Source organism: Sphingobacterium sp. HSC-15S19 (assembly GCF_050433745.1).
Lineage (GTDB): Bacteria > Bacteroidota > Bacteroidia > Sphingobacteriales > Sphingobacteriaceae > Sphingobacterium > Sphingobacterium siyangense.
The window spans coordinates 1-45,850 of record NZ_JBNPWQ010000042.1 but is presented as its reverse complement, the minus strand read 5'-3'; the positions used below and the strand labels follow the sequence as shown (position 1 = coordinate 45,850).

General features: G+C 41.1%; 35 protein-coding genes and 1 tRNA gene. 25 read left to right on the top strand and 11 right to left on the bottom strand.

What is annotated here, in order from left to right; genetic code table 11:
- The first annotated feature begins 1,115 nt into the window (after positions 1-1,115).
- The 8 genes from L1283_RS24650 (at position 1,116) to L1283_RS24615 (ending at position 11,182) form a co-directional block, all read left to right on the top strand.
- The gene (locus L1283_RS24650) at positions 1,116-2,579 is read left to right on the top strand and encodes an IPT/TIG domain-containing protein (RefSeq protein ID WP_201639928.1); all 1,464 of its coding nucleotides are present in this window, start codon (positions 1,116-1,118) and stop codon (positions 2,577-2,579) included.
- Positions 2,497-5,706 carry a SusC/RagA family TonB-linked outer membrane protein gene (locus L1283_RS24645; protein ID WP_236586144.1) on the top strand — a complete coding sequence of 1,070 codons (3,210 nt, stop codon included), beginning with the start codon at positions 2,497-2,499 and terminating at the stop codon, positions 5,704-5,706. Before L1283_RS24650 ends, L1283_RS24645 begins: the two co-directional genes overlap by 83 nt.
- 12 nt (positions 5,707-5,718) lie before the next feature.
- Positions 5,719-7,776, top strand: a complete 2,058-nt coding sequence (locus tag L1283_RS24640; RefSeq protein WP_201639927.1) for a RagB/SusD family nutrient uptake outer membrane protein — start codon at positions 5,719-5,721, stop codon at positions 7,774-7,776.
- A gap of 15 nt (positions 7,777-7,791) precedes the next feature.
- Complete coding sequence (locus tag L1283_RS24635) at positions 7,792-8,775, top strand: DUF4973 domain-containing protein (RefSeq protein ID WP_286779536.1); 984 nt, start codon at positions 7,792-7,794, stop codon at positions 8,773-8,775.
- Positions 8,776-8,831: 56 nt separating this feature from the next.
- Positions 8,832-9,578 (top strand): aspartate/glutamate racemase family protein, encoded by a 747-nt coding sequence (locus L1283_RS24630; RefSeq protein WP_201639925.1) that lies wholly within the window; start codon positions 8,832-8,834, stop codon positions 9,576-9,578.
- A 98-nt stretch (positions 9,579-9,676) separates the two neighbouring features.
- The gene (locus tag L1283_RS24625; protein WP_256603926.1) at positions 9,677-9,799 is read left to right on the top strand and encodes a hypothetical protein; all 123 of its coding nucleotides are present in this window, start codon (positions 9,677-9,679) and stop codon (positions 9,797-9,799) included.
- A complete protein-coding gene (locus L1283_RS24620) occupies positions 9,796-10,389 on the top strand; it encodes a pirin family protein (protein ID WP_236586143.1) in 594 nt (197 codons plus the stop codon). The genes L1283_RS24625 and L1283_RS24620 overlap by 4 nt, the downstream gene beginning before the upstream one ends.
- Positions 10,390-10,537: 148 nt before the next feature.
- Positions 10,538-11,182: an MgtC/SapB family protein gene (locus L1283_RS24615; RefSeq protein WP_088159788.1), complete on the top strand. Its 645-nt coding sequence runs from the start codon at positions 10,538-10,540 to the stop codon at positions 11,180-11,182.
- A gap of 25 nt (positions 11,183-11,207) precedes the next feature.
- Here the strand turns inward: L1283_RS24615 and xseB are convergent, their stop codons facing one another.
- Complete coding sequence (gene xseB / locus L1283_RS24610) at positions 11,208-11,429, bottom strand: exodeoxyribonuclease VII small subunit (RefSeq protein ID WP_075990493.1); 222 nt, start codon at positions 11,427-11,429, stop codon at positions 11,208-11,210.
- Positions 11,430-11,471: 42 nt separating this feature from the next.
- The gene (gene xseA / locus L1283_RS24605; protein ID WP_201639924.1) at positions 11,472-12,758 is read right to left on the bottom strand and encodes an exodeoxyribonuclease VII large subunit; all 1,287 of its coding nucleotides are present in this window, start codon (positions 12,756-12,758) and stop codon (positions 11,472-11,474) included.
- Positions 12,759-12,954: 196 nt separating this feature from the next.
- Here xseA and L1283_RS24600 point away from each other — a divergent pair, with 196 nt between their 5' ends.
- The 3 genes from L1283_RS24600 (at position 12,955) to radA (ending at position 17,460) form a co-directional block, all read left to right on the top strand.
- On the top strand, positions 12,955-14,679 hold the full coding sequence (locus tag L1283_RS24600) for a serine hydrolase domain-containing protein (RefSeq protein WP_112375201.1): 1,725 nt from the start codon (positions 12,955-12,957) through the stop codon (positions 14,677-14,679).
- Complete coding sequence (locus L1283_RS24595; protein WP_429626544.1) at positions 14,676-15,836, top strand: dipeptidase; 1,161 nt, start codon at positions 14,676-14,678, stop codon at positions 15,834-15,836. The genes L1283_RS24600 and L1283_RS24595 overlap by 4 nt, the downstream gene beginning before the upstream one ends.
- 238 nt (positions 15,837-16,074) lie before the next feature.
- On the top strand, positions 16,075-17,460 hold the full coding sequence (gene radA / locus L1283_RS24590; RefSeq protein ID WP_204990883.1) for a DNA repair protein RadA: 1,386 nt from the start codon (positions 16,075-16,077) through the stop codon (positions 17,458-17,460).
- Between the two features lie 153 nt (positions 17,461-17,613).
- Here the strand turns inward: radA and L1283_RS24585 are convergent, their stop codons facing one another.
- Positions 17,614-18,297, bottom strand: coding sequence for a peroxiredoxin family protein (locus L1283_RS24585; RefSeq protein ID WP_112375203.1), 684 nt, complete (start codon positions 18,295-18,297; stop codon positions 17,614-17,616).
- 72 nt (positions 18,298-18,369) lie between these two features.
- On the opposite strand from L1283_RS24585, the gene L1283_RS24580 reads away from it, so the two are divergent.
- The 3 genes from L1283_RS24580 (at position 18,370) to L1283_RS24570 (ending at position 24,239) form a co-directional block, all read left to right on the top strand.
- Positions 18,370-19,518: a methionine aminotransferase gene (locus L1283_RS24580; RefSeq protein ID WP_286779539.1), complete on the top strand. Its 1,149-nt coding sequence runs from the start codon at positions 18,370-18,372 to the stop codon at positions 19,516-19,518.
- 141 nt (positions 19,519-19,659) lie between these two features.
- The gene (nagB, locus tag L1283_RS24575; RefSeq protein WP_112375205.1) at positions 19,660-21,588 is read left to right on the top strand and encodes a glucosamine-6-phosphate deaminase; all 1,929 of its coding nucleotides are present in this window, start codon (positions 19,660-19,662) and stop codon (positions 21,586-21,588) included.
- Positions 21,589-21,749: 161 nt separating this feature from the next.
- Complete coding sequence (locus L1283_RS24570; protein WP_429626543.1) at positions 21,750-24,239, top strand: TonB-dependent siderophore receptor; 2,490 nt, start codon at positions 21,750-21,752, stop codon at positions 24,237-24,239.
- A 189-nt stretch (positions 24,240-24,428) separates the two neighbouring features.
- Here L1283_RS24570 and L1283_RS24565 read toward each other — a convergent pair whose 3' ends face one another.
- Positions 24,429-26,945: a family 20 glycosylhydrolase gene (locus L1283_RS24565; protein ID WP_429626542.1), complete on the bottom strand. Its 2,517-nt coding sequence runs from the start codon at positions 26,943-26,945 to the stop codon at positions 24,429-24,431.
- A gap of 140 nt (positions 26,946-27,085) precedes the next feature.
- Here L1283_RS24565 and L1283_RS24560 point away from each other — a divergent pair.
- Positions 27,086-27,157 (top strand) — tRNA-Glu (locus L1283_RS24560).
- Positions 27,158-27,404: 247 nt separating this feature from the next.
- On the top strand, positions 27,405-28,700 hold the full coding sequence (locus L1283_RS24555; RefSeq protein ID WP_429626541.1) for a site-specific integrase: 1,296 nt from the start codon (positions 27,405-27,407) through the stop codon (positions 28,698-28,700).
- A 96-nt stretch (positions 28,701-28,796) separates the two neighbouring features.
- Here L1283_RS24555 and L1283_RS24550 read toward each other — a convergent pair whose 3' ends face one another.
- Entirely contained in the window at positions 28,797-29,234 is a 438-nt protein-coding gene (locus L1283_RS24550) for a hypothetical protein (protein WP_146753082.1), read from the bottom strand.
- Positions 29,235-29,843: 609 nt separating this feature from the next.
- On the opposite strand from L1283_RS24550, the gene L1283_RS24545 reads away from it, so the two are divergent.
- The 6 genes from L1283_RS24545 (at position 29,844) to L1283_RS24520 (ending at position 33,839) form a co-directional block, all read left to right on the top strand.
- The gene (locus L1283_RS24545) at positions 29,844-29,975 is read left to right on the top strand and encodes a hypothetical protein (protein WP_256603932.1); all 132 of its coding nucleotides are present in this window, start codon (positions 29,844-29,846) and stop codon (positions 29,973-29,975) included.
- Complete coding sequence (locus L1283_RS24540; RefSeq protein WP_112375212.1) at positions 29,959-31,014, top strand: hypothetical protein; 1,056 nt, start codon at positions 29,959-29,961, stop codon at positions 31,012-31,014. Before L1283_RS24545 ends, L1283_RS24540 begins: the two co-directional genes overlap by 17 nt.
- Complete coding sequence (locus L1283_RS24535; RefSeq protein WP_204990884.1) at positions 31,011-31,982, top strand: STING domain-containing protein; 972 nt, start codon at positions 31,011-31,013, stop codon at positions 31,980-31,982. The genes L1283_RS24540 and L1283_RS24535 overlap by 4 nt, the downstream gene beginning before the upstream one ends.
- A gap of 19 nt (positions 31,983-32,001) precedes the next feature.
- A complete protein-coding gene (locus L1283_RS24530; protein ID WP_112375215.1) occupies positions 32,002-32,280 on the top strand; it encodes a hypothetical protein in 279 nt (92 codons plus the stop codon).
- A gap of 609 nt (positions 32,281-32,889) precedes the next feature.
- Positions 32,890-33,360 (top strand): MauE/DoxX family redox-associated membrane protein, encoded by a 471-nt coding sequence (locus tag L1283_RS24525; protein ID WP_429626540.1) that lies wholly within the window; start codon positions 32,890-32,892, stop codon positions 33,358-33,360.
- 179 nt (positions 33,361-33,539) lie between these two features.
- On the top strand, positions 33,540-33,839 hold the full coding sequence (locus L1283_RS24520; RefSeq protein ID WP_146753083.1) for a hypothetical protein: 300 nt from the start codon (positions 33,540-33,542) through the stop codon (positions 33,837-33,839).
- Between the two features lie 72 nt (positions 33,840-33,911).
- Here the strand turns inward: L1283_RS24520 and L1283_RS24515 are convergent, their stop codons facing one another.
- The 3 genes from L1283_RS24515 to L1283_RS24505 are packed head-to-tail and all read right to left on the bottom strand — an operon-like array spanning position 33,912 to position 39,321.
- Positions 33,912-35,306 (bottom strand): RagB/SusD family nutrient uptake outer membrane protein, encoded by a 1,395-nt coding sequence (locus L1283_RS24515; protein WP_429626539.1) that lies wholly within the window; start codon positions 35,304-35,306, stop codon positions 33,912-33,914.
- A 10-nt stretch (positions 35,307-35,316) separates the two neighbouring features.
- Entirely contained in the window at positions 35,317-38,517 is a 3,201-nt protein-coding gene (locus L1283_RS24510) for a SusC/RagA family TonB-linked outer membrane protein (protein WP_429626538.1), read from the bottom strand.
- A gap of 12 nt (positions 38,518-38,529) precedes the next feature.
- Positions 38,530-39,321 (bottom strand): TlpA family protein disulfide reductase, encoded by a 792-nt coding sequence (locus tag L1283_RS24505; protein WP_112375221.1) that lies wholly within the window; start codon positions 39,319-39,321, stop codon positions 38,530-38,532.
- Between the two features lie 763 nt (positions 39,322-40,084).
- Between L1283_RS24505 and L1283_RS24500 the strand changes: the two genes are divergently transcribed.
- The 3 genes from L1283_RS24500 (at position 40,085) to L1283_RS24490 (ending at position 42,712) form a co-directional block, all read left to right on the top strand.
- A complete protein-coding gene (locus tag L1283_RS24500; protein ID WP_112375222.1) occupies positions 40,085-40,528 on the top strand; it encodes a hypothetical protein in 444 nt (147 codons plus the stop codon).
- Positions 40,529-40,942: 414 nt separating this feature from the next.
- The gene (locus tag L1283_RS24495) at positions 40,943-42,151 is read left to right on the top strand and encodes a hypothetical protein (RefSeq protein WP_112375223.1); all 1,209 of its coding nucleotides are present in this window, start codon (positions 40,943-40,945) and stop codon (positions 42,149-42,151) included.
- A gap of 99 nt (positions 42,152-42,250) precedes the next feature.
- Positions 42,251-42,712 carry a hypothetical protein gene (locus L1283_RS24490; RefSeq protein WP_429626537.1) on the top strand — a complete coding sequence of 154 codons (462 nt, stop codon included), beginning with the start codon at positions 42,251-42,253 and terminating at the stop codon, positions 42,710-42,712.
- A 313-nt stretch (positions 42,713-43,025) separates the two neighbouring features.
- Here L1283_RS24490 and L1283_RS24485 read toward each other — a convergent pair whose 3' ends face one another.
- From L1283_RS24485 to L1283_RS24475, 3 genes are all read right to left on the bottom strand, one after another.
- Complete coding sequence (locus L1283_RS24485) at positions 43,026-43,460, bottom strand: hypothetical protein (protein ID WP_429626536.1); 435 nt, start codon at positions 43,458-43,460, stop codon at positions 43,026-43,028.
- A gap of 643 nt (positions 43,461-44,103) precedes the next feature.
- The gene (locus L1283_RS24480) at positions 44,104-45,081 is read right to left on the bottom strand and encodes a DUF5712 family protein (protein ID WP_112375226.1); all 978 of its coding nucleotides are present in this window, start codon (positions 45,079-45,081) and stop codon (positions 44,104-44,106) included.
- A gap of 5 nt (positions 45,082-45,086) precedes the next feature.
- Entirely contained in the window at positions 45,087-45,641 is a 555-nt protein-coding gene (locus L1283_RS24475; protein WP_112375227.1) for a BfmA/BtgA family mobilization protein, read from the bottom strand.
- Positions 45,642-45,850: the final 209 nt, after the last annotated feature.

The following is a 45,850-nucleotide window of genomic DNA, read 5'->3' as shown; positions in this document are numbered from 1 at the left end:
ATCTTCGCAGATTGAAAAATAGGGGTCAATATCGAAATGATGAAAAAAGCTATGCCTGTACCACAGAAATCCAATCCTAAAATTTATTTAGGACAGATGTGTTTAAATATATAATGTCAATTACTAAGTCAGAAAATTTTGCACTAGAATATTATTTGGTTCGCGGGTTTAAAGGAAAATTTTATGTAAAACAAATGATCTATTAGCTTGCTAGTGTTAAATGATTTTGAAAGTTCATTATAAAACTATAAATTAGTTTATGAGCACTTGCAGTTAAAACGTATGTCAAACCAGTGAGTTATTCGGTGAGCAGGGGAAATGTAGGCTTGTAATTTACTGATAAATAGATTGATGTAGGTAGATTTCGATTCCCCTACGGGCTACAAAAGATAAAAACCTGCAAATATTTTGCAGGTTTTTTTGTTTGAACCCAAGCGAGCAGCAAATGATACAGCTTGATCCATAAGATCTCCGAATAGCGGGCTAATTCTCCAGTCAGCCAAAGCAAAATGCTTTTCACATGCCAACCTTTTTTCAAAATAATATCCAAGAAGTGGTGTGTACGCAAGTATGTGGTCATCTTTATTTGCTGTGATACAAATAAGCAGTTTATTGAGATAATTCTATAGTATCAGAATCTTTACAATCCCTAAATTTGAGTAATCAATTATAGAAAGAAAACCTTAGAGAAGCATTTAGTAAGTTAAATCAGAAATCATTCGTCCATTTTCTTCGTGAAGAAAAAATAGTGTAGAGCACGGGGAATGAGAACCGTTAAGGTCGATAGCTATTGTGAGTTTAAAATAGAAAAATAAGTAGAAAAGTAATTTTAAAAACCGGAAGACTTTGAATCGATTGTCAGAAAGTCTTTTTTTAGCTTAAGATAGCTAATACCATTTAGCTTTATATAAAAGTAACCAATTATGTGGAAATTAAAACTAAGCGTTCGCCTAATAATAGGGCGGGCCTCAATCCGTTCGTCTTAAAACTATGCTATAAATATCAGTTATGTTCATCACATTTTAATGGATATAGCCAAAGTCTGTGAATTTGGAATTCATGGGCAGCGATACAAAAAGTATGTTAAAATAAAATTCTAACCAATATTAAACCTTATGAGAACTAGACAAACGGCGGCTAATAGTCGGTCTCTTAATCAGATGATTTGGCCTATTATAGTGCTTATTTTGGGCATCGTAAGCTGTAAGAATGACAATCTTGGCAGCATTGCAGAAGGTGTGCCCTTTGATCCGTCCCAACCTGTGATTGTCTCGGATTTTGCGCCCAAATCTGGAGGTATGGGGCAACGGCTTGTGATTTATGGAAAAAACTTCGGAAACGACCCCAAAAATGTAGCCGTCTTTATCGGCGGAAAAAAAGCAGTAGTCATTAATGCGTTGGGCGAATCGCTTTATTGTATCGTTCCGAAACAGGCGTTTAAAGGGGATATTGAAGTGCGCGTTGGAGGTGAGGAAAAACCTGTTGTCGGTAAGGCGCAAGCACCTTTTGATTATCAGCGCAAACTGGTGGTATCTACGCTCGCCGGTTACAGAAACGCCCGCGGTGATGAGCCTTGGAAAGACGGAAAGTTTAAAGATAATGACCAAAACAAAATGGCCAGTGGTTTTTGGCTTTCTTCTTTTATGAAGTTTGACCCAGTCAATCCAAAACATCTTTGGATGACATTTGATAATAATAACGGTTTATACCTCATCAATTTTGAAGATAGTACCATAACGACGAGGAGATCGGATTTTAATCGTCCACGCAGTATAGATTTTACTTTGGACAAAAATTATATGATTGTCGCTCAGGATAGAGGGGGAGAAAATGACGACTCTAATTTGTTGTTTTCGAGGGCGAGGAATTTCTTGGATAAAGAAGTCTTGACAAGGAGCAAACAATGCAATGGTGCTTCCGTTCATCCGGTAAATGGGGAAATGTACTTTAACAGCTTTGGCAAGGGGGAGTTTTATCGTTTTGACCTGAATCAATATTTCAATGGAGGTTTAGGGCAAAAGGACTATACAAACCCCTTTCTGATTCAGGATCCTGAATGGGAATATAGGATCTTGATCCATCCAACTGGTAATTACGCCTATATTATGATCATTAACCGGGGTTATATTATGCGGGCAGACTACAACTGGGAGAAAAAGACATTTAACCAGCCCTATTTGGTTTGTGGAAAAGTACGCGGCGGCGGGTATAAGGATGGGGTTGGATCGTCTGCTCAGATCGACCAACCTTATCAAGGGGTTTTCGTGAAAAATCAGGATTATTTAGATGCAAATAAGCCCGATCTGTATGACTTCTATTTTACGGACCTTAATAACCATGCGATCCGTAAACTTACACCGGAAGGTGCCGTAACCACTTTTGCCGGTAGAGGGAGTGCAAGCCTGAATAGTAATCCATACGGGTATGTCAATGGAGACTTGCGTGAAGAAGCTCGCTTTGACCGTCCGTCGGGTATCGCTTATAGTGAACAGGAGCATGCCTTTTACATTGGAGATCGGGAAAACAGACGTATCCGGAAAATCGCATTGGAAGAAATGGATGAAAGTAACCAAAATTAACGAGGATAAGATGATAAATAAAATATTACTAACCTGTTTGTTGCTTCTGTGTGTCAGCTTTGGGGTGTCGGCACAAGATATGCTAGAAGTAACAGGTGTTGTTGTTGACGCACAAAAGGCACCAATAGTGGGGGTCAGTGTTTCCGTTAAAGATGCTCCTGGCCTTGGAACAACGACTGATAATAAGGGTAACTATAAGATCAAAGTAGAACGCTACAAAACACTTGTATTCTCTTCAATCGGTTATCAAAAGCAAGAAATACTTGTGAAAGATAATCATGTCATCGATGTGACTCTGAAGGAATCCGAAACTAGCGTGCTTGAGGAAGTGGTGATCACAGGGACGGGTACACAAAAAACGCTGACCTCAACTGCGGCAACCAGCAGTGTGGACCTGACTACGATGAAAGGAAATCCGACTTCAAGTATAAGTAATGCGTTAATCGGGAATGCGCCGGGAGTTCTGGGGATGATGCAGTCCGGGCAGCCCGGCAAAAATATTACCGAGTTTTGGATCCGAGGCATTTCCACCTTTGGCGGCGGGGCTTCTGCACTTGTGTTGGTCGACAATATAGAGCGCGATATTAATGATATTAACATTGAAGATATTGAAACCATTAATATCCTTAAGGATGCCGCAGTAACGGCGATCTATGGTTCAAAAGGAGCAAATGGTGTCATTTTAATCACAACCAAACGCGGTAAAGATGGTAAGATCAGTATTAATTTTAAAGATGAAAATATTTATAATACCCGAACTATTACACCTGAATTTGAAGATGGCGTCACCTATGCCAACCTCTTGAACGAGGCCCGTATAACGCGCAATTTTGAGCCGATTTATCAACCGGAAGAACTGGAAATCTTACGTTTGGGCTTAGACCCCGATCTTTATCCCAATGTCAACTGGAAAGATCTGTTACTTAAAGATGGTGCAATGACGTACCGGGCCAATCTGAATATGACCGGTGGTGGTGCTACCGCCCGGTATTTTTTGTCTGGCAGTTATGTAGACGAAGGCGGTATGTATAAAACGGATGAGACACTGCGCAACGATTACAATACCAATGCAAATTATAAAAGATATAATTACCGTTTGAATACGGATATTAATGTCACCAAAAGTACAGTGTTAAAAATAGGTGTAGCGGGATCCTTAGACAAAAGAAATAGTCCGGGGTTAGGAGACAATGATTTTTGGGGTGTATTATTCGGTTACTCGCCAATTCGCACACCGGTGCTGTACTCAAATGGTTATGTGCCTGCTATTGGAGCCGGAAATCAGACGAATCCTTGGGTGGTGGCGACACAGACTGGCTATAATGAAAACTGGCAAAATAAGATACAGACGAATATATCGATCGAACAGAATTTCGATTTTATTACCAAAGGATTACGATTTAGAGGAATTCTTGGGTATGATACCAATAATGATAATACCATTCAACGGCGCAAATGGCCAGAGCAATGGCGGGCGGAACGTGCACGGAATGAGAATGGAGATTTGATATTTACCCATATTTCGGATCCACATGAATTGTTTCAGGCAAGTAGTGCCAGTGGTGAACGACGTGAGTTTTATGATATGATGTTTAATTATGATCGTAGTATTGGCGGTCATAATATTGGAGCTGTTGCCCGCTTTACGCGGGATGCACTTATCCGGACAGTCAATCTCGGAGATGATATTAAAAACGGGATTGCAAGACGAAATCAAGCGCTGGCAGGGCGTGTGTCCTATAATTGGAAATCACGTTATATTGCTGATTTTAATTTTGGATATAATGGCTCTGAGAACTTTGCTCCGGGTAAACAATATGGTTTTTTCCCGGCGGTTTCAGGTGCTTGGAATATCGGAGAGGAACCGTTTGTGAAGGATAATATCTCTTGGATGAATATGTTCAAGATTCGTTACTCCTGGGGAAGAGTGGGGAACGATCAATTGGCAGGGGGAGCGAGATTCCCTTATCTATCGACACTTACTGAAATTGGACATTTTAATAATGACAATGTTTGGGTTCCCGAAGGAGGCTATCAATGGGCCGATTACGGTTTTAATCGATATTATGGCGGAATGAGATATAGTCAAGTTTCTTCATCTAATGTTACCTGGGAAATGGCAACGAAAAAGAACTTGGGATTTGATGTGGCACTCTTTAAAGATAAGATTGTTGCCAATCTGGATTTCTTTGATGAGAAACGGACAGGGATTTATATGGCGCGAAATTTTTTGCCAGCGTTGGTTGGATTGGAATCGGTGCCGAGTGCTAATGTTGGAGCGGTCAAATCCAGTGGTTTTGATGGGCGGTTAGAATACAAACAAAAATTGGGAGAAGTAAATTTAACCGGGCGAAGCAATATTACCTACAGTAAAAATGAAATTACAGAGATCGATGAGGAAAATAATATATATGGTTATCAAAATCGAAAAGGATACCGTGTAGACCAGGCAAAAGGGCTGATTGCCTTAGGCTTGTTTAAAGACTATGACGATATTCGCAATAGCCCGAGACAAACATTTGGTACTTACCAGCCTGGAGATATTAAATATAAAGATGTTAATGGCGATGGATTGATTAACGATGGTGACCGCGTGGCGATTGGCGCAACACGACGTCCGAATCTAGTTTATGGTGTGGGCGTTTCGGCGAGTTGGAAAAATCTGGATATTAGCATTCACTTTCAGGGTGCTGGAAAATCGACCTTCTTTACCTATGGAAAAACGGTATATGCTTTTAGTGAAGGAGAGTGGGGACAAGTGTTAAAAGGGGTGATGGGGGATAACCGCTGGATTTCGGCTGATCTATCGGGTGACCCGTCAACCGAAAATCCCAATGCATCTTACCCTCGACTAAGTTATGGAGCTAATCCGAACAATTTCAGGGAGTCGACCTTTTGGTTGAGAAACGGACAATATATTCGCCTGAAAACTTTGGATATTGGTTATACCTTGCCGAAAGAATTCACAAATCGAATCAAAACCAATAGTATTCGCTTCTTTCTGGTTGGCTCAAATTTATTGACCTGGTCAAAATTTAAACTTTGGGATCCGGAATTAGCAACACCGCGGGGAGAAGATTATCCTTTGCCTAAGTCGTTCACATTTGGCATCAGTGTTAACCTATAAAATTTTAAAAAGATGCAAAGAAAGAAATTATACATAGCTATGATGCTCGTTTTTGGAGCAACAGCGCTCTCATCCTGCACAAAAGATTATTTAAAGTCGGATCAATATTTTAAGGACCGGCTTAATTTAGAGAAAACATTTAAAAGTAAAAAATACTCGGAGGAATGGCTGGCTCACGTATTTGAAGAGTTTAAAGGAGAAAATGCTGATGTAGCCAGTAAAGGCTTAACTCCTCATTGTTTTGCAGACGACATGTATTATGGTGATCGGGATAAAGATTATGACCCCTCAAAAAATGAACTTTCATACAATATGTTCAAAATGGGACAATATACTGAAAGTGATAAACAGGGGACATGGACACAATGCTATCGGGGTATTCGTAATGCGTCTACTTTCATTCAGAATATATACATGAATACGGAGATGTCGGCTGCTGAAATAGATGATTATCGGGGACAGGCTCGTTTTGCACGGGCCTATCTTTACTGGTTACTGCTCCGTAAATACGGCCCGGTTCCATTATTGCCGGATGAAGGGCTGGATTATACCGATAGCTATGATGAACTGGCTATTCAGAGAAATACCTATGAAGAGTGTGCGGAATATATCAGTAATGAACTCTTGCAGGCAGCAAAGGAAATGGAAGTGCTGGGGATGAGGCGTGGTCAAGATGGTTCTGCGCGTGCGACCGTTGGTGCTGCTTTGGCCGCTCGTGCTAAAGTACTACTTTATGCTGCAAGTCCGTTGGCCAATGGTAATAATTCCGGCTATGCTGCACTATTGGTGGACAAAAAAGGAAAACGATTATTGTCCGCGGACTTTAAAGAAGAGAAATGGGCGAAAGCGGCTGCAGCCGCCCGGGATGTGATCGAACTAGGGGTGTACAAGTTGTATACCGCACCTTTTCAGGAAACAGGCGATGATGCGACCGTCAGACCTCCCGAAGATCATAACTTTTCAGATAAAAGCTGGCCGGAGGGATGGGCTAATATCGATCCAACGAAATCGTATGCACAGGTCTTCGACGGAACGTTGTCTGCCTCAGGTAATCCTGAGTTGATATTTACGCGCGGAAATAACCAGCCCAATGAAGGGATTGACCAAATGGTTATTCATCAGTTACCGCGTTCTGCAACGGGATGGAATACGCATGGGCTCACACAGAAGCTGGTGGATGCTTACGCGATGAATGATGGTCGCGATGTGCCGGGAAAAGATCATGAAATTGGACGTGGTAATGGTTCCAGTAGGGTAGTCGGCTATGTGACCCAGGAAGATTATGATGCAAAAAGATATAGACCACTACGCCCGGGTGTCTCCTTGCAATATGCAAATCGGGAGCCTCGTTTTTATGCTTCAGTAGCCTATAGTGGGAGCTTCTGGACATTGCTAAATGAAACAAAACCCGAAAATCGCAATAAACAAATCTTTTATTATAGCGCAGATCCGAAAGGTAATGGCTTTAACTCTGCCAATGCATATTGGTTGCGCACGGGGTTTGGTGTTAAAAAGTTTGTTCATCCAAGTGATACCTACGAAGGAGGAGCGGGCTCACGCATTGTAGCCAAGGCTGAACCAGCTATCCGTTATGCAGATATTCTGCTTATGTATGCAGAGGCATTAAATGAATTAAGTGGTTCATATACTATTCCTTCTTGGCGTGGGGGAAGTTATACCATCAGCCGAGACATTGCTGAAATGCAAAAAGGTATTCAGCCTGTCCGTATCCGCGGCGGTGTGCCAGACTATGCAACCAGTGTGTATGGCAGTAAGAACGAGTTGCGTAAAACAATTAAGCGGGAACGTTTTATTGAGTTGGTCGGCGAGGGACAACGTTATTACGACCTTCGCCGTTGGATGGATGCACCGGTAGAGGAGGCCTTACCTGTCTACGGTTGTAATGTTTTAATGAATGAAAAGGAACGTGATCTCTTTTACCAACCCGTTGCGATCTGGACATTGAAAACAACGTTTGCCGATAAGATGTGGTTCTGGCCAATTAGCCATACCGAACTTAAACGCAATAAGAATTTGACGCAGAATCCGGGATGGACTTATAATGATTAATCTAATATGAATTTTATGAACAAGTCATTTATACAATTGTTATTACTTACCTTACTAGCTGTTTGCGGCTCTTGTAATGACGAATGGAAAGAAGAGCAATTTGAACATTACGTTTCTTTTAAGGCTCCCTTGGGTAATGGAGGATTAGCGGATATTTATGTCCGTTATAAAGACGCGCAAAAAACAACATTTCTACAGCCGTTGGAAGTTAGCGGATCAACAACAAATACGGATAATCTTTCGGTGAACATTGCGGTAGATCCCGATACATTGGGAATAATCAATTATGAACAATTTCAGAACCGAGAAGACTTTTATTACAAACAGCTGAATAACAGTTATTTTTCTATTCCCCAAACGGTGAATATCAAGTCTGGTGAAAATACAGCTTTGATGCCTATTGATTTTTCGCTGAAAGGAATAGACATGGCGGAGAAGTGGGTACTTCCACTAACGATCTTGGACGACCCTTCCGGCAAATATAAGGTTAATCCTCGGAAGCATTATAGAAAGGCACTACTAAGGATTAACCCGTTTAATAGTTATTCAGGCACATACAGTGGCACCGCTCTAAAGGTTGTGATGGATGGGCATGAAAGTGAAACACCCATTGTTAAAGGTGAAATTCGGAGCTATGTTGTCGATGAAAATACGATTTTTTTCTATGCTGGAAATATTGATGAAGATCGGAGGGACAGGAAGAATTATAAAGTATTTGCAACATTTAATGAGACTGGAGGCGTTAGCTTTCGCGCCGAAAATCCAAACATGAAGTTTGTTATGAAAAAAGATGCAAGTTATACTATCTCGGAACAAATGGATGCTGTACGGCCTTATTTACTACATCGTTATATTACGATAAATAATGTGGATTATGAATTCACAGATTATACATTGGTTTCTACGACAGCTATTAAGTTCAAGGTTTCGGGCTCATTGATCTTGGAACGTCAATTGAATACGCAGATTCCTGACGAAGATCAGTCCATAGAATGGTAATTTCTACAAACCATTTGTAAGACTATTGGTTATATCTATGATATAAAAATAGTTTTATGATTGGAATAGTAGGTGGACTAGGCCCTTATGGCGGCTTGGATATTACGAAGAAAATTATAGATGAGACGGCGGCAAGATCCGATCAGGAACACTTGCCGCTCTTGTTATTCTCATGTCCAAATTTGATCCCTGACCGAACGGCGTATTTATTGGATAAATCCAATGTTAATCCAGGTAAGGCTATTGCTGCAATTTTAAGACAACTTGAAACGGCTGGAGCGACCATAGCCGCGATTCCGTCCAATACGGCACATGCAGAACCTATTTTTTCTGTTGTTCAAGATGAGATGGCTCGTATGGGGAGCACGTTGAAGCTATTGCATATCGTCTATGAGACTGTCCGATTTGTAGACGAAAACTATCCCGACACGACAGTCGGGATTTTGTCTACCGCAGGAGAACAGATCTGCAGTTTATATCGGGAAGCATTTATTCGAAAAGGTTTCGTTGTTCTTGAACCAGAAGGATCGCAGCAAGAGAAGGTAAATAATGCAATCTATGATGAGGATTATGGAATAAAGGCCCAACCCGTACCGATTGCGAATAAAGCAAGGGAAGATCTATTGTTGGTTATGGACGACCTGAAAAAGAAAGGCGCACAGGTCATTATTTTGGGTTGTGCAGAGTTGCCTTTGGCTATTCCCGAAAGGGATCACAATGGGATGATTCTTATAGACCCGAATAGAATTCTCGCTCGTGCACTTGTTCATTCGTTCGCTCCGGATAAATTAAAGCCACTGTAGTCCTCTCTTTTGACAAATTGTCAGATTTTGGGTTTATATTCCTGTTGGTATGGGTTTTGTCCTTGATAGTTAGAAGCTTATGCAGTAAGGAGGACAACATGCAAAAGATTATACATCGGGAAGGTGATCGTGGCCACGTCGATTTCGGCTGGCTGAAAAGTGCGCATTCATTCAGTTTTAGACAATATCTTGATCCCGAAGGGATGATTTTGGTGCCTTGAGGGTATTGAACGATGATCAGGTGGAAGGTGGTCAAGGTTTTGATCGGCATGGACACGATAATATGGAAATTGTTAGCATACCACTGGAGGGGGCGCTGGCGCATCAAGATAGTATGGGCAATGGCTGTACGATCCAAACAGGAGATGTGCAGATCATGTCTGCAGGTACAGGTGTGCAGCATGCCGAGTTTAATAGCAATCAGAAGGATCTTGTTAAATTTTTACAAATTTGGGTAATTCCCAACGAAATAGGGTTGGAGCCCAGATGCGATCAGAAATCCTACCTTCAACTGGATCGACACAATAAATTTGCAACGATTGTTTCACCGGATAAAATGGATAACAATGCTGTACACATACATCAGGATGCATATTTTAACTTGGCAGACATCGAGGTGGGTAAAAAGATAGAATATACTGTTCATTCGGAGCAAAATGGGCTTTATCTTTTTGTTTTGGAAGGAAAGATCGCCGTAGCAAATGAAATGCTATCAAGAAGAGATGCCATTGGTTTATACGAAACTGAAAAAATAGCGCTTGAAGCTTACTATGATACATCATTACTGCTAATTGAAGTACCAATGTATTAGGTCGATGAAAATGAAGGTTACTATGATATATCGTTATTGCTGATTAAAGTTCCGATGTATTAGATCGATAAAAAGTTATTCTTGAATAGGGGGGTCATTTGATAGATCTCCCTATTTTTCTTAAATTGGATGAAGAAGAAATAAACTCATGGATAGCCTATTACAACCTTTTGAATCGCGTGACGTTTTACTTATCATGTTATCAGTCTTAATAGGTCTGCTGATTGGGATTGAACGTGAATATCGCAATAAATCCGCGGGTTTGAGGACGTTTATATTGGTGAGCTTTGGATCTTGTCTTTTTACTATTCTTTCGTTAAAAATTGGATTGGCAAATCCAGATCGATTGGCGGCAAACATTATTACTGGTATCGGTTTCCTAGGAGCAGGCGTGATTTTCAAAGAAGACAATAAAGTAAGTGGTATAACAACCGCTACGACAATTTGGGCTGCAGCTTCTTTGGGCATGTGTGTTGGTGCCGGATATATATTTTTAGCGTTTATTGGTGTAGGCTTGGTTCTGATGATTTTAGCGCTGCTAACTTATTTGCAAACCTATATTGACAATTACCACAAGATAAAAGACTATGAACTGCAGACCTCATCTGAGGCAGATTTTGAACATACCGAGCAGTTAATCAGACGGATGGGTTTTAAGGCTGTCATTGTAAGTCAACGCTATAACAAAGAAAGTTTGAATACCATTTGGCGATTGACGGGAAATGTGACCAAACATCGGGAGTTTGTAGAAACAGTACGCCGTGATAGGCAGGTCGTGGCTTATCAATATTAAGGAATTACGACATTATCTGCTTTATTTATTCGTCATCATCCGTTTCCTGAGCAGGGGATATTTTCTGTAATAAACTGTTTACCTCGTCCTCCGTCGCTGTTAACTTGGCTTTGCAGACTTGAATGAGGTCGGAAGCCCTTTTGATTTTTCCCGCGAGCTCATCAATATTTGTTGTGCCATTTTCAATTTCCCTTACGATTGTTTGCAACTCGTTAAAGGCGTCTGTATAGGTATAATTTTGTTCCATTATGATATGCTTTCTTTAAAATTTTGTGTACCGATGGCCAAATTAAGCCTGGTTCGCATCCAGACCTTCTTTCGGAGATTTATCCGTTACAGTACTGGTAAGTTCACCATATTCGAGTATCGTCTGTATCACATCGCCCGGTGATACCTGTGTCACCGACTGCAGTAGTTTTCCGTTAACCTTAGTAATTGAAAAACCTTGTTTCAATAACCGAATTGGATCAGAGAGTTGAATAATTCGCTCGGTATGAGCCAAAGCCGTCTTGTGCTCGTAAAGCCGTAATTTTATCAAGGAGTTCAGCTCATGTTGAAATTGCTGAACAGCGGCTCTCGAGGTCTGAATTTCCCTTTTGCCAATCCATTGTATATGCGTTGCCAGTTGAGATAAGATATTGTGCTCTTCTTTAAATCGGGTAAGAATGAGTTGCTGTATGCGCTCTGCAGCCCGATCGACTGGAATAGCAAAATTATGAAACTTCTGAATCAGAAAATCGGCCAGCTCACTGGGCGTAATCGCGTTTTTATAGGCGACCATTTCGCTAACCGTGTAATTCGTCGAATGTCCAATGCCCGTCAATACAGGGATTGGAAAGATAGCGATAGCACGTGCCAATAAGTAGTTGTTATAACTGGAAAGCCCAACCTCACCACCCCCTCCACGTATGATGGCGACGACATCGTATTTGTCGATTTTTTCAGCAATAACTGTAAGCTGATTGATAATAGAAGGTACTGACTTGTCTCCTTGTAACAATGCAGGGAAGAGGGTGGATTCGATGCGGTAACCCCAAGGGTTTTGATTAATAATCTTGTAAAAATCAGAAAGCCCCTTACTTGTTTCTACTGAAATAATTGCCAATCTTTTGGGAACGACAGGAAAGTCCAATAATTTATTAGACTCATATATGCCCTCTGCTTTCAGCTTTCGAATACTGTCTAACTTCTCCTTTTCAAGTTCACCTAAGGTAAAAGTCGGATCAATATCAACAATGCGCAAGCTTAACCCGTACATGGGGTCATAGGAAATACTTGCCTGAAATAACATCGTGATCCCTTCTCGTAAAGGTTCTTGGGCAACTTTAAGAAAATTGTTGTTGATACGATTGTAATCAGCTTTCCATAGGATCGACCGAATTTCAGCGACAATTTTACCATCCTGTTTTTCTACCAGCTCAGGGTAACAGTGGCCAGAATGCGTATAATGATTGAGCTTGTTCATTTCAGCTTTGATCCAGTACAAACTCTTATACCGCTCTGCAAGTGTCTTTTGGATACTGCGGCTGACTTCCAGCAAGGAAAATATTGTTTTATCTTGAATCAATTCTGGCATTAGTCAAACTTACAGAAAAAACCTTCATGATGCAATCCGGGGATGGTTGAATCTGCTATGACCAAAGGGAGACAGAATTTATTAACCCCGATAGTCAAGTCGAGTAACAAAATTGATTTTTTTTCGAGCGAGTATATTCCTTCGTTATTTAATTCGTATTTTTATTTGATAGAACCTAAAAAACGATAAAAGCAGAATGAAAAAACGATTTTTTGGGGCTTTATTTGCAGGTTTGTTCTGTATTAGCCCCCTGTTTGCTCAATATAAGTCTACGATTAAGAACGAAACGATACTGTTTAATAACCTCGATCAGTTGCTGCCTTTAGAAAACCTGGATCAACTTCGTATTGCAGTTGTCGTTCCTAACGCTGCAAAATATGCGATGTTCACAGAACAGTTGGCCCGCTATGCAAACATCAAAATTTTTGATTTTAATAAATTTGATGAGGACATCAAATATTATAACACCATTATTGTGGCTGGAAAGGAAGATGACTTAGATGCAGATTGTCTAGCACAGTTGAAGCAGGCCGTATTAAACAATAAAAAAGTTATCCTTTGTCATTTTTTTGAAAACGAAAAGAACAAAAAGAGTTTATCGGAGCACCCACAGTCTGATTTGATCGAATTACTTGCTCCTTTTTCAGAAATGGGACAGCGTCAGATGGCAATGTCTATTTTTGGTGGGATTCCTATAACCGCCGGTCAGGTCAAAACCACACAGACAAGGCTGCAATATGGCGCTGCATCAAGTTCTAATCTGAACCTGACCAAATTGACGAAGAAAATTGATGCCATTGCACAAGAAGCCATCGATAAGCAAGCAACACCGGGAGCTGTTGTCATGATCGTGAAAGACGGGCAAGTACTCTTGGAGAAATCTTACGGATTTCACACGTATGCGAAAGCTATTTCCACAAAAACAACTGATATTTTTGATCTCGCATCTGTCAGTAAGATTGCCGGTACTACTCCTGTGATTATGCGTCTTACCGAGCGGAATATTATTAATTTGGATAGTACCATGGGACATTACCTATGGCAGGCAAAGTATACCAATAAAAAGGATATCAAGCTTCGTTCCGTCATGTTGCATGAAGCAGGATTTACACCTTTTATTCCCTTCTATAAATATCTGAAAGTTGGAGACGTTGTTTCAGTCCGCGATGATAACCATCAAGTAAAAATGGCCGACAATAGCTATATCCTCAACAATTATTACCGCGATGTCATGTGGCCCGAGATGCTAAAATCACCTGTAAAACCCACTGGAAATTATGTGTATAGTGATATCAGTATGTACGTGATGAAGGAAGTTGCAGAACATCAGACCGCTGAACCGCTGCAAGATTATGTGCAGGAGAACTTTTACAGGCCATTGGGGATGACGCGTGCGGGTTACCTTCCCCGAGAGCGTTTTGCAAAGGATGAAATCGTTCCTACCGAGCAGGATACCTCCTTTCGGAAAACATTACTAGAAGGCTATGTCCACGATCAGGGTGCGGCAATGGCTGGCGGTATTGCCGGGCATGCCGGATTATTTGCTACAGCAAATGATTTGGCAATCTATGGTCAACTGTTATTGAATAGAGGAGAGTACGGGGGGGAGCGCTACTTTAAAACCGAAACAATAGATTTATTTACCTCCAGGCAATCGACAAGCAGTCGTCGAGGCTTAGGTTTTGACCGTTGGGACCCAAACCCAAAAAATGAATATCCATCTAAGTTAGCAAATAGCTCTGTATTTGGACATACTGGCTATACAGGGACATGTATCTGGATTGATCCACAAAATCAACTGATCTATATCTTTTTGTCTAATCGCGTACATCCTCAGGTGAGTACTAGGCTGTTGGATCTGAATATCAGAAGCAGGATTCAGGACGCTATTTATGAAACGATCAATGAAAGTCAAAAATGATAAAAAGCCTCTTATTACTTGGACTAGCAATGACGACACTCAACAATGTTGGATATAGTCAAGACTATAAACAGATACACCAAGATTTGGTGGTCGTCGACGGACACAATGATGTGATTTACGAATCCATTTTCCCAGGGAAAAATATTGGTCAGCGAATAAGTACGGGAGCTACTGATTTACCGCGACTGCGGGAGGGAGGTGTCGATGTGCAGGTATTTGCTGTGTGGTCCGATGATGCGAAGTGGAAATCCGGGGCATTTAAGCACGCCAATGACCAGATCGATGCATTAGAAAAGATGATTGCAGCAAATGCCGATAAAATAAGTTTGGCAAAATCTTCAGGTGACATCGATGCGATCTTAAAAACAGGTAAAATAGTTGCGTTGATCGGTGTGGAAGGTGGAAATATGATTGAAGGAAGTGTTGACCATCTGGTCCGGCTTCATGAGCGCGGCGCCAAATACCTCACTTTGACCTGGAACTACAATTTGCCTTGGGCAAGCTGTGCCGCGATGGAATCGGGAGATATGCGTTCCAAAGATAAGGGATTGATAGCGCAAGGGCGAGCAATTATTCGCAAAATGAACGAATTGGGGATGATGATTGATCTGTCTCATGGAGGAGAGCAGACTTTCTATGACGTGCTGGCGATAACGACCAAGCCGATCTTGGTTTCCCATAGCAACGCCTATGAATTATGTCCACATTTCCGCAATCTAAAAGATGCACAATTGGAAGCTTTGAAAAAAAATGGGGGCGTTGTTGGTGTAAATTTTTATTCAGGTTTTTTGGATCCGGCCTATGAAACAAGGCTTAAGGATTTGTATGTGGGTAAATTTGGTGATACCGGGGATACAAAATTGAGTACTTGGTCTATGTATGAAAAGTTGCCAAAAGAACTTCAACGGCAAGCCGATGCTCCACTGTCGAAATTATTGGATCATATCGACTATTTGGTCAAAAAAGTGGGTATTGATCATGTTGCCGTAGGCTCGGACTTCGATGGCATAGAATCCTCACCCCAAGGTCTGGAAGATGTTTCTAAATTTCCACTACTGACCAAAGCGCTGTTGGAGAGAGGTTATACAAAGACAGATGTTGCGAAGATCATGGGACAAAATTTCTTGCGGATCTTAAAGGAAAATGAAGAATAGACACTTCCTTTCTTTAAAGTTTGTCAGTAAGGTTCCAGTATATACACAGCAGTGTTGAGGTATTGTTAAAATACTGATGTGGTATCTAGTAATGTAATATACTGTATATTGACTTAAGCCGCCATAGGAGTAGCATTATGGGAAGGCTGATCATTCCTTGCATAATATCCTGGGTAATATAATACGTATGGGGCATGATATTACGCTTTTAACAGCTATAAATTTGTAATTTCGTAGCATGGCAAAATCAAAATCAGCATACTTCTGTCAAAACTGTGGCTACGAATCTCCCAAATGGATGGGACAATGCCCTTCTTGCAAGCAATGGAATAGTTTTGTTGAGGAAGTCGTCGAAAAGGCGAGTTCAAAAGTGCCCGAATGGCGTAGTTCTACCACAGGCGGAAGCACGAAAAGAGCGAATAAAGCTGCGATCATCCACGAAATTGTCTATCAGGATGAATTACGGATATTGACTCCTGATCAGGAATTTAACCGGGTTCTTGGTGGTGGTATCGTTCCGGGATCCTTGGTACTTATCGGAGGCGAACCCGGTATTGGGAAGTCTACGTTGATGTTACAGCTCGCGTTATCGATCCCACAAGTCAAGACACTTTATATTTCTGGGGAAGAAAGCGAACAGCAAATTAAGATGCGGGCAGAGCGATTGTCACAATCTTCTAAAGCAAATTGTTATATCCTTACCGAGACATCGACTCAAAATATTTTCAAGCAGATCGAGACGGTACAGCCGAACGTCATTGTAATAGATTCTATACAGACTTTACATTCCGCACAAATTGAATCGGCGCCAGGATCGGTTTCTCAGGTACGCGAATGTACCGCAGAATTGCTGCGGTTTGCAAAAGAAACCAGTACACCAGTTTTTATTGTAGGACATATTACCAAGGACGGATCTATTGCAGGTCCCAAGGTTTTAGAACATATGGTGGATACGGTGCTTCAATTCGAGGGTGATCGTCATCATGTATACCGAATTTTACGGGCCGTAAAGAATCGTTTTGGATCTGCTTCAGAACTGGGTATTTATGAAATGCAGGGGTCGGGGCTTAGGGAAGTGTCAAATCCTTCGGAGATTATGATTTCCCAGCGCGATGAACCTGTTAGTGGCGTTTCCATTGCGGCGATGCTCGAAGGAGTGCGCCCTATGATGATTGAAGTGCAGGCACTGGTGAGTAATTCGGCGTTTGGAAATGCTCAGCGCTCTTCTACAGGCTACGATACGAAACGATTAAATATGCTGCTGGCTGTTTTGGAGAAACGCTTTGGTTTTAGGTTAAGTGCACAGGATGTGTTTTTGAATATTGCCGGTGGGTTACGTGTCGAAGATCCTGCGATCGATTTGGCTGTTGTTGTGGCGATTATTTCTTCACAACAAGATATCGCGATTCGATCCAATCTGACTTTTGCCGGTGAGGTTGGTTTATCGGGCGAGATAAGGGCCGTAAATCGCATTGAACAGCGTATACAGGAGGCCGAGAAGTTGGGCTTTGATGGTATTTTTATTTCTAAATTCAATACCAAAGGATTGGATGCTAAAAAATATGATATTGCCATTCGTCCGGTTGCCAAATTGGAGGACATCTTCAGTGCTTTGTTTGGCTAAACGAGAAAAAGGGGCAATCAATCGTTTAATATCCTAATTTACTGGGATCATCTTAAAATATATTTTTTCAGAAAAATGGCCTTCTTCAAAGAATAAAAATTAAAAGACCATGCTTTTACTAAAACATGGTCTTTTTTATGGATCGTCTATAGTTTACTTTTTCAAGACTTCTTTCAATTTTGCGCGTAAAGCATCACCATGTAAATTCTTGACGACGATTTTCCCATTGGGATCGATCAGTACATTCTGAGGAATAGATTTTACGCCATATAATGTTCCGACATCATTTTGCCAACGTTTGAGATCCGAAACATGACGCCAGTGCAATTTATCTGCATGGATGGCTTTAATCCAAGAATTGCGATCCTTATCAAAGGATATACCCAATATTTCAAAGTTTTCACCTTTAAATTGTTGGTATGTTTTTACAAGATCTGGGCTTTCGACACGGCAATCCGGACACCAAGATGCCCAGAAATCAAGGAGAACATACTTTCCTTTAAAGTCCGAAAGCTTTACAGGGTTACCAGTAGTATCATTTTGCGTAAACGCGGGAGCTGTTTTTCCAACTTGAACCGTTTCCAATGTATTTAAGTAGTCTTGGAACTCTTTCCCTTCACTTGAATTCTTGACATTTTTACTCAAGGTATTATAAAGCGCCTGAAGCTCGGGGTATACAGGGTCATAACCGCCGACTCTACGCAAGTCAACCAATGTCGATATAGAATCCGGGGCGGCCTTAACGCGTGCAATATACTCCTCTTTGGTAAGTTCTTTTTTTTGTGCAGAACCAAAGAATGGCAGAACTAAAAAAAGTAGTGTGATGTATTTTATCATGTTATTATTCTTATATATATTTACAAATATAAGAAAATCCACTAATTTAGTAGATTAATAAAATGTCAAAAAATGAACTTCAACCTAACTTCTAAACTTCCACATGTCGGCACGACGATTTTTACCAAAATGACGATGCTTGCCAATGAGCAGCAAGCCTTAAATCTGTCGCAAGGTTTTCCTGACTTTGAGACTGATCCGAAGTTGGTTCAATTAGTGTCTAAGGCAATGGAACAGGGGCATAACCAATATGCGCCAATGATTGGGGCACAGGCATTACGTGATACGATCGCTAAAAAATATCGTGAAGTTTATGACGTGGCGGTTGATGCAACAGCGGAGCTTACTGTGACATCTGGTGGTACACAGGCAATTTTTACAGCTATTGCCACTGTTGTTAGGCCACAAGATGAGGTTATTATCTTTGAACCGGCATACGATTGTTATGCGCCGACGATCGAATTGTTCGGCGGTAAAGTTATTCCCGTGCGATTATTAGCTCCGGATTTTCAGATTGACTGGGATTACGTCGCTACGTTAATTAATTCCAAAACCCGTTTAATCATCATCAATAATCCGAATAATCCAACAGGCAAAGTACTTGGTAGAGAAGAATTGATTAAACTTGGAGATTTGTTATCAGGTACCAATGCGTTGTTGCTGAGCGATGAGGTATACGAGCATATTGTTTTCGATGGTGCTTCCCCACAATCGGTGCTGGAAATCCCGACTTTGCGCGAGCGAAGCTTTGTTATTGCTTCCTTTGGAAAGTTGTTGCATACCACGGGTTGGAAGATTGGTTATTGCATTGCCCCGCCGCAATTAACGCAAGAATTTAGAAAAGTACATCAATTCAATGTGTTTAGTGTAAATACGCCCATGCAATTCGCTATCGCAGCATATCTGGAGGATATAAGCTATGTCAAAGGCCTATCGGATTTTTTTGAGCGGAAAAGGAAATTGTTGAAGGACGGATTAAGGGGATCCCGGTTTAAGATTCTTCCTTGCGAAGGAACTTATTTCCTTAATATAGATTATAGTGCTATCAGTCAGGAGAAAGAATTTGAGTTTGCTTGTTCGTTAACCAGGCAACACAAAATTGCAACAATCCCACTTTCGGCGTTTTATAAAGAAGCTACAAATCAACACGTTTTGCGGGTCTGTTTCGCTAAAAAGGATGAAACGCTATTAAAAGCCGTCGAGATTTTGAATAGGGTATAATCGTATTATTGACCTAAAAGAATAGCTAAAAGGTTTTATTTAAAATATTGCTAAGAAAGAACCACTTTATTAAAATTTTACTTCAACTTGAGGTACTAATTTTATAAATTTGTAATTCACGTTTATCAACATACCCATAAAATGGCTAGATTAAATTTATTGGAAGAAACGCGCTTCGAAAAAGTCCCTGTGAGCGTCTATCCAGATCAAAATTCAGCTTCGAAAAACGTTGCAAATCGTATTGCTGAAATTATTCGTGCAAAGCAAGAGAAAGGTGAGAAAGCTGTTCTGGGCCTTGCTACTGGTGCCACACCTGTAAAAGTCTATCAAGAATTGATTCGTTTGCATAAAGAAGAAGGTTTAAGCTTTAAGAACGTGATTACCTTCAATCTTGACGAATACTACCCGATGCAACCTGATGCTGATCAGAGCTATGTGACCTTTATGAACAAAAACTTGTTCGATCACGTAGATATTGATGCGGCCAATGTAAATATTCCAGATGGTACCTTAGCTCCTGACCAAGTAAATGCATTCTGCGAGGCGTACGAACAGAAGATTACGGCAGCTGGAGGTTTAGATATTCAATTATTAGGTATTGGCCGTACCGGCCATATCGGTTTCAATGAGCCAGGTTCTGCACCTAACTCAGGTACACGTGTGGTAACGTTGGACGATTTAACTCGTCGCGATGCTTCCCGTGCTTTTGGTGGAAAAGAAAATGTACCAACAAAAGCGATTACCATGGGCGTAGGTACAATTTTCAAAGCGAGAGAGATCATTTTGATGGCTTGGACCGAAACAAAGGCTGAGATCATTAAAAAAGCAGTTGAAGGTGAAATCTCCTCAGAGATTCCTGCAACTTATCTACAATTATCGGATAACGTTGAATTTATTCTTGATGAAGCTGCTGCTTCATTGTTGACACGTTTTGATCTTCCTTGGTTGGCAGAAGATGTTACTTGGACGCCTTCGTTAATTAAAAAAGCAGTTGTTTGGTTAGCTTTAGAGATCAAAAAACCAATCCTGAAACTTACCGACGAGGATTATAATGCACACGGAATGGCGAAGTTGGTTACAGAAACCGGTCCGGCATATAATATCAACATCCGTATATTCAACGAACTTCAACATACGATCACGGGATGGCCGGGAGGTAAACCCAATGTTGACGATTCACAACGTCCTGAGCGTGCCAATCCAGCGAAGAAAAATGTAATTGTATTTTCTCCACACCCGGATGATGATGTCATCTCGATGGGAGGTACATTTATTCGTCTGGCAGACCAAGGACACAATGTCCATGTTGCTTATCAAACTTGTGGTAATACAGCTGTTTGGGATGATGATGTGGTACGTTATCTGGAGTTTGCTGAAGATTTAGCAAAACAAATAGGGGCAGAGGCGGAAGCTTCTCAGATCGGTCGAATTTATGATGAGGAAAGAGCAATTTTTGCGACAAAAAAACCAAATCAGATCGATACTGAACTTGTCCGTAAAATCAAAGCATTGATCCGTAAGGGTGAGGCGATCGCAGGAGCTCGTTTGGTTGGTTTGCCAGATGAAAATATCCATTTCCAGGATCTGCCTTTCTATGATAGACAAAAGTTTTCAAAAAATGTATCTTTTGAAGATGATATTCAACAAACAATGGAATTGTTGCGTCAGGTAAAACCACATCAGGTATTTGCTGCAGGTGACTTTGCTGACCCACACGGTACGCATAAAGTATGTTTCGATATCTTGTTTGAAGCATTGAGCAGATTGAGCAAAACAGATGAATGGACCAAAGATTGTTGGTTATGGTTATACAGAGGTGCATGGCATGAATACCCAATCCACGAGATCCAAATGGCCGTTCCATTATCTCCACAAGAAGTTTATCGCAAACGTTTAGCGATCTTCAAACACCAATCTCAAAAAGATTTACCTGTATTCCCTGGAGATGATCCTCGTGAATTCTGGGTACGTGCTGAAGACCGTACAAGCGAAACCGCAGCTTTATATGACCAATTAGGTCTTGCAAATTATGAAGCTATTGAAGCGTTCGTAAGATGGAAATTTGACTAAAATAACTATCTGACTATATAATAACTGTCTGACGACATAAAAAAGTCCTGAGCCTGAGGTGGTTCAGGACTTTTTTGTTTTTAATCATTCTAAATAGGTTATTTTTTATACCTTTGCGCTATTATTTAGAATAATTAAAAATAATTACCAAAATTATTAACATGGACAAACACTTACGAGCTCTCGCTTCTACATTTTTAATCGGAGGTGCAGTATATGGTCAAACCTCGGGAATCGTCAAAGGTAAAGTCGTCGATACACAAAATAATCCTTTAAGTTCAGTAACCGTTTCAATCGGAGATAAAAAGGTCCGTACAGACCATAGAGGTCATTTTAGACTACATGGCATCGAGCAAAATACGGTCATTAAATTCACTTATATGGGCTACCAAACAACCGTTATTGATTATGTTTTTAGCACGAAGAGCCCTGAAGTGATTATTGATCCAATTATCCTGGTGAGCAATGAGCAGGCGATTGATGAGGTGGAAGTGTTTGGTGAACGCAACAAAAAGCCAAAAGGCTTGGAAATGATCACACGTATGCCATTAAAACCTTCGGATCAAATTCAGAGTATTTCCGTCATCTCCAATAAGGTCATTCAAGATCAGGGTATTCTGACGTTGACGGATGCTGTAAGAAATATTCCGGGTGTAACCTTGTTCGGTTCTTATGGCGGTGTTAAAGAATCTTTGTCAACACGTGGTTTCAGAGGGGTACCTGTCTTGAAGAACGGTGTGCGGATGGACTCTCAATTTCAGACTGCATCTGGAGTCGTTGATATGCAAGGTGTGGAGTCTATTCAGATGATTAAAGGGTCTGCTGCGGTTACGCAGGGTGTTATTACGGATATCGGTAATGCAGGAGGGGTAATTAATGTGGTCACTAAAACCCCTAATTTCACGAATTCTGGAGAGATTGGTGTCCGTGCAGGAAGCTGGGGGCAATTCCGCCCAACCTTTGATTTCCAAACGGTACTAGATAAGAAAGAGACCGTTGCTTTTCGAATGGATGGCGCTTATGAACGTAGTGATAGCTACCGCAAAAGTGTATCCTCCAACCGTGTTTATCTAAATCCATCCTTAGCTTGGAAACCAACGGATAAGACGACAGTTACTTTGGAGGGTGATTATTTTAATGATAATCGTACGCCCGTTAATTCCGCAGTCAATTTAAATCCTTCGCAAGGGGTGAATGCGCTATATGTTATCCCGAACAATAAGTTTTTGGGCTTCAATTCCGATAATAATAATACAGAGATGAAGAGCTTTATGGCCCAGATCAATCATGAATTGACCGATCGCTGGAGCATCAGAGCTTCTATTGCAACGTCCTCTTATCAGGTTGATAACCAGTCATCTTCTTCCACATTGATTAAAGACGATGCAAAACAATATAATACATTCTCGCGCTCAATGAGCAAAAGCCTGCGCGATGACAAGAATAAAACTTTTCAGTTTGACTTGATCGGAAAAGATCTTTATACGGGTAAAGTAAAACATTTGGTTCAGGCAGGGGTGGACTATCGTATTGCTGATGCGACAACAACTTCTTTTGCCGGAAAATTAAGTCCACTGGAGAAAAATGTTCTTTTGAAAAAAGCCGATCAAAATAGCAATGTAATTGATATTATTGATATCCATGGGGATTGGGTGAATGATCTTTCGGAAGTGGTATACGTCGATTCGTTGGGTAACCAGCGGAAAGGAAAGCAAATTGTCTATACAGCAGGAACTCCTGTACGGAGTTATTATTCTTCTATAGGATTTATGGGGCAAGACGTTATTGAATTTAATAAATACATTAAGGCTGTATTAGGTTTACGTTATTCCGAAATTACAACAAAAGATTTCACATCAAACGGTAATAAAAGGGAGTCTGCATGGAATCCAATGGCGGGGGTGATTGTTACGCCATTTGAGAATTTTAATGTATTTGGGTCTTATACAAACTCAACGAATTTAAGGAATGCTGCAAATCCATTAACCGATGGTACAGCAGCAGGTGCTTCTAAAACCGAACAATTTGAAGGGGGGATTAAATCCGATTGGCTGAATAATCGGTTACGTTTCAATTTAACCTATTTCCATATTTATACCTCTAACTTGACCAACGCTGAGTATACACCGGGCACTAATGTTGCTACAGGATTATACTTTAAGGCAGGGGATCTGGTACGCGATGGTATTGAGGCTGAGTTGAACGGTCGTGTATTGGAAAATTTAACAGTGATGTTGGGTTATGCCTATTTAGATGCGCGATATAAAAATTCACCTTCCTATATGGATGGATCGGCACCGATGAACGCGCCAAAACATACGGCAAATGCATGGATACAATATGTATTTAATCAAGGAGCTCTTCGGAATCTGAGTTTAAGTGCGGGTGTTTATTATGTTGGAGACCGACCTGTCAATGAATATAGCTTAACACCAAATGGACATGGTGAATATTATGGTACAGAACCTTTCAATATGCCAGCATATACCACATTAAATGCACAGGTGGGATACAAATGGCGCAAATTTGATGCGAAAGTCTTTGTAAATAATATCACCAATGAGATTGGATTGAATTCATACTTCCGAGGTGGTTTTATTAATCAGATCGATCCGAGAAATGCTGCTGTTGCATTGAGTTATAAGTTTTAAGGATACAATATCTATCTAAAACAGAAGGGTTGTCCAAAGAAGTTGGACAACCCTTTTTTTATTCTATTTTGCCTTTATCAGCTTAAGTGCCAGTTCAAACAGTCGATTTTTGAAGTGACTGATGTTATTTTATGTAGCTTTTTTTTATTGCCAACGCCAATAGCGTTTATCATTTTGCGTGCAAATGAATTAATAGCTGATTACATCACCTGATCGTCCTTTCGCATCAAAGACTTTAAATAAGTATTTCTTTCCAGTCTGGAATGGTATTGGACCATCCACTAATTTAGATTTCAATGTTGGTGTACTGCCGTTGTCGCTGTAATAGACTTTGAAACCAGGATAATCGGTATTGATAAGGAGTTGGCTACCTTCTTTCTTGATTCCAATTTTAGGAAGTCGATAGGTATAGCCTCCATTTACCCCATCCAGTTTTCTCAATTCATCCTCACCTAATTTTTTGATAAAGGAGGTATACGATTTACGGTAAGTGGCCTCGTCAAAAGAATTTCCTTTTTCCCAGGTTTGTTCGGGGGCCCATGCGCGATCAGCAATCGCTATTAAACGTGGAAATATCATTTCCTCAAGGCGCTGGTCAGTAGATACCTTTTCTGCCCATAAGGCCCCTTTGATACCGAGGAGGTTTTTTTTCCCTTCCGCTGTAAGCTGTTCTTTATTGGTGTATGCCTCAGGTCTAAGATCTTTTCCGGTGTCATCCTTGCGCAGATTGATGAAGAAATTTTCAGGAGAAAACGAATAAGTTCTATTCAGATTAACCGTACCAACCCAACTGTGTCCTGGATCCGCAAAATCACGGTCCCAAGACATGTCCAGGTAGTTGTTTGCAGCACTCGTATAAACAACTTTATATCCTGCATTTGCCAATCGATAAGCGAGGTCTTCCTGTCCCTGGCCAGGGAGATTGTTCCATACGTTCAAATGGATGCCGGATTTTCCTAGATCGGCATTTACAACCATGCCTTTTCCTTTATTGCGCATACCCATTTCTTCCCATCCAGACATCGTTAACCCTTTTCCTTGAACAAGGGTATTAATTTTGGTAATATACAGCGGCCATACGTCGAGTACATTGGCGATATTATTTTCCTTCATAAAGGCCAATACCTTTGGCGATTTTTCCCAAACACCACTTGGCGTCTCGTCGCCTCCCAAATCGATAATTGTCAACGGAACTCCAGCTTGATCATGCATCGCTTTGATTTCATCGATCACCTTGCTCAGGAAGTGATAGGTTGAAGGTAGGGCAGGGTTCATGACATTGTCATTCCAGTTTTGTGCAGAATTATAAACAGATTTGTCCTCTGCATCGTCAAGCAGGAATTCCTCCGCTTTTTGTTTATCACCAAGGTTTGAATAATGTGCAAAACGCGCGCGCATTGCTTTGATCGCTGCGCGGGCATGACCAGGAGTTTCTACCTCGGGTATGACATCGATATGTCTTGCCTGTGCATATTTTAAAATTTCGATATAGTCAGCAACACTGTAGAATTGATGCGGTTTGGCCGTAGCGCCAGATCCATAAGCAGACTGTATTGCCTTTCCATCTTCAAAATTAGCCGAACGGTTGGCTCCGATAGCCGTTAATTCGGGTAGGGCTGGGATTTCCAATCGCCAACCTTCGTCGTCAATGAAGTGGAAATGGAACTTGTTCAACTTGTAGGAAGCCATGAGATCCAATATTCTTAAAACCTCGGCTTTGCTATGGAAATTACGGGCAGCATCCAGCATAAATCCACGGTACCCATAGCGCGGGCTATCTTCAATGTTGCCGAATGGTAATGTGATCGATTTTATGCCTTTATTCCATTGACTGTGATTGATCAACGATTTTAACGATTGTATGGCATAAAATGCACCAGCTTTATCTGATGCTTCTATTCGTACACCCTTAGCGCCAATCGTTAAGTGATAGGATTCGGATTTTAAGTTGTTTACTTTGACAATCTCAATGCCGCCTTGTGGACTGGATGAAGCTGCTAGCTTAACGCCTGAATAGCTGGTCAGGAAATCTGTCAGAAAGCCTCCTTCGCTAGCAAATTCATGGTCAATAAAAAAATTGGTACCTGTCGATAAGTTGAATTTTTCGTTATTATTGATGCTGATATTGCTTGGTAAAGGGATGATATACTGTGCTGCTATACCCTCTACCAGCTTATTTTGATCGTATTTATAAGCAAAGTAAGCTGTTTTTTCAGCGTCCGACTGGGGAGCAATTTTAACCACAGCATAATCCGAAATATTTGTTGCAAGCCCAGTCTTATTATTTTTTAGGTATAGACCAATTGGTCCATCCGTATAATTGACCAGTCCAGTCGTGATAAAATCGATGTGGACTGTATCTTGCGCATTTAATAAAAAGTTATTTTTCTTAAAGCTAACCTGAAAGAGATCTCCGTTTCGGTGGTCTATCGCAAAACGTTTGTCGACCTTATCTGGATCGATAGAGCGAATAAAATTAAACCAGAGGCTCCAGTCGTTGAGTTGAACAGCACTTTTCCCCTTGTTTTTTAAAATTAGGGTGGATACCGGATTTTTACGGATATTCTGTCCGTCTTTGACCTTCCAGGTGAGTTGCAGTTTATCTGCGATAGCGCTCGATTTCTGGGCATAGGCTTCCTGACTTAATAAAGCCAAGCCTAGTCCGGCATAGAGTAGCGGTTTTTTGATTTTTTTAAAATTAGTCATGTTGGTTACTTTTTCAATGACTCTAAATATAGCTATTCTAGAGGGTTTTATGATCTATTTCAAAAAAAATGAATAAAAAAAAGATAAAAATTTTGACACATTTATAAATATTTCTATATTTGCACACCGAAACAGAAAACGGCCCGTTCGTCTAGGGGTTAGGACGCAAGATTTTCATTCTTGAAACAGGGGTTCGATTCCCCTACGGGCTACACGTCTAAAAGTCAAAACATACAAAAGCCTGCAAATTAAACGTTTGCAGGCTTTTTTGTTTTTCAGTATCTACAAAACTTACACGAATTCCCAATAAAAAAGTGAGTCATTCAGTGAGTCATTTTCTCCGACATGGTTACTCACTGAAACATATTTAATATTTTGATTATCAGCTTATTCAAATATTAAACATCTTGATCCGTTTTAGTTGCAAGGCTAATTTTGTTTCACTTAAATGATGTTATCATGAGTACAAATTATTCCTTACTCTTCTATTTGAAGAAACCCCAAAATTATGTTAGCGGTCCTAGGCCGATCTACATGCGGATTACTGTAGAAGGTATCCCAAAAGAAGTTTCCACAGGACGGGAATGCGATCCGTCGAGATGGAACTCCAAAGCTAATCGTATGAAAGGTACTATCGAAGCTGTCAAGACTCTAAACTCTTACCTTGACACTCTCGTCAGCAAAGTAAGTGCGATCCATACCGCTATGACAGCTGCAGCGGAGGAAATTACAGCAGAATCCATCAAGTTGAGGTATCAAGGAAAGGATATCAAACGAAAGCAATTTCTTGATGTTTTTAGAGAACATAATATGCAGATGGAAACACTTCTGGGAAATGGATTCAAACCCAATACACTCAAAGGGTATAAAACCTCGCTTTCACATATTGAAGGGTATTTAGAGAAAGAATTTAGACTAGCAGATATCGACACAAGGAAGATTGACCATGCTTTTGTCACAGGGTATGAATTCTTTTTGCGTGCCGCTATGGGCTGTTCAGCCGTGTCGGCAGCAAAATATATGAAGCATTTGCGAAAGATTATCAAGATCTGCATTGCGCATAGATGGATAACGGACGATCCATTTACTTTTTATAAGATCAAGGCGAAAGCTAAAGAAAAGGAGTTTCTGACGGATGCAGAACTTCGGAGGATAGAGGGGAAATTATTCAAGATACCGCGTCTAGCGCATGTGCGTGATATTTTTGTCTTCTGTTGCTATACCGGTCTGTCTTATGCCGATGTAAAGAAATTAAAATGGGCCGATATTGCTGAGGGAGTGGATGGAAAGCTCTGGATATTCACTAGCAGGGAGAAAACTGAAACTTCATCGAATATTCCATTGCTTCCCAAGGCGCTTGAAATCATTGAAAAATATCGAGACTATCCACCATGCGTGGCAAAAGATATTGTACTACCTGTTCTGAGTAATCAAAAAATGAACAGTTATCTTAAGGAAATAGCTGATCTGTGCGAAATCTCCAAAGAACTGACCTTTCACAAGTCTCGCCATACGTTCGCTACGTCTGTGACGCTTGCCAATAGTGTTCCAATAGAAACCGTTTCAAAGATGCTTGGACATACGGATATTAAGACCACACAGCATTATGCGAAACTTTTGGATAATAGAGTTGCTGTGGATATGGAGAAACTGGAGAGAAAGATTGAGAATAAAATAGAGCAATTTAAAAAGGCTAGAATAGCAGACCTATGTACTCCTCAAGCTTTTGTCTTTTTAAGAACAGATCATTGTTGATCGGACCATTGCTTAAATTTTACTGGAAGCAATGTCTAAGACATTGCTTCCTTGCTTTGGCGACTAATAAATCGAAAATCAGCCATAAATATGTTTCTACAAGTATATCTGCTTGTCAGTCAATTCTTGGAGAAAACTGTCCGCTTTATCGACCAGTTCACTATATAGCTGTGTGTTTTCTAGCACATGATGGATCTTTATATCATACCGGTCACTCTGATCGACAGAATACTTTATGCCTACTTTCTTTAAGAACCACTCTACACGATTAAGCTCTGCATAAGAAGGATCTCTTTCCAACTTATAATATAAAGTGATGTTTGTTTTCCGCAATTTACCATTCTTTGACCATAGCAGATAACGATTGTTCCTGTCATTGATATATCCAATTATTGCATCTCCTTTAAAATCAAGCGATCTGGTGAAATAATTTTCTTCTTCGATTTGGTTAAAAATAGTCTTTGTCAGTTTTTTGTTTCCGATGGACATTTGATTTATAGTAATATTAAGTGGGTGGAGTATAAATTCTGACATATTTTTAAGTATTAATTATACGAAGATTGCCACTTTCATATCTTGTTATATGTGCTGTTGAATTATTTATAAAATAATCTATGTTGAAGGTTTCTGATTTTTGGTCTTATTGCCTCGAGATAACAATTTTGGATACTTGAACCTTTTTGGAGGCATTGATACTGAAGCAGGTAATTCTGTCAGTTATTCTCCATGTGAACTAATAATTGCTGACATACAAACACTTAAATAATGACAATGTGTCAATTGAAAATCTTTTTAAAATCATCAATTATGTCGTTATTGTGTTTATTTCATTAAAAAGTGAAATATCCGTATAAAAAGGAGAAATCTCAAATTGGGGGTTGGCATGGACTATGATCACATTAATTGGCTTAAAAAGCCCCTTGGTACAGCAATACTTCGGGGCAATGATTTTTAAAGCTTAGTATGCTTCTAATGTTCAATTATAACGGCGCAAAACTAAAAAAAGTATTTTAAACAACGATTTATAGTTTGTTCCTTATCGCAATGCTAAGCTGGGGTGGTACTTCCTGCCAAACACTGGTACGTATCAAGCCCCCGCCTTTCAAGAAATGGGCGGGGAATTTTTTAACAAATTTTCAGTTTATGCAAAAATTAAAACAGTTCATTCTGGCACTTCCAGAGACAAACGGGAGGGCTGCTGGAGCAGTAGCCGGCTACAGCATTGATTATCTAACTATAATTGGAAGGGAGGTTTACTATGGCACAAAACTATAGAGAACTCACACGGCAGCTTCGGAACAGACTTGACCCAGAAAATCAGATCCTTGAAAAATCAATTAATGAAGAATTATCAAGTATCAGCTATTCGGACGTACTCGAATATGTCCGTTACGCAATGAACGGCGTAGAGCCTGCTTATACTCAACGTAGCAAAGAGGCGGGAGAAAGAGTGAAGACCCACCTTTATAATGGTGGAATAACCAGTGCTACTTTTCGTTATCAGGGATCAGTTATGACCGATACACATATCCGTGGATACAGCGATATAGATCTATTAGTTATTTCAGATTTATTTTACACTTTTGACAGTATTGGGGTAACCCAAGCTTTAAATGAAAGCGATTACTATCAGCCTTCCCAGCTTCAAAAGCTCCGTACTGAGAAGGAAGTGGGTAGCTATACCGGCAATGCACTCGATGATCTTCGCCGGTTACGGCTGGATAGTGAAGAAATCCTCCAGAGAAAATATATCGCCTGTGATATTTCTAAACCTAAATCCATTAAAATTGAGAATAGAGATCTAAAAAGGGAAGTTGATGTCGTTATTTCGAATTGGTATGATGATGTTACCTCGATCGTCAATGATAAAGGTACAAACAGAGGAATTCAGGTTTATAATAAAGAACTTCATCAAAAAGGAAAAGTAGACTTTCCTTTTGTTAGTATTGACCGTATCAACGCAAGGAGCGCAGAAACGTTTGGTCGGCTTAAAAAAATGATACGCTTTCTTAAGAACCTGAAGGCAAAATCAGACCTGCAGATTGATCTATCAAGCTTTGATTTTAATGCAATATGTTATGATATTGATATTTCAGACTACCGCCATGCGGCTTTTTATGAACTTGTACCTGTGCTATATCAGCAGCTGACGAGACTGGCTAATAATACGAGTCTGGCAAACAATCTGTTATCTGTTGATGGGCGAGAATATATCTTTCGTGGTAAACCTGATAAGATGAAGAGTCTTCAGAATCTGCTCATTGAAATTAATGCTATTTTATTAGACCTAAAAAATGCGCGGCTATTATTATGAAAAAAAGAATATTTATAGGATCATCATCCGAACAGCTAACAACATTAAACGAGATTGTAGATCTTTTTGGGGATCGTATTGAATGTATCCCATGGACAGATGCTTTCGCTTTGAACAAAAGTGGACTGGACTCCCTGATCAAACAGACGAGGCTGGCAGATTTTTCAATTCTGATTGCAACAAAAGATGACCTTACCAAACAGCGCGGCGAATCTTTAACAAAACCACGCGACAATGTTATTTTTGAATTCGGGTTATTTTTGGGGGCTGCAGGACCGGAAAAATGTTACTTAATCGCAGAAGAAGATACAGACCTACCAACGGATCTCGATGGTATCACTGTCGCTAAATTTACACGTAACAATGGCCAGTACAATTCTCTTGATAAAATTGTTGAGTCCATAGTGGCTCAGGTGGAAAGGGTCGCCGAAACGAGTCAGCTGGGCCTATTGCCATCAACGGCATTGGCAATAGGTTATTATAATAGTTTTATCAAGCGTGTGTGTGAGGAAATTCACAGCTCTGAGTGTATTGAACTTGAGGGGAAGAAAATGAAAGTTAAAAGTTTCAAGATCGATGTTATCATTCCGGAAACCCTCGACGATAATGGTGTAGGGAGTTTTACAACGCTTTACAATAAGCGTTATGGGCTGAGTAAGGCAACAACATGTACCAATCCTGCTGTATTAGGCACTAGAGGTTATCCTTTCCATTTTAAGGTTGATCCTCCGGATGCTGATCAGGAAAGTCCCTTAGATATTCATCTATCGGATATTCCTTCGACCCTGAGTACTATTGTTGAAAGCCTGAAGCTGTACCTACCATCAAACCAGATCGGACAGGATTTTGATATGGATTATCTTGAAATGCGGGAACTGGAAAATTTCGCAAAAGCGCTGAAATATCTTATTGGCAGAAATGCAGCGACCAAAGGCTATGTGAATGTTGTGACAAATGTCAAATTGTAAACTAAACCAAGATAATTATATGAATATTATAATCACTTATGATATAAAAAGAAATCATACCGAGATAAAAGATGAACTTAAACGTTTGGGCTATAAGGATACAATAAGTGGAGTAAGTCTTAACGATCGAACTCCGGTTGATCAAAAGCTACCAAACACAACTTTGATAAAGTACAATGCATCAAATACATTAGATGTCATGAATTTTGTTGTTGGTGTAATCAATGAACACAACGGTGGGCTGGACAATATATTTTGTGCCGAATTGGCTGTAGATTTTAACTGGAACGGTAGATAATCCCCTATTTGTTTTTTAGCTTAGGACCCTGGTAAGAAAATTTAGATTTTGTACCGGGGTCACTTTTAATTAAACCTGAGATTCAGAATCAGATGTCCAGTTATTTTCATAGAAAATTTTATGGGAGAATTTATGTTTTGAAAACTCCCTGGAAAAAAGTAATTTGACACGGTTTTTCAAAACACCCTATTTAAATTTATGAGCGGCCGTCAATTTGACGGCTTCGCTTGTTAATAGGCTGGTTAAAAGCTCTAATAAGCTATTCTCCAGTTTCTAAATTTATTTTAACATAGCCGGAGATCAAAAAATCCAATTAACTAACTAAAGTATACAAAACACACCCAGTATTGTTGATAATCAACAAGAAATTAAAGTATTTGGTTTGTTTTTACCTACCTGTGATCCAATCCATATCCTGAACTTTACTATAGCTGACAACGACGATAAAATATAAGCCAGTTGTTCAATTTTTGCCATAGGTCATTTTCTGCCTATCGATAGGTACGTTTCTGCCTAACGGTGGTTTGCGAATAGCTTTAATTTAGCATTATAAATCTTTTGTCTGTAGACTCCCAAGTTTAGGGAGCAAGACATTATAAAAGCAAGGTTATGAAAACAGGAAAGATAATAAAAGTTACTGCTCAGTACAGCTTTATATTGCTGTGGGGGATCACTGTCGCGCTGAAACTCTCGGGCTGGGAGCAGACCAAAAGTGAGCTGGCACTGCAGTCATTTCCACAATGGTTGGAACGCAGCCTTTTGTGGGGCCTTCCAGCTCTGTATATAGTCCTGATCCTACTGCTGCTCTATAAAGCAACTGTACAGCTCGGGGTCAGACTATCGACCATCGTGATGACTATTTTTACATTGTATCTACTGGTCGGCGTGTCTGGGGTACTCGGTTACACGCCCTGTGCCTGTGCAGGCATCTGGCCGACAAATAATCACTGGCTGCATATCGCACTCAATACTCTGTTTATCCTATTAGGTTTAATATACTGGATATCGGACCATAAAAGCCACACGGAAAAAGACGTCATTTCCGGGGTTGGCAGAAAGGAGGATACGGTCTTATCATAACACGACTGAACGTGCAGGGTAAAGGTTCCCCTGCCATCATCTGCGAACTACCCCAAAACCGGGACCTTATGAAGGTATAGGGGCAGGCCATGCAATGGGCCTGATGAAATCAGCGCATGCTAATCCTTAAATTTTTTGTTATGAAATCATTACTTAAAAATTTGAACTTCGGCGCACTAGTGGTCTTGGCGTCGGTTGTGACACTTACTGTTTCATGGAAGAACCATGAAAGTAAAAAGGCAACCCCAACCTGGTATCAGGTGAGCCTGATCAACCCTGCAGGGGGAAATATTGCGACCAATCAGAAGATTGACGGTTTATATCCGGGTGGCGCACCGAGCGGTAGCTGCAACACTTCGCCGGGAGCTACCTGTGCTGTTCAGCTGAGCGACGCCCTTGATCCGACTGATATGCCCGCGACAGTCAAGGAAGCGAACGATGACGGTTTCACTTCCCAAGCTTTCCGCCAGCATCAATAGTACCTATTAACTAATTAAAATTCATCAAACCGGTTCATATCCAAAAAAGGGAGGCAAATTTGCCTCCCTTTCCTATCTTTGGTTCTGCTCAATTCCATTTGCATCAATTTCTGACTGCGGAATTGGCCAGACCCATTTTTTACTATTTGGCGCCAACGAGTATTTTATACCATCTAAAATCCTGGTAAAAGAGACCGGATATCTCCCTTCTTGGTTCAGCCTTCGGGCATCTTCCCATCTTATACCGCGCATGTATAATTCCTTTCTTCTTTCAGTCAGAACATAGGTTAATATATCGGACACATCGGAAAGTTTAAGTTCATGATATGCGTCAGCGTCAGTTCGGTGTTTTCTAAGTAGGTTGATGTCATCTAAAGCCTGCTGATCCATACCCGAGCGGGCCCGACATTCTGCACGGATCAGTAACATTTCCTCTACGCTGAGTCCTGTAAAGGATTCATTCGCCCCATAACCACAGTATGAACCGGTATATGCCTGGGTGCCATCGGGCCGTTTGAAGAAGTAAATTTTTTTCCTGAGATCATGCTGGTCAAGAGAACGAGAAAACATGGTGTCTGCGGTTCTTCTTGTAGCTCCCAATACACCACCGACAGCTGCAGCCGAGTAGAAAATGATAGCCGGATTATTTTTGCCATAAGGCGCAAAATAGCTTCCATAGATATCAGTGACTGACCCCGTCAGCTTATTATAATCTATCAGCACCTTTTTCTTTTGTAAAACAATATCTGCATATCGGAGTGCCATATCAAACTTTCCCTGCTGGAGATAAACCTTTGCCAAAAGTGCCTGCACTGCGGTGGTGCCCGGCATATAGGGGTTGGTATCGTCTACTATTGGAATATTCTCTGCTTCCGTCAGGTCATTGATTATCTGGTCGTAAACCTCTTTCAATGATGAGCGGTCATATCTGACTGAAACATCATAATCTAGTCGCAGGGGTAAACCTGGATCCTGTGCAACAGTTGGTTCATTATATGGACTGCAGAACAGCTGGGCTAGCTGATAAAAATTCCATGCCCGGTGAAAGCGGGCGGCCACCCTTGCCCTGTCCCTGTCAGCGGTCTCACCCTGACCGGCTGGGGCAGACTCAACATCCAGGGCGAGATTGGCGTACATGATCCTTTCATATGCTAAATCCCAGTCCTTGATATTTCGCTGGTTTCCATAGGGATTGTCCTGCCAGGTATAGGCATACTGATGGAATGGTGTATACTGTGAGCCCGCAACAAGGTCTGCGGAATTTTTGACATAATATTCGTCGGCTCCAAGATAGGCCAGATCGCTTGAAGTATAATACATGTTATCCCTACTCAGGATCGCCAGATAATCCTTAGCAGTCTTGGGCACAACCTGATTGGATGTCCGCTTCGCATCCAGAAAATCTTTTCCGCAGCCTGTCAAAATAATGGCAAGGCAAAAAATCAAATAGTTTCTTAAATCTTTCATAGTTTCCTTATCAAAAGTCCAACCTCAGCCCAAAAGCAAAACTTTTTGGCGCAACATAATCTGCATTAGGATAATCAGGATCTATACCGTAATGGTTAGCTTTCCAGATTATCCCCAGGTTCCGGGCATATGCATAGAACTGCATATTCTTAAACACCGATTTTGGTAACATGGATGCAGGGAAATCATAGGAAAAGCTGAGATCCTGGAGCCTCAGATGATTGCCGCTGGTCACAAAATTTTCATACTGTTCAAACATGCTGTACATATTGTCTGAAGGGTTAGGCGATGTTGCCGGTATGTCTGTCCAGCGTTCGTCCCCCGGATTTTGCCATCGTTTTAGATAATCCATATGATACTGCAACCTATATTCTCCGTCGGGAACAGTTGTCGAACGTCTGAATACATGCCCCATTTTCCATGAAATAAGAAAAGACAGGCTCATTTTCTTCCATCTGATCTCATTCCGTAAGGAGCCGTAAGCGGTCGGAACGGTGACGCCTGCGCCAATCAGATCTCCTGGCGAAAGACTGTTATAATATTCCACTCCGTTCCGGGCACGTTGTCCATCTATAAACATGAGCACTGTACCATCTTCAGGATCGAGCGAATATTTAGGTAAGGCATATAAAATATCTTTGCTTTTACCGACTACGGGAAAAGAAGGTGGAAGCAGATAATTGTATAATCCTATATTATTATTTGCTGAATATCGGGTGACTTCATTATGGACGATATTAAAAAGAAGCATACTGTTCCAGTTAAAAGCCCCACGGATATTTCGGCTGCTGATCTGTAAGTCCATTCCTTTTGTTTTCAGGTTCGCATAGTTGACAAGATTCGAGCTTTCAGCAAAGCTTTCCGGATAAATTCCGCTACTGGGTGGAAGTACGCTTGCTCCGATCAGGTCGTTTGCATTTTTTACGTAATAATCGGCGCTTACCGAAATGCGATTATCTAGCAATCGTGTATCCAGCCCCAGGTTAAATGTTTTTACCTGTTCCCAGCGCAGGGATGGATTTCCGATACTTCGCACAATCGCCTGTGGAAGCCCGGTGTTTTCATTGGTTGCAGCATGTTCAATAGTTGGAAGGGAACTTACATTTTTATTGACATTTCCTGCGACTCCATAAGTTGCTCTCAGGCGTAGATAATCCATGGCAGGCAATCTGAACCAGGGTTCTTTGGTAAGCTCCCAGCTTCCGCCCACGGACCATAATGGCGTTCCTTTCTGGTTGGTTTTTACTCCGAACAGATTTGACCCGTCCCATCGGAGTGAACCGGACAGAATATATCTGGCTTTATAGGTGTAGCTCGCATTTCCAAAATAGGACAGGTAACGGTCTGTAAGCTGCTGTTTTGCAGAAGGAGGGGCAAGTAGTCTTGACCTGCCGCTGGGCCGTGTCTTATAATTTTCGGTATAGTTGTAATTATTATCCCCGATCATCAGATCGGGATCATAATTGTAGAGCGTATAGCCCGGGTCGGTAAGCTGTATCATTTCCCTGATCTCAGCACCTGCCAGTGCCGTTATCTCATGTTCTTCGCTAAATTTCTGTGAATAGTCCAGCTGTGCGCGTGCGGAATGGCTCCGCGAAAAGGTGGACGGCAGCTCGCGGAATACTCCGCCATAGGGGATAATCCGTGTGCCGTCGGCCTGTGTGAAGCGGTTGACGATATTGCGCGCGTAATAGCTGTCTTTATCATACTCGGCTGTACTGGATGAGCTTCCCCTTATGTATTGATAAGTAGCGTTGATGTTGAAATGCCGGAGAAAATCGTACCTCAACCCAAGGTTTGCCCTGAGCTCGTCGCTGTTTCCCCGTCTGTCCATAAGACCTCGCTCTTCCAGTGGGCGATATTGCCAGTCAAGTAAGCCGTTAGTCGCTGCCTGGTCCACATAAGGCTGTCTGTACTCTTTAATGACAGATGCAGGATTTCCGTTTTCATCAAATAAGCGGGTGTAAGGAGAAAGACCAATATTGGTGGCATTTCCCCTGAGATCGTCCAATGTGATCTGATTGTTCTGATTCGCCTGTCTGCTGTACCAAAGTGCTGTGGACAGTTCCAGATGGGGAAATGGCCTGAAGGTGTTTTGTAGGTTGAGATTTATTCGGTCATTGAAGGCTCCAACTTCGCTGGAGCGATTTTTGTCATATCCGCCCGAGACATAATAGGTAAAACTATCACCACCTCCACGTGCATTAAGCGCATACTGCTGGTATATGGCGGGCTGGTAAAGATACTTCATCGCTTCTTGACGAACCTCTGTATTTTTTAAAATAGCTTCTTGCCGCGCAAATTCTTCGGGGCTGAGTGTTCCCTCATTCCGTGCGATCAGCATTTCCACATACGCTGGAAAAGCAGTCTGCTGTGCATTTTCCAGATAATACCCTCCTTTTTCGTATTTCTCTTTTTCAATCGCCATGACAGTCTCAGAGGGTAGACGGTTCCGGCTGTACATCAGGTCGGGTTTTTGGCCAATAGTTACATTGCTATTGATGGAAAGCTGCCCTTTCTGTCCATATTGTCCTTTTTTTGTTGTGATCACGATCACACCATTTCCCGCGCGTGCTCCCCATATAGATGCTGCGGCACCGTCTTTCAGGATCGTGATGTTATCAATATCATTGGGATTTATGGAGCTGATATCACCGTCATAGGGAAAGTTGTCGACAACAATGAGCGGGCTCGCATCCGACTGTATGGTCGCCAGTCCTCTTACTCGGATGTCGGATGCTTTGGTGCCATTTGGTGTGATAAACTGAACTCCGGGAGTGACGCCGTCGAGCCGCTGGAGGATATTGCCACCCACCGAACGGTTCAGCAGTTTATTGTCAACGACTGTAAAAGATCCCGTAGCCCTTTCTTTTGGGATACTGTAAAATCCGGTATTGACAACCTGTACCTCCTCAATAGTATGGCTACTTTTCTGTAGAACAATAGATATGTTGCCATTGGCTGAGGTAACCGCTATTCTCTGCGTGTTATACCCCATAAAGCTGATGGTCAGGCTGTCCGGTAGCTCCATTTTACCAAAAGAAAAGAAGCCGTTTTTGTCTGTCTTTGCCGAAATACCTGACCTCTTTAGTGCCAGTGTGGCACCGTGCAGGGGAGCACTGTTTTCATCCCTTACGTGGCCCGAAACCTGTGCTTCTACAGTTAGAATGGACAGAATAAATAGGATCGTAATAATAATTCGTTCTTTCATATCTCCTCTCTGTTAAAATGGTGATTTCCACATATACTTCTCGGGAATGGCGGTAATTTCCCCTGTATCCATTTTTTCGAGGATGGGCTCGATATTGGTTGCCGCATCGGTAATACCGACCAAGATTCCGTCTTTTATCCATGCCGAGGGGCCCGTAACCGGTGTGCCGCAGAAATAGGCATTTAGCAGGTATACCTCGGGGCCTATAAGCTGTGGCGAAGTCCAGTCCCTTTTTCTGGCGGTGAGTTCAGCTTTATAATCATAGTCAAGCATGAGACCGACAGACTGAACATGATCGCCATACTTTGGCTGTAGCTGCTTCCATTTGTCCATCGAAGCGAGACAGGGAGCACACCAGGTTGCCCAAAAGTCAAGAACGAGCATCCTGCCCGCAGAGAGTTCCCTTAGCGTGACACTGTCCCTGCCGTATCTATCGCCAGCTATGCGTATAGGTAGATCAATAATATCGTCTGGTACCTTTTGTCCTATTTTAAGCGGAGGTATCCGGTCCATCTTCACATTATATTCAAACAAGGGATATTTGGCCAGGTTGGCATCAGGGTTAAAATGTAGTATCTGCCCCCGGATATCATCCTTATCAGTGGTTGTAACGAAATAAGGGATAGTCTCCCGTGTTATCTTCGTGGTAGTCTGCCCGGCATCAGCCCGTGTTTCCACGGACTGTGCTGAGCATAAACTAAACATAGAAACGAAAATTGCCGTGAGCATCTTTAACAGGTTGTTCCCCCTGTAAAGGCGTGTTTTTAGGATATCTTTTAGTAGTAATAGTATAAGTGTGATCATAATAGGGTCTGTTTGTGGTCGAAAAAATCAGGGTATGGTTTGCCCGTTACGCTGATAGCGTTCATTTCTTCGATGAAAATTGGTCTGTTTTTTTTAGGGCTATAAAATAGCCGCTCCCAGCCCTTGGAAAATTTATGACGGATTCGGTCGGGACAAAGAGGGAGCGGTATAGGGTTATCTCACCTGATTATTCGGGGGGACAAGCTAATTTTTGAAGCAGTTGCTTTTTGCTAGAGAAAAAAACAAGATAAGCGCTATTGGTGCCATTCTTTGATGGCATACAATAATGCTTATCTTGTATTCTTGTTGTTCTCATCAGTTCTTATTTCTAAGAACTCTCGAAAAGCTAAAAGTGGGTTGACTACTTGCCTTCCTTTTGCATCTGAGGCTTTGGCGAAACCTTTACTCACTACTCTCAGGGAAGTAATTTTCAATGTATAACCCGAAGATTATATTGCAATGCATGGTCTAAGCAAGCGTCAACCCTACCCTGAGAAAAGATTTCTCAAAGATAGGAAAATTGACGCAGTACTCACACTCGCATTGCAAATCGCCAAATTCAGATACGAGAGTTCGTTAACTTCAATTGATCCAATCTTATTGATTTAATTCTATTTTACTCCATTAAAATCAATAAAAAAATAGTTTTACAAACACTTTATATTACAAATATAAATAAAAATCAATATAAATCAACTTATTTTCAATTTTATTATCAACATAAAGCCTGCGTATCTTTATATCAATTGAGATAATATTTTTTGTGAGAAAAAAGAATAGCAGAGTAACTGATAAAGAATATATAGGGAGAGGATTAGCTTTATATATCGCAGTGTCGTTGAGTACAGATACGAATGAGAGTATCGCTCAAAGAGCTGGGTATAAATCTAATACATTGTATAATCATTTTAAAAAGGAATTTTTATCCGATTCAATCATGGTAAAATATGGGAAGGCTATACCTCATGATTTCTCCATTGATTTCCCTGAATTGGCACCCTATTTCCGGTCCAATCCAGTTGGAGGTGAGAAGAGTTATACAGAGTTGAAATTACAGTTTGAAGGAGTTCAACAGAAATATACTAATCTGCTTGAAAGTCATAATGAATTGTTAAGAGCGCATACAATTTGTAGAGAGGAATTATCTGAAGCAAATCGAACAATAGAAGAGTTGAAAAAAGAGATTCGGTCTTTAAAGACTAATTAGACAATATCTTCATTTCAAGAAATTTAAAATTGAGAACTTGGTCTCTATCTCTCGGGGTGGGGGCCTTTTTTCTTTACTGGCATTAGCCTGTCTGATAAGTGCTTTACTAATTTATCTGCTTACATGCCTAATAACAAAGTTACCTATTATTGGACTAGCTTATTGGCTATCTAGGCATCTGTTCTTCACATGCTCAATATGAATCCTTATGCTAGGTTTACTTTAGATTTCGCCCAAAATATTATTTATGCTTACTATCCTCCCTCAATCCAAAAAGTGACACCAATTTAGCCACAGTCCACTTCCGCCTTCTAATAGTTGGTATTATACCCAAATTTTATTAACTTAATGAGTATTTATATCACACCAAAAGTGAAAATAAGCTATCTGCTTGTCAGATAAAAAGAAATGCGTATGAGTAGATCCAGCCACAGAAAAACCAATTTTGGCCAAAAAGAACAGGCCCGCCGGCAGGTGTTTTACCATCGTTTACGCATTATCTGTGAGAAAATGGTCGGTATCGGATATTTCGAACTACTGCCAGAAAGTAGCCTCCGTCTTTTATACCTATACCGTTATCCCGATATTAGGGTGATACCCCACGGCAAACGTGTCCTGAATGCCGAAGAGCTGAGAAGCTATAAACAGACTCTGGCTGAGCTGCTCAGTGGTCAACATATCGAGACCTTATTGGGCGAGAAGATTTCCTATGCCCGTTTTCTGACCGATGCATTGGTACTCCTGCATTATATCCAGTATAGGGTCGGTGGCAGGATAAAAGGGTTTTCCAGATTAAGGGAAGTTTTCGCACCCTATTTTACCACTACCGAATGGTTCGCCGAGCAGCGGATGAAGATTATCCAGATCATGAGCCTCAATGACCTGCAGCTCTATGATTTTTATAAAGGTACTGTACGGTTCAGTTTTGACCGGATGGCGGTTGAACAGTTCGGCGGGACAAACGAAATCCATGTGCACAGGCTGTCCCATTCCACCGCCCTGCAGGATGTTGACGGAAAGAAGAGAACGGTTGTCCGCATGGGAGTGCCCTCAGCGACCAAAGTAGATGAGTTTGACTGGATCTCCATCAGACCGAGCCAGCTGGGATTAATCAATGTCGACGATGATATCGCCCTACCAATATACGCCCAGCAGCATGCACTTGAACGTTTCGAAGAGCGGGCAGTTTTTTGGCGGGGTTATGTGCAGGCCTATATTGGATATGTCATACGGGAAGGCACGGCTAAAACCATTGTAAAAAAGGATTATGTACTGCTGGAATGTTATCTTGCTACCTACAAAGTGGGCTACTTTATCATCTCGCTCCAGCGGGACAAGTGGCTGATCCGGACTTTTCTCTTCCTGACCAATTCGGGAACACCGGAGGGCAATAAGCTGGAAGAAATGACCAAGCTCAAACTGCTGGACAAAAAACACCTTATGATCGACTGCATGGATGCTTTTCTGCTTTATGATATTTCAGGGGATAAAGGTCTCCGAAAACTCTTTAATAAAGCCGGCTGCGGGTCACTGATGCAATATGCCGACCAGATCAATAAATATGGTAAAGAGCGGCTCAAGAGCCCCGATTTTATATACCGCTATATGTCACAGTTGAAGTAAAAAGAATTAATGAACCTGTCTGAAATACTATAAGGAAGCCTTATCAATGTTGATTTCCTCTAGGCACATTATTTCACCCAAAATAATACAATGAATAATATGGCAATACTGTACCGGGAAAAACAAAAAATTACCAGCTCTTTATTCTGGATCATCCAGATTGGTTTAAACATTCTATTTGTCGCGGGATTTATAGTCCAGGTTGTATTGGGGCAGCCTTTTGGCAATGTTCCTGCCGGTAATATTCTTTTTATTGCAGGTGCCCCGTTGTCAGTCCTGTTTACCGTTTATTTTCTTCTGATCAAAATGGAATTACGGATCACATCCAGGGAGATTCAATTTCGGTTCTTTCCGTTATACCCGCATTTCGTGATTATACCATGGTACGCGATAAAAGAAGCTTATCTGGTGGAACATAAACGGACAAAATTCTATCGGATCTATGGCTTGGATCTGCTCCGTAACAGAAACTATTTTGTTCTCCAGGGGCGATATAGTTTAAGAGTTATCCTAAAAAGTGGAAAGATTCTTTATCTGGGACAAAAAAAACAAAAGAGTTAAATCACATTTTAGCTGATTTTTCGGATTGTTTGAGTGTCACAGATGATGTATAAAATTGAAGAATTAAGAACTTGGGCCAAATAGGTTGGGACAATCGATACTATTGTCATCGCTAAGGCAACCAAAAGGTAAGATGTCTCAGTTGGGGCAGGAGTGTAAACAGATGAAAATAACAAAAAACGATCCGTTCGATTAATTTATAGAGATACGAAAACTAAAAATAAACTATGTTTAATCGTTCTATGCGTAATACGCAGTTTTCTGCCAAAACCCTGTAACAGTGATGAGGTTTATCCGTATGCCGATACAAGCTCTAGTTCAAATTGGATTTGAGGAATGTTATCAAGGGTTCATAATATTTTGGCTTTTTAGTGACACCGACATCATCATTGTAAACTCCGTCGTTATTCACGCTCGCAGAACGAATTTTTTGTTTAAGGTTGGCCTGAATATATATCCGTGTACCTTTATCTTTGTTTTCTCGTAAAAGGAGATTGTATTCGAGAATCTCTACCTTTAGCTTTGTAAAAACTTTGCTGTCATCCTTAACGATTTTACATTGTATAAGCCCCGAGCCTTTATCCGCCGAAAGGACAAAATAATCGCTCGAAAGAAAAAGCTGTAATACGTTCTCAAAAGTCGTTTTCGGATCGGTTGAAGGCAGGTCGACAAAGTGGTTTTCGGTTTGGGCACTACAAATTCCTATTCCAATCAATAGGATAAATACTAATGATTTTAATTTTTTCATGCTTTAAGTTATTAATAAGTTGGTAGCACCAACTTAACCTGTGAAATTGAGCAAATAAACCTAATATACGATTTATTTGGTCTATTTGACATTTTTATATGTTGGGGCGTCTATCTTTTTTATTGTTTTCCCTCTATCGGTCTTGATCATGGTCAGCTTTATAAAAATAACATTCCCTATTCATCCATTTTCGATTGTTACTCTGAAATAGCTTATTACTGTTCTGATAAATACATATTTACTCCCCCCTTGTTGCCCGATGGTCGGGACACACCATTCCATCCTCACCGCTTAGGCCACCAAAAACCAAGACGGCACAATTGGGTCAAGGGCGCAAGCGATGGATGCGTGCGTAGGGGCGTTTAATATACCCTTGACCTTTGTGCCATCTTGGGTAAATTTGCAGAAGCGGTGAAGATGAATATCCATATTGCCAGCAATATGTAACCGTAGATATGTGTCTATATCTTTTACTGTATATAAGTTTTTGGTTATATTCAGTAAACTATATATCTATCCTACATTTGCCGAAAAAATGAAGCGTGATAGCTTGGGGAAAGCCGAAATAATGATCCAGCAGATAATTTTTGTATCATGCTGGATCATTGTTCTATCCACTTCCATAATTAATTGAATAGCGTTTTTATCTCCGCAGGCCCCTTTTTTTCTTCTTTCGTTTTCTTCTTCTTTCTTCCTCATCAGTGACCGTTCCCTGACCGCCAAACTCCTGAACAGGATCAAGAAGCATATCCAGGAGTCCAAGGCCATTTGTGGCAAATGAGGATAATATATCCCCAAGTACGGTAGGTCTGTCCTGAGCGGGCTTAGCAAGTAGCCTATCTGTCCAGCCATCTTCCATTTTTGGGATAGCCCCTCTTTCCAGGAGCCTGTCAAAGGTATGAAGCCTTGCCTTCTGCTCCGCATTGCCATTCTTCATGATATTCGCATACTGCAAGGTTTCTTTCAGTTTTCGGTCAAAACCAAACATCCTGTCAAATACAGTTTCCCCGCACTGCTTAAAGGCCATCTGGTCAAACTGTCCCAGCTTTTTGGAATGTTCCACATTCCTGCCCCGGGACCTGTTCTGTGGACTCAGTTTGATACGATTGGTGATGTCTTTTCGGCTGACAATGACCTGAATGTGCATCTGTGGACCTTCCTTTCGTTGCCCCGCTTTTCTCGTGCCATTCTTGACCTCACGATCTTTATGGCTATAGTACCGGTAGTTTTCAAGTTTGGCGAACCACAACAGATCTTTGTTGTTTTCTATTCCCGGGCGTTTAAAATTACGCGCATATTCATCCATGATCCGTGCAGCATATTCCTTTAATTTTTCTTTTGCACCATCCTCACCATAAGTAGCCAGCAGGAAATCGATCTCCTTTCTGCTGGGACAGATATTGAGCAGGAAGAACTTACTGTCCTGCCTGCCCAGTTTGGCAATATTGCCATCAATCCCGATGCGCACCTCATGGGGTTTAATATCGTTCCGCTCTCCATTGAACCAGTGTTCCTGTTTTTTATTATCGGTCAAACGGTTTTCTTTTTCCAGATAGCCGACAAGATCGCCACAACTTCCTTGATTGTTTCCTGTTTCGGAATCCGTGATATTGATATACATAACGGCTAAAGTTTATCCAGTGCTTCCCTGACCTGCCTTGCCAGTTCTTCTTTCTTTGTGGTAGATATCGGCCAGCCCAGTGTTTCCCGCTGGGCGATGTAATGTTCAAGGATCCTCCTGAAACCATCCTTTAATTCCTGTCTTTGGGTAATCCCCAGAAATATCTTTTTAAGGACTTTATCCAGACTCCCGAGATATTCCGTATTTGCCTTTAGAAATTCGGACGATTTCTGCTGTTCATCGGAAATCAGATCAATTAGACCGGATTGCTGTTTGGTGACAGCACCAAGTTCGTCCAGCATGGAATACAGGGGAACCAATAGATCGGTCTCCTGTTTTCGGATAAAGGAAAGGATACGGTTTACCCCACTGGAGAGTTCTTTTTTCAGGACTTCATCATTCAGATCAGCAGGGTCTTTCTTGCTCCTGTAAAAATAATCAACCATCTCCATCACCAATTGCCGCTTGGTCCTGCCCAGTTTACGGGAGAGCAGTGCCAGACGGCCATCCACTTCCACTGGGAAGCGGACTGACCGTATATTCTCATCTGATCTAGCCATTACTGTCGGGATTATCGTCAATGATAAACCGGAACTTGCTAGCTTTTGTCGGATGCCAGGAGGGTATGTAATCCACATATCCATAAAGGATGAGATCAGAAAGACATTTGTGATTGTCTCGTCCTGAAAAAACTTTACAGATTTAACCATTAGTCCTAAATAGATCTTACAGCATTTTTTGGTAATCCTGAAAATCCTTTACAATTATA

Excerpts from the sequence above, each read along its gene's own strand:
- L1283_RS24650 (WP_201639928.1), top strand. The coding sequence starts at position 1,116 with ATGAGAACTAGACAAACGGCGGCTAATAGTCGGTCTCTTAATCAGATG.
- L1283_RS24645 (WP_236586144.1), top strand. The coding sequence starts at position 2,497 with ATGCCTTTTACATTGGAGATCGGGAAAACAGACGTATCCGGAAAATCG.
- L1283_RS24640 (WP_201639927.1), top strand. The coding sequence starts at position 5,719 with ATGCAAAGAAAGAAATTATACATAGCTATGATGCTCGTTTTTGGAGCA.
- L1283_RS24635 (WP_286779536.1), top strand. The coding sequence starts at position 7,792 with ATGAACAAGTCATTTATACAATTGTTATTACTTACCTTACTAGCTGTT.
- L1283_RS24630 (WP_201639925.1), top strand. The coding sequence starts at position 8,832 with ATGATTGGAATAGTAGGTGGACTAGGCCCTTATGGCGGCTTGGATATT.
- L1283_RS24625 (WP_256603926.1), top strand. The coding sequence starts at position 9,677 with ATGCAAAAGATTATACATCGGGAAGGTGATCGTGGCCACGTCGATTTC.
- L1283_RS24615 (WP_088159788.1), top strand. The coding sequence starts at position 10,538 with ATGGATAGCCTATTACAACCTTTTGAATCGCGTGACGTTTTACTTATC.
- xseB (WP_075990493.1), bottom strand. The coding sequence starts at position 11,429 with ATGGAACAAAATTATACCTATACAGACGCCTTTAACGAGTTGCAAACA.
- xseA (WP_201639924.1), bottom strand. The coding sequence starts at position 12,758 with ATGCCAGAATTGATTCAAGATAAAACAATATTTTCCTTGCTGGAAGTC.
- L1283_RS24600 (WP_112375201.1), top strand. The coding sequence starts at position 12,955 with ATGAAAAAACGATTTTTTGGGGCTTTATTTGCAGGTTTGTTCTGTATT.
- L1283_RS24595 (WP_429626544.1), top strand. The coding sequence starts at position 14,676 with ATGATAAAAAGCCTCTTATTACTTGGACTAGCAATGACGACACTCAAC.
- radA (WP_204990883.1), top strand. The coding sequence starts at position 16,075 with ATGGCAAAATCAAAATCAGCATACTTCTGTCAAAACTGTGGCTACGAA.
- L1283_RS24585 (WP_112375203.1), bottom strand. The coding sequence starts at position 18,297 with ATGATAAAATACATCACACTACTTTTTTTAGTTCTGCCATTCTTTGGT.
- L1283_RS24580 (WP_286779539.1), top strand. The coding sequence starts at position 18,370 with ATGAACTTCAACCTAACTTCTAAACTTCCACATGTCGGCACGACGATT.
- nagB (WP_112375205.1), top strand. The coding sequence starts at position 19,660 with ATGGCTAGATTAAATTTATTGGAAGAAACGCGCTTCGAAAAAGTCCCT.
- L1283_RS24570 (WP_429626543.1), top strand. The coding sequence starts at position 21,750 with ATGGACAAACACTTACGAGCTCTCGCTTCTACATTTTTAATCGGAGGT.
- L1283_RS24565 (WP_429626542.1), bottom strand. The coding sequence starts at position 26,945 with ATGACTAATTTTAAAAAAATCAAAAAACCGCTACTCTATGCCGGACTA.
- L1283_RS24555 (WP_429626541.1), top strand. The coding sequence starts at position 27,405 with ATGAGTACAAATTATTCCTTACTCTTCTATTTGAAGAAACCCCAAAAT.
- L1283_RS24550 (WP_146753082.1), bottom strand. The coding sequence starts at position 29,234 with ATGTCAGAATTTATACTCCACCCACTTAATATTACTATAAATCAAATG.
- L1283_RS24545 (WP_256603932.1), top strand. The coding sequence starts at position 29,844 with ATGCAAAAATTAAAACAGTTCATTCTGGCACTTCCAGAGACAAACGGG.
- L1283_RS24540 (WP_112375212.1), top strand. The coding sequence starts at position 29,959 with ATGGCACAAAACTATAGAGAACTCACACGGCAGCTTCGGAACAGACTT.
- L1283_RS24535 (WP_204990884.1), top strand. The coding sequence starts at position 31,011 with ATGAAAAAAAGAATATTTATAGGATCATCATCCGAACAGCTAACAACA.
- L1283_RS24530 (WP_112375215.1), top strand. The coding sequence starts at position 32,002 with ATGAATATTATAATCACTTATGATATAAAAAGAAATCATACCGAGATA.
- L1283_RS24525 (WP_429626540.1), top strand. The coding sequence starts at position 32,890 with ATGAAAACAGGAAAGATAATAAAAGTTACTGCTCAGTACAGCTTTATA.
- L1283_RS24515 (WP_429626539.1), bottom strand. The coding sequence starts at position 35,306 with ATGAAAGATTTAAGAAACTATTTGATTTTTTGCCTTGCCATTATTTTG.
- L1283_RS24510 (WP_429626538.1), bottom strand. The coding sequence starts at position 38,517 with ATGAAAGAACGAATTATTATTACGATCCTATTTATTCTGTCCATTCTA.
- L1283_RS24505 (WP_112375221.1), bottom strand. The coding sequence starts at position 39,321 with ATGATCACACTTATACTATTACTACTAAAAGATATCCTAAAAACACGC.
- L1283_RS24495 (WP_112375223.1), top strand. The coding sequence starts at position 40,943 with ATGAGTAGATCCAGCCACAGAAAAACCAATTTTGGCCAAAAAGAACAG.
- L1283_RS24490 (WP_429626537.1), top strand. The coding sequence starts at position 42,251 with ATGGCAATACTGTACCGGGAAAAACAAAAAATTACCAGCTCTTTATTC.
- L1283_RS24485 (WP_429626536.1), bottom strand. The coding sequence starts at position 43,460 with ATGAAAAAATTAAAATCATTAGTATTTATCCTATTGATTGGAATAGGA.
- L1283_RS24480 (WP_112375226.1), bottom strand. The coding sequence starts at position 45,081 with ATGTATATCAATATCACGGATTCCGAAACAGGAAACAATCAAGGAAGT.
- L1283_RS24475 (WP_112375227.1), bottom strand. The coding sequence starts at position 45,641 with ATGGCTAGATCAGATGAGAATATACGGTCAGTCCGCTTCCCAGTGGAA.